The sequence below is a fragment of the Amycolatopsis sp. GA6-003 genome, from assembly GCF_046267895.1.
Classification (GTDB): Bacteria; Actinomycetota; Actinomycetes; order Mycobacteriales; family Pseudonocardiaceae; genus Amycolatopsis.
In genome coordinates this window covers 113564-171234 of record NZ_CP176499.1, presented here as the reverse complement: position 1 = coordinate 171234, position 57671 = coordinate 113564, and the positions used below count along the sequence as shown (strand labels likewise).

Genomic DNA, 57671 nt, shown 5'->3' with positions numbered 1-57671 from the left:
GACCGCGCACGACCTGCGCAGCCCGGTCGCCGCCCTGCGCGCGCTGGCCGAAACCGCCCAGGCGAACCCGGATCAGCGCGCCGCGCTGCTGCCGCGGACGGTGCAGCTGGCGTCCGACATGGGCAGCATCATCGACAGCCTCCTGGTCCGCGCCCGGCTCGCGGCGGGGGTCGAACAGCTGCACCTGCAACCGGTCTGGCTCGACCAGCTGGTCACCGACATCGCGGAGAGCACGCATACCGGAGGCGCGCAGGTGACCGTGACCGCGGCCCCGACGAAGGTCAACGCCGACCCGACCCTGATCCGCCGCGCGGTCGGCAACCTGCTGGACAACGCCGTCCGCTACGGCAGGCAGCCGGGCGCGGAAGCGATCGTGCACATCACCGTCTACGGCGGCACGGTCACGGTGGCCGACCACGGCCCCGGCATCGACCCGTCGACCGCCGCGGACGCGTTCGACCGCTTCAGCAGCACGGGCGGCTCGTCGGGCCTCGGGCTCTCGATCGTCCGCTGGGTGGCGCAAGCGCACGGCGGAGTGCTGTCGGTGTACAACGCGGACGAGGGTGGGGCGATCTTCGAACTCCGCTTCCCGCAGGCGGCGTGAGGGACGGGCCCGGGGGTTCGGTTCGGCTGCGAGGTTGATCCGCTCGCGCAGTGCGGTCTCCCCTTTCCGGCGAGCAGACTGACGGCCGGACCGAGGAATTCCGGCCCGGCCGTCGACGTTCGTCCGCGGAGTTGATCGACTCCGCTCGCGCGAACTCCCTTCCCCCACGCAACCTGACGGCCGAGAAAGCCCGGCCCGGCCGTCACCGCTCGTCCGCGAAGGCGATCGACTCCGCCCCCGCGAACTCCCCCTCCCTCACGCAACCTGACGGCCAGACCGAGAAACCCGGCCCGGCCGTCACCGCTCAGCGTTCGTCCGGGTAAGCGATCAGCTCCACCGTGCCCGTCCCCGATTCGCCGAACCGGCCCGGGCCCGGAGCCGAGGCCTCCGGACCGCCGCCGGTCCGGCCCCGGAGGGCGACCGTCACCCCGTCGTGGGCGGTGGAACGGCGGCGTCCGCCGGCCGAGTGGCCGTCGGTGTTCTCGGCCGCGCCCGGGCGCAGGGTTCCGGCGGTGGCGGCGCCCATGCCGTGCGGCGTCATCGGCGGCAGCATTCCGCCCGCGCCTCCCCGGGCCGAACCACTCGCCGTGCCTTCCGGTTCCGCGCTGCCCCGTTTCGCCGCGGGGGAACGCATCGCGGGCATCGCGCCGAGTCCCGCGCCCGCCGCGCCCAGTGCGCCGAACGGAAGTCCCGAGGCGACCGGCGCGGAGCCCGCCGGGGAAAGGCCCGGCATCCCGCCTAGCGCGCCGCCCAGGTCGCCCGGCGACAGCGAGCCCGGACCCAGTCCGGCGAGCGCGAGACCTTGCCCCGACTTCCAGTCCTCCGGGTTCAGGCTCAGGCCGTGCGCGTTCGCGGCTCCGTTCAGGTTCACCCCGCCGGTCAGCTTCGACAGGTCCGCGGAAGCGCCCGATCCGCCGCCGATGCCCGCGGCCTGGGCGAGGCTTTGCACTTCGGTCAGCAGGTTCACCGCCGCGTCCGCAGTCTTCACCGCGTCGGCCGAGGAAATGGCGAAGTTCGGGATCAGGTCCGCCGGGTTCGTCACGCCCGCCGCCCCGCACACCGCGAGCATCGCGCCGTCGTACTGCGCGCCCAGTTCGTTCATCACCGTCGCGGAGCTTTGCCAGGCCTGCAAAGCCAATTCCCAGGTCAGCGGGTTCATCCGGGCAGCGGCGTATTCGGCGTAGAAGCCTTCGACCAGCCCTTGGGTCACCGGCAGGGTGTCGGCCAGCGCGTTCAGCTGCGTCGAGACCTGCGACGCGGCGATCCGGTCGCTCCAGGTCGTCAGGTCGGCGATCGACCGGCCGACCTTGGCCTCGAACGAATCCGCGGCCTTGTCCTGCCAGCCGGCCAGGGTCACGGTCCCGGCGTTGCGACGCAGTTCCGCGGCGGCGGTCTGGCTCCAGGCATGCACCTCCGACCACATCGTCGCGGCCGAGCGCAGGGTCGGGATGTGCGCCTGTTCGGCGTCGATCATCGCCTTGTGGAAATCGGGAAGCAGCACGTTGTAGGGAATCACCGGTCAACTCCTCTTCAGACGGATTCCGGGGCGGACGGATGTTCCGGCGCGGCGCCGCCGGTGCCAGTGCCGGTGCTCGCGCCCGGGGTTTTCCCGCTGCCGGAACCGGAGAACTGCTTCAGCACGCCGATTCCCTTGTCGGCCAGCTTCATCGTGGACGTCGCCAGGTCGATGCTGTTGATCAGATCGGTCGCCTTGTACTGCGCGGCGGCGGCCTTCACCTTCGCCGAAATGGTCGTCAGGTCCTCGCTGGTGTTGCCGATGTAGGCACCGACCACGCCGGTCGCGGCCTTGTCCAGCACGGCCATCAGGATTCCCTCGACCGTGCCCAGCGGGCTGACCGGCTCCCCCAGCCTGGCCAGCGACGCGGGCGGTGCCGGGGCCTTGGTCTGCGCGGAGAACACCGCCATCGCCTCGGGATTCCCCTTGATGAACGATGCGTCGGACATCTTTCCCCTCCTCAGGTTCGGTAACTGCGTTCCGGGCCGGCGCTGCCGACCTGCCACAACTCTTCGTCGAGCACTTCGGCCGGCGCGCTCTCGACCGCGGGCTGCGGTTTCTTGCGCGCCTTCGCCGGGACCGGTTTCCTCCGCTTGCCTTCGGCGTCCCGTCCGGCCAGCACCACTCCGGTCTTGCCGTCGGCCTTCCGCGACCGCACGGCGTTGACCTGTTCGGCCGCCCCGGGCCGGATTCCGCCGGAACCAGCGCCGCCCCGTCCGGCCCCGGACTGCGGCGGATACATCGGCGGCATGCCGCTGCTGCCTGCGGTTCCGGCCCCGGCCGTCGTCACCGACCCGACCGGCGGGGTTCCGCCGGACAGCGCGGATTGCGCCACGTTGGACGGGACCGGGCCGCCGAGTCCCCCGCCCGCCCCCGCCGGGCCGCCGACACCGCCGCCGCCGATGCCGGCTCCCGCGCCGCCGCCGACCGCGCCCGCGAGCCCCGGCAGCCCGGAATCCGCTTGCGGCAGCGGCGAAAAGTCCGCGGGCTGATACAGCTCGGCGGGGTCGAACGCGGTACTCACCGGATCGGGCACCTGCGCGAGGTTTCCCCCGGCGCCGCCCGCGTTCTTCGCCAGGTCGAGCGCCTTGCCCGCCACGTCGGCCGCGTTCTTCGCGGTCTCCAGCGGCGATTCGGGCGAGTCGCCCGCCGGGGTCTGCGCGGGATCGTCCGGATCGGGAACTTCTTGCGGCGACGGGCTTTCCCGCGGATTCGCCGCGTCCGGATCGCCGCCGCCGCTGTTCGGCGCGGCCGGACCCGGACCCGGCTGATCCGCGGGGGAAGCCAACCCGACCTTCGGGTCCCCCGACAACTGCCTGCCGGGAGCGGCGAACAGCTGGGAAGCCACCTCCCGGTAGTGCCCCGCCAGGCCCTCCAGTTCGACGGCTACCGCGTTGCGCGCCGTCTCCGCGTCCGAGTCCGACGCGTCCCGCGGCAGGCTCGCCATTTTGGCGTCCGCGAAAGCCCGCGCGCCGTTGATCGCGCCGATCAGGCCGTTGATCGCCTTGCTGATCGCGTCGGTGGTCGTACTGGTCGTCCAGGGGCCGCCCGATTCGGGGCCGCCGGCCATCTCGTCGGTCCAGGACTGCGCGACCCGCACCACTTTGAGCGCCTCGGCGTCGAAGGCGGTGCCCGCGAAATCCGTCCAGGCGGCGCCGAGGTCGAGGCGCATCCGGTCCAGTTCGGCCGCTCGCGCCGCCAGCCACGGGCGGATCTCGGTCCACATCGCCGAAGCGGCGTTGAGCAAGGGCACGTGCTGGTCGGCCTCCGCCACGATCAGGTCGCGGAGTTCGCCGAGCTTCATGCTGCGGTAGTCGATCATGCCGGTCGCCCGCTTCCTAGTGCTGCTGACCGGAAACGAGCGAAGGCAGCACGGCGGGAAGGCCGTCGCCGGTCATCTTGCCGAACTCGGTGCGGGTGTAATCGTCGAAGGCGGCCCTCGCGAGTTCGTTTCTGTTAGTTTCGTCGGTGAAGCGGTAGTTCTGCGCCGCGTGGTGGGCGAAAGTGCCCAGTGCGTTGACCGTCTCCTTGAACTGGGTGAGGAACCGGTAGAGCCGGTCGGTGGTGGTGCTGTCCGCGTCCAGCACGGATTCGTGGCCGTTCACCATGCTGCCGCAGCCTCCGCCGCCCCGCCCGGCCACCAGGTCCGGGACCGGGATCCGGGCCAGGTTTCCCGCGTTCTCGGCGAACCGCTCCATCGCGGCCGGGACGCCCGCCATTCTGTCCGGTGGTGCCATCGCGCTCTCCTCGTCTGTCCGCTCGTCTGTCCACAGTGGCCGGTCCGGTCAGGTGCGCGGCGGCGACCAGGCCAGCTGCACCAGCCCCTTGTTCCCGCGCCGGTCGACCAGCCAGCCCCGGCCGGGCGGCAGCACCTGCGCGCGCATCCCGCCGAGCAGCGGGCCCTCGTCGCGGTCGCCGGACATCAGCACGCCGGCCGCGCCGACCTCGCGCATCCGGTTGAGCACCGGTTCGTACAGGCCCTTGCCCGCGCCGCCGGTGCGGCGGGCGAGCACGATGCGCAGGCCGATGTCGCCCGCTTGCGCGGCCAGCGGCAGCAACGGCATGAGCGGGTGGTCCTTGTGCGTGGCCACCATGTCGTAGTCGTCGACGAGCACGAAGATCTCCGCGCCCTGCCACCAGTTCTTCGCCCGCAGCTGCTCGGGCGTGAGGTCCGGCCCGGGCAGCCGCCGCGACAGCCGGGTGACCACCTCGTTCATCAGCGCGATGCTGTGCGCGTCGTTGGTGCCGGTGCCGAGCAGGTAGTCCTGCGGGATCTCGCCGGTCAGCCCCCGCCGGTGGTCGATCAGCACGATCCGCGCCTGCTCCGGCGAGTACGCGGCGCAGATGCGGCGGGCCACCGTGCGCAGGAACGACGTCTTGCCGGACTGGGTGTCGGCCAGCACGAAGAAGTGCGGATCGTTCGCGAAGTCCAGCCGCAGCGGCGAAAGATCGTGCTCGTGGACGCCGATCGCGAGCCCGGCGTCCGGTCCGGTCAGCCGGTCGGCGGCGGGGAGTTCGTCGTAGGCGAGCACGCCGGGCAGCAGCCGGACCGGCGGGGCCGCCGCGCCGGGCCACGCGTCCGCGATCGCCGAGACCAGCCCGGCGATCCCGTCCGGCAGGTCGTCGGCGCCGTGCCCGCCGTCGATGCGCGGCAGCGCGATCAGCATCTGGTGCTTGCTCGCGGACAGTCCCCGGCCGGGCCGGTCCGCGGGCACGCCCATCGCCGCGCGCCGGTCGATCATCGAATCGATCGGGTCGCTGATCTTCAGCTCGAGCCTGCTGGCGAACAGGTCGCGCACGTTCATCCGCAGGTCGAACGAGCGGGAGCACGCGGCGACCACGTGGATCCCGTAGGCGAGCCCGCGCGAGGCGATGTCGCCGACCAGCTCCTCCTGCTGGTCGAAGTCGTTGCGCAAGGTCAGCCAGCCGTCGACCACGAGGAACACGTCGCCGTGCGGGTCGTCCGGGAACTCGCCGGCGGCTTTCCGTTTCCGGAACGTCGCGACGCTGTCGATCCGGTGCTCGGCGAACAGCCGTTCGCGCTGGGCGAGCAGGGAGGCGACCTCGGAAACCGTGCGGCGGACCGCGCCGGTGTCCAGCCGCCCGGCCACCCCGGCCAGATGCGGCAGCCCTTCCAGCGACGCGAGCGTTCCGCCGCCGAAGTCGAGGCAGTAGAACTGCGCCTCGCGCGGGGTGTGCGTGAGCGCGAGGCTGAGGACCAAGGTGCGCAGGGCGGTGCTCTTGCCGCTCCGCGGCCCGCCGATGACCACGACGTGTCCTGCGGCGCCCGACAGGTCCAGGGTCAGCGGATCGCGCCGCTGCTCGTACGGCCGGTCCACCAGCCCGAGAACCGGGCGCAGCGCGCCGGCGAGCTCGGTCGAGTTGGCGGTCAGCCCGCGTTCGCGGTGCGCGACCAGGTCCGGCAGCAGCTCGTCCAGCGACGGCGATTCGTCCAGCGGCGGCAGCCACATCTGGTGCGCGGGCGTGCCGCGGCCGACCAGCCGGTCGACCATGATGTCCAGCAGCGTCTCGCCGACCGCGGCCTCGGGTTCCGGCTCGGGCTCGGCGGCGCCGCCGTCGTCGATCGCGGGCGCGTGGTAGGCGGTCGTGTATTCGTGCAGCACCAGGTCTTCCGGCGGGCTGACCGGTCCGCCGGACTGGCTGGTCCGGCGGTGCACGCCGGACACGTAGGCCGAGCGGAACCGCACCATCGATTCCGTGCCCACCTTGAGGAAGCCGTTCCCCGGCGCGCGCGGCAGCTTGAACGCGTCCGGCACGCCGAGCACCGCCCGGCTCTCCATCTCGGAGAAGGTCCGCAGGCCGATCCGGTAGGACAGGTGGCCCTCGAGCCCGCGCAGCCGCCCCTCGTCCAGCCGCTGCGACGCGAGCAGCAGGTGCACGCCGAGCGAACGGCCCAGCCGTCCTATTTGGACGAACAGGTCGATGAAATCGGGCTTGGCGGAAAGGAGTTCGGAGAATTCGTCGCAGATCACCAGCAGCGTGGGCACCTCCGGCAGCGGAGCCCCGGCCTGGCGGGCCTTCTCGTAGTCGCGCAGCGAGGAGAAGTTCCCGGCCGCGCGCAGCAGTTCCTGGCGGCGGATCAGCTCGCCGTTGATCGCGTCGGTCATCCGGTCGACCAGGTGCAGTTCCTCGGCGAGGTTGGTGATCACCGCGCTGGTGTGCGGGAGCTTGTCGAGCCGGGTGAAGGTCGCGCCGCCCTTGAAGTCGATCAGCGCGAAGTTCAGCGAGCTGGGCGGGTGCGTGATCGCCAGCGCCAGCACGAGCGTCCGCAGCAGTTCGGACTTGCCGGAGCCGGTGGCCCCGATCAGCAGCCCGTGCGGGCCCATGCCCTCCTGCGCCGACTCCTTCAGGTCGAGGTCGATCGGGGCGCCGTCCTCCTGGATGCCGAACCGGATCCGCAGCCGGTCGCGGTTCGGCCGAGGGGCCCAGGTCTCCTCCGGCGAGAGGTCGTACGGATCGCCCAGCCCGAGCAGTTCGGCCAGCCCGAGTTCGGAACTCATCGGCGCGTCGCGGATCCCGGAGCTCAGCCGCAGCGGCGCGAGCTGCCGGGCCAGTCCTTCGGCCGCGGCCGCGGCGAGGAAATCCGCCTGGCCGAGCGGTGCGTCGCCGTCGGCGGTGCGGCTGGACAGCGCGCCGTCGGACTCGACCGACAGCAGCACGGCCGTGCGGGTCAGCGCCCGCGGCGGCGGAGTCGTCAGGTCGAACACCGTGACGCCCTCCACGCCGCCGCCGGTCATCAGGTGGTCCGACCCGGCGACCTCGCCGCCGTCGAGCACCACGACCAGGTACGGCCCGGGCACGCTGACCTGCTGGCCGGGATCGAACCGCGGCCGCGCGCCGAGTTCCTCCTCCAGCATCGATTCCAGGGCGGACACGGCCGGGACGACGAGCCGCAGCGGGCCGAGCGCGTCCGACCGGGCCGGGTGCAGCGAATGCGGGAGCCACTTGAGCCATTCCCAGTCGGCGCGGCGGTCCTCGCTCGCGCACACCGCGATGCGCAAGTCGTCCGGCGACTGCAGCGTGGCCAGTTGCGCCAGCACGGCGCGCAGCATGCCGAGCGCCGCGTCGCGGTCCCCGCGAAGGTGGATCCGGCTGAACCCGTTGACCGCGATCGCCAGCGGCAGCCCGCCGACCGTGCGGTTGGCGGCGAGGAACCGGCGCAACGCCAGCGCGGACAACGGTTCCAGCTCTTCCAGCGGCAGGGTGTCCGGCGCGACGAGCGCGAGCGCCGGGCTCTGCGGCCCGCGGCCGATCCGGGCGACGGCGAAGTCCTCGTCGTCCTTGCGCCGCTCCCACAGCCGGTAGCTCGCCGCGAGCGACCACAGCGCGGCAGGTTCCGGATGCAGGTAGTCCATCGCCGTGCGCTGCCTGCGCACCGCCCGGCGCAGCCGCACCCGGTGCTGTGCCAGATGCCGCAGGTATTTCCGCCGCGCCTGGCCCATTTCCCGTTTGCTCGGGCCGCCGCCCTGCAGCAGTCCGGTCAGCAGCATGCCGAGCATCCCGACGCCCATCAGCCCGTAGACCGCGAACCGCACCGAACCGCCGAGGTTTCCGGAGTACAGCAGCAGCGTCGACGCCATCATGGCCAGCATCGGCAGCACGGTGAACACCTGCGCCCACTGCCGTCCGGGCGGGGCCGGGATCGCCGGCGGCGGTTGCAGCATCAGCTCGCCGGCCGGCATCTCCGGGGCCGGTTTCCGCGCGGGCCGCTTGACCAGGACTGTCGCCATGGCCCCGATCTTCCGCGTCCGGCGGGCATTCCGGGCGGCCGTGGCAGGAACGTGCCGCGCGGCCGGTATCGCCCGCCGGAAGAACTAGCGTCGGCGGACGTGGGGAGACGACCGTTCCCCGTGAACGCGAAAGGAGGGGTCTTGTGACCGGGTTCAATTTCATGAACGGCGATCCGACGCAGATGCGCGGGATCGCGGACACCTGGCGTGGCCTGTACGAGGAGGTCGCGAACCGGAACACCAGCCTCAACGCCGGGAACACCGGCCTGGAGGGCGTCTGGAAGGGCGCGGGCGGGCGGATGTTCCAGGGCATCGAACCGGACCGCTTCGCCCAGAACCAGCGGCTGACGACCAGCGGCCACGGACTGGCCGACAACCTGACGACGTCGGCGAACAAGTACTTCGAAAACGACGCGGAAAACGGCCGCGCGCTGAGCCTGACCGGCGATTTCCAGGTCGACACCGGATCGTTCGGTTCCGCTTTCGGCGGCGTCTGAGCCACCCGCACCGGAGAAGGGAGAACAATCGTGAACGACCAGATCCTGATGTACTTCGACCAGGTCCAGAGCCAGGCCCAGGAGATGTTCCGGACCGCGGGCCAGGACTCGACGTCGTTCGGCGACGTCTACCAGCGCGCGAAGGACGCGTTCTCGTCCGTGCTGACCGACGGCAACGGCCACGAGATGGACGCGGCGATGGGCCAGAAGTTCAAGCTGGACAACGAATACAACGACCGGGCGCACGCGATGGGCCGGGCCACCTCGGATTCGGTGGACCGGTCGCAGCACTGCGTGCAGAGCTGCGCGGCCACGTGGCAGGTCTGATCGCGAAACGGTGAAGCGCGCCTCGTCTTCGGACGAGGCGCGCTTTGTCGTGTCCTTTAAGGACTGTCCGATCAGGACTTTCCCAGCAGCGAGACCTGATCCGGCAACTCCGCGGCGACCGGCTCGGCGGGCAAAACCGCCGCACGCCCCGCACGCCACCCACGACTACTGCCCCGGCGCACGACCACCACGACCAGCACGGCCAGCACCAAAACCCCGGCCCCGCCGAAAGCCAGCCAATACGCCGTCGAGGCCGTGTCCCGCACCCACGCGTCATGCGCGACCGCCGCCCGGTCCACCGGAGCCGGGTGGTACGCCGGGATTTTGGCTGGAGGCGCGAGGTTCATTCCGTCGGTGACCGCGCGGTACGGGTTGACCAGGCCGGCCCCGTACGCGTCGCTGGATTGTCCGCCCCGGGCCGGGCTCGCGGTCGCTTTCAGCCGTTGGATCACCTCCGGCGCGGACAGGTTCGGCCAGGCCGCGCGCACCAGAGCCGCGGTGCCGGCGACGAACGGGGTGGCGAAGCTGGTCCCGTCGTCGTAAGCGTGACCGTCCACTCTGGTCGCGGCAAGCACTTTCGCTCCCGGCGCGACGAGTCCGACGTACGGTCCGATCTGCGAACTCGACGCCCGCGCCCCGTCGATGTCCACCGCGCCCACGCCCAGCACCCCGGGATACGCCGCCGGATACGACGGGAGCCGCGCCGACGCGTCGTTCTGCGCGTTGCCCGCCGCGGCGATCACGACGACGTCGCTGGCCACCGCGTAGGCGACCGCTTCGCGGATGGGCGGGAAATCGGCGGTGCCGGACATCGACAGGTTCAGCACGCGGGCGCCTTGCCCGACCGCGTAGACGATGCCGTTCGCGACGGTCTGCGGGTTGATCCGCTGGATTTGGCCCTGGTCGGTGAGGTCCTGGTCGCTGACCCGCACCGGCAGCACCGTCGCGTCCGGGGCGACGCCGCGGAACCCGACGCCGGGCAGCGCGTCCGCGGCGACGATGCTCGCCACCGCGGTGCCGTGCGAATCGCAGTCGAACGAGCCCGGGAAGTCCTTGCCCGCCACGAAATCCCGGCCGGGCAGCACCTTTCCGGGACGGTGCAGCTGCGGGTGGTCGGCGTCCACGCCGGAATCCACCACCGCCACCGTCACCCCGCCCCCGCGCGTGTACCGCCACGCCGACTCTGGAGCCAGCATCTGCTGTGCCCAGGGCTGAGCGGTGATCTCGGGGTGCGCCGGTTGCGCGTTGACACAAGCCCCCGCGGGCGGGGCGGCCCGCGCCGCGCCCCCGCCGAGGACGAACTGGAGCGACGCCACCGTCAGCACGGTGGCGACAGAAGCCTTACGGTGTCGGGTCACCCTCGCGATACTGCGGCACTCCGCGTCCGTTCCCGGCTCCGTGGCAGCTACCGGTCACCGCCCGCCGCAGCAGCGGGTCCGGCCCCAGACTGGCTTCCGAAACCGAGGAGGGCCGGAATGGACACGCCACTGCACCTGAACATGTACGAGGAATACCGCCGGCTGGCCGCCGACATCCGGACTGCCCAGTCGCAGGTGGCCGAAGTCCGCACCGAAGCCTCCTCCGACGACGACCTCATCACCGCGGTCGCGAACGGGTCCGGCGAACTCGTGGAACTGCACCTCGACCCCCGCATCTACCGGACGCCGGATTCGGCCCGGCTGGCCGCCGACATCACCGCCGTCGTGCACCGCGCCGCCGAACTCGCCCGCCAGGAGACCTTTTCGATCCTGGCCGCCTTCCTGCCTCCCGACGCCACCCCGGAAACGGCGGACCTGCGCGCCGGTCCGATGCTGCACGAGCTCGACCGCCAGCTCGCCGGGGAGGACCGCTGATGGCCCCGCCGGAGAAGCCCGCCCCGGGCGAGCACCTCGTCGACCGCACCGACGCGTCCGGGTACGCCGGGATGTACCCGGACGCCACCGAGCAGGTGTTCCGCGCGCTGGCACAGCTGCGGCAGACCTATCACGACGCGCTGACCGGCATCCGGAACGATCTGCAGCAGGAGTACCGCGTGGGCAACGGGGCGACCGGCAAGGCGTTCATGGACACCTACCGCGACTGGGCGACGAGCCTCGACCGGAACGCGCAGCTGGCCTCGCTCGGCCTCGCCCGGCTCGCCGACCAGGCCGTGGGGCAGGTCGCCGAATACCGCGCCGCGGACGCGCGGAACGCCGCCGCGCTGCGCGCGTCCCAGACCGGGCAGTAGGCGATGGCCCCCGGCGACGTCCAGGAACCGACCGAAGAGCTGTGGATCCGCGTCAAAGCCGACTGGCTTTCCCGCCACGCCGGATGGCTCGACGCGATCTGGCCGCTGGACAGCGAATCCGACGCTCGGGAACTCGCCGACGTCTGGGACCGTCTTCGCGACGCGTTGACCGCGCTGCACGACCAGGCTGGCCCGCACGTCGAAAGCCTGCACGACACGTGGAACGACCTCGCGGGCGTGTCCGCGTACAACGCGTTCCACCAGTTCCTCGACGGGTCGCCTGGCGGCGACGGGTTGCTCCAGCTCGCCGGGCACTGCCACGAACTGGCCGAGGCCTGCCGGAAGTACGCGAAGGATCTCGCGGACATCAAGGGCGAGATCGTCGCGGACATCCTGATCAACGTCGCGCTGTTCGCCCTGTCCACGATGATCGCCGGACCGGCGGGCGAGGCGGTTTTCGTCGCGAGGCTCGCCGGCCAGATCGCGGCCCGGGTCGCCGCGGCCGTCGAGAAGATCGCCGCGGCGAGCCGGGCGGCGAGGCTGGGCGTGGGCCTGATCAAGTTCGCCGGCGAAACGGGGTTCAACATCGGGCGCGGGGCCGCCGGCGGCGGGTTCGGCAATCTGCTGGGCCAGGAGTTCAGCTCGTGGCGCGGGTACGGCGACGTCGACCCGGACAAGGTCAAGGCCGCGGCCAAGGCGGGCGCGATCGGCGGCGCGCTCGGGCACGCGGTGAACCGCACGGTGGGGAACGCCGTCTCCGAGACCGCGGCCAAGGGCCTGGCAAAGCTGCCGAAGATGTCCGAGCACGCCGCCAAGCAGCTCGGCTCGGTCGCCGGCGCGAGCGTGACCGGAGCCATCGCAGGAGCCGGCACGAGCTCCTACCTCGGGCACCCCGTCGACCAGGGCGCGATCGCCGGCGCCGCGCGGGGCGGGATGCACGCGCTCGGGGCGAACGGCATGAAGAACACCTACGAGCGCGTGACCGGCCACGAACACCCGACCATCCGCGACCTGCTCCGGCCCCACCAGCCGACCCCGCCCGACGGCGGTCCGCCGAACACCCCGATGCCGCCTCCCGCCGCCGCACCGCACGCCGCGGAGGCGCCCGGCCCCGCCGAACACGCCGGTACGGCTCAGCACACCGCGCCGCGCACCTCCGCCGAAGTGCAGGCCGCGACCCAGCGCGCGGAAGTCCCGCTCGCCGAACGGGCCACCGGTACGACTGGGATGCACTCCGGCGCGGGCTTGGCGCCGAGGATCGACGCCGGCGGGTCGTCGGGTGCGGGAACGGCACCGAGAATCGACGTCGGCGGGTCCTCCGGTGCGGGAACGGCGCCGAGGATCGACGCCGGCGGATCGTCCGGCGCGGAGGTGACGAACCTCGTCCGGTCGCCGTCCGCGGCACCAGCGCACCTGCCTCCGCCGACGCGGACCGCTCCCCTCGCGCCGCACTCGGCCCCTCCGGCTCGGTCCGGGGAAGGGCATGTCTCGGCACCGGTCAAGGAGGCTGGTGCGGGCGCCAAGGGCTCGCCTGGTGGAGACGGCAAAGGCTCGCCCGCGGGGCAGGACAGCGCGTCCACTGCGGAAAAGGCTGCGCCGACCCGAACGGACGACACTTCCGGTGCCGCAGACGAGGGTCGGGGGCGCCCGGCCGCTGCGGAGTCCGAGGCGGGCAAGGTGGTGGACCTGAACTCGCGGCGGAATCCCGACGCCGCGGCGGGGGCGAAGGCGGCCGAGGCGAAGCAGGTTCCGGACGCGGAGATCCCGCCGGACGAGCCGCCGGGGTCGGGTCAGCGGCCGGAGGGACCGTCCGGTCAGAGCCAGAAGGAATCGCCGCGGCCGGGCGGATCGCCGGACGGCGGTGCCCGGGCGGAGAAAACGACCGCGGATTATCGCGGCGAGCCCACGCGTGCGAACGAAACCGTTGCTGGACCGACACGAACCACCTCCTCCCACAACGAACCCGCACCGCTCCGGACCACCCGAGCACCAGAAGACACCACCCCACCGACAAAAACCGCCGCGGCGGTCCGCAGCGAACCCGCCTCACCCCGCGCGAACGAAACCAGCGCCGGACCAACGCGAACCACCACCTCTCACAACGAACCCACGCCATTCCGAACCACCCACTCCTCAGACAGCAGCCCTACACCGACGAAAACCACCACCCCAAACCCCGACCAACCCGCCGCACCGCGCGCCACCGCCTCCCACAACGAACCCACGCCGCTCCGAACCACCCGCACACCAGAAAACACCACCCCACCGACAAAAACCGCTGCGGCCCACCACGAGCCCACACCACTCCGGACCGCCCACTCCTCAGACACCAGCGCTACACCGACAAAAACCACCACCAGCCACAACGAACCCACACCCCTCCGCACCACCCGAGCACCAGAAAACACCACCCCACCGACAAAAACGGCCGCGGCGAGCCACAATCGACCCGAGCCGCGGACGGAGGCATCGGCCGCCGACGAGGCCACAGCAGGGAAATCGCCCGCCGAGCTGAAGGACTTCCGCCCGAAGGAGTCGTTCGCCGGGCGGGCCAAGCGGGTTCTCCTGACCGAGCCCGAGGCGAAGCTGGCCGAGCTGTCCGAGCGCGCCGCCTACGTGCGCGATCGCGGCGTCGGCTGGCTCGGCGACCAGCTGCTCGGTTCGCTCGGCGGCCATCCCGCCGGGCCGCGGCCGGGCGATCGGTGGTTCGGCGTCGAGACGCGGCGGAACGAGGCCGCGCTGGCGGACGTGCTCGGGCGGTTGCGCGGGCTCGGGTATTCCCTGTCGGACCTGGCCGAGCAGGGCATCGCGTCCCCGCACCTCGCGCTCGCCGACCGGATGGTGCACCGCGAACTCGGCGAGGCGGAACTCAAACAAGCGCTCATCGCCCGCTCCCAGCTGTCCGAAAGCAAGCCCGCCCGTTCGATGTTCGACGAAGTGCTGTCGCGGACGGGCGAGCTGCTGGCCGAGGCCAAGGGGCTGGAAGCCAAAGCCCACGAGGCAATCGCGAAGGGCGCGGAGCCGGACCCGGTCGTCTTCACGGTGCACGACGGCGACGGCGCGTCGGGGGACGGACCGCGGGCGGCATTGCGGCTGGTTCCCGTTCTCACCGGGGAGAGCGAAGCACTGGCCGTCGGGGACCGGGCCGATGGCGCTGGCGCGTCGAAAGCCGCCGGAGCGTATTTGCCGGACGGAGCGGTCTCTTCGGAGCGGGTCCGCGCGCTTCCCGATTTGTGGAGCGACTTCCGCGCGCGGGCTCGATTCGGCGGGCTTTCCGCGCACTTGGAACTGCTGCACGAAGCCGGGAACCTCGACGCCGACGGACGCCACGAGTTCCGGCTCGCCCTTCACGACTGGCTGGCCGACGCGCCGACCCCCGAGGGAAGCGGGCTGCGCACGCAGTTCCGCGCCGCGTTCGATCAGCTGACTGCGGACCCCGTCTCGCCTGGGCCGGACGTCCGGACCGAGCCGACGCTTCCGCGGGCTCGGCTGGGACAGTCGGTGAGCTTCGCCGAAAGCCTGCTCGGCCCGGTCGTCGGCCCCGCGCCCGCGACCGTGCCGGATCCGGGGCGGCCGTCGATCGGCTTCCCCTCGCGGCCGCCGATGCGGACCGAGCCGCTCCCGAGCGTCGGCGATCCGCGCCCGCCTCGCGTGGGTGACCCGGCACCCGTCCGCGTCGCCGACCCCCGGCAAGGCTCACCCGGGGTGCCCGGCGAACCGGTGCCGGTCCGCGTCGCCGACCCACGGCAAGGCTCACCCAAGGTGCCCGGCGACCCGGCACCCGTCCGCGTTGCCGATCCGCGAGCAGGATCGACCGCCGCGCCCGTCCGACCGGGCGACGTTACCGCCGCTCCGATTCCGCAGCTGCCGCCGGACTTTCCCGGCAGCGACCAGCCCGGACCGGTCCCGGACGTGCGCTACCCGCGACCCGACGCGCCGGAAGTGCCGCCCGTCGTCCCCGCCGCTTTCCCTTACCCCGTAGAGAAAACAGTCGCGCGGCCGGTACGCGAGCACCCTGAGGTCGTCCCGCTCCGGCACGGCTATCCCGGCGAAGCGAAACCGCAGCCGCCAGTTCCACCCGAGGACGACGACAAAAACTTCGACCTGCCGCGCGAGGTTCGCGAGCAGCTCACCGAGCAGGAACTCGCCGATCTGTGGACGCTGGTCCGCGCGACCGGCGCCCGGCCCGGCGACGTCCTCCGCTGGATCGTCGACAAGGTGCTCTACGACCGCGTCCGCCAGGCTGGCCGCGGCCTGCCGCACCAGGACGCGAGCCTCGCGGACAAGCTCCGCTTCCTCGCCGTGGAACGGGAAAGCGACCGGCTCCTCGTCGGCGACCGGCTCGCCGAACTCGCCGGCACTCCGCGGGCGCGGGTCCAGGTCGCCGAGGAGGAAGAACGTCGCGAGGACGGGGCCGCGGGCATCTACCTGCGCTACGGCGTCCTCACCACGCTGTCGTTCGCCTACGCCGAGTTCGCCAAGCGACGAGACCTGCTGGACCGCATCCAGGCGCAGCTGGAACTCGCGAAGTCCGCGGCGGCCGACAGCCCGGAACTCGCCGGGCGAGCGGATGAACTCGCGGTGAAGCTGATGCAGGAATACCTGGACCTGGTCAGCCCGGAGCTGGGTTTCCTGCACTCGCTGAGCCTTTCCGACGACGCGGAACGCGCCGCACTCGGCTTCGGCGGCGCGACGGAGTTCCGGCCGCGCGGGCAGGTCCACGACCACGGCGAGACCATCGGGCTGGCCGAGTTCTCCTTCTCCCACGCAGACGGCCGGCAGCGGAAGGTGGTCGTCGCCCGGCTGCGCAGTCCCGGGTCCGCCGACCGGGAACGGCTGCTCAAGAACGCGCGACGCTACCTGAAGAATCAGCACCACGGCGAGGAAAAACCGTTCATCGTCCTCAACCGGGAATGGCGCGCTGCCGACGAAGCAAACCTCGGAGAACTCACCGGCGGGTTGCGGAAAATGGGCTTCGCCGCCGTCCTGCACAGCGACCCGGCCCGGCCTGCCGAAGAGTCTCGGACCACCGCGCTGCACCTCGACGACGCGGTGCGCGCCGAAGCCGCGGCACCAGCGCGTTCGGAAAAACCCTGGCTGGGCAAGATGTTCTCGGAACTGTGGGAGGCCGCAGGAGCCGCCGGACAGCCCGGCTTGCGGCAGATCGCGCTGCTCCCGGCGAAGGACGTGGTCGACGTGCTGTCCTTGCTGCTCCGGCCCGACAGCGCGCCCGCCGCGAGGGATACGCATTTCGCCGCGCTCGGGCGGGAATTGGCGCGGTTGCCGGAAAGCCAGCGTCAACCGCTGCGAGACAAGCTGCAGTGGCTCGGGGAATGGATCGACGGACGGCCGCCCTGGAAGCAGGCCTACGAGGACGCGCGAGGACTGTGGACCGCGTCCGCGCTGCTCGCCGCGCTGAACGCGGGAATGTCCATCGCGGACGTCCGGCAGTTCGCCCCGGATTTCGCGCCGCTGCACGCGAGCCCGGACGAGGAGGTCGCGGCCGCGGCGGTGCTGACCGAACTCGCCCTGCACGAAACCGGGTTGGGCCCGCTGTGGCAGCCCGGGGTCTTCGCCGCGCCGATCCGGCCGGACGACCCGGCGGCCTTCCCGGAATTCCCCGTGCGGGACGCGACTTCGACCGGACCGGACTACCATGTGGTCGTCGCGCGGACAGCGAACCTCGCCGGACTGCTCGCCCGAGCCCGGCGGAACCTCAGCGCGCATCCCCGATTCGTCCTCCTCACCGGCGAGCCGACGACCGCGGAACCCGAAGCGCTGCGCGAACTCTCCCAGCAGTTGCTCGCCGAGGGTTTCGACGCGGTCGCGGTGCACCGCCCCGGTTCGCCGTTCGAAGTCCTCGCCGCGCGGACGAACCTCCTCACCAGCCTGACCGCGCACGCCGTCGGCCCGCTCCGGCCGGTCACCGCCCCGGGACTGGCCGAATGGCTGTCTGCCAAAGCAGCGGCCAGGCACCAGGAACACCTGGACCTGACCGAACAGGCGCGGCGGGCGACGGAAGAACCCGAACCCGCGGCGCCGCGGCCTCCCTCGAACCCCGTCCAGCCCGCGGCCGAACCGTCGCCGCCGCTGACCGGGGCCATCGAGATCCACGCTCCGCTCAGCACGATCCCCGGCGCCCGGCAGCGTCCGACCGCCGACGACATCGCCCGGCGGATGCTGCCCGCCGCGGCCGTGGCGGCGGGCGTGCGCGTACTCGAGAACGGCCCGTTCCCGCCCCCGTCGGGCGACACCGTGTTCCTCGACCACGCCGGGACCGTCTTCGCCTTCCAGATCGTCTCCACCCCGAACCTCGGCTACTCCGCGCGCGCCCCGATCACCTTCCAGGTCTTCAGGGAGCCCACGGCGGGGCAGCCGCTGCCGCTGGTAGTCCTCCGGCTCCCCGACTGGCTGGCCCCGGACCTGGCCGTCCTCCCGATGGCCCACGCGATGGCCGCCGGCGCTGCCCTGCTCGGGGCACATCGCCGCGGCGACCCGGTTTCCCTGCCGGAGCAACGGTTCTGGCACGACCGGTTCCCCGGCACTGCCCCGGTCCCGACGCCGACCGACCTCGGCTACGTCGCTCAGGTCGCCGCCCTCGGCGCGGAACTCGACCGGGACGGGACGCGGCGGCGCGACCGGCGGCGGATGCGCGAACACCTGTCGCGGCTGCTGTCCTACCTCGGCCTGGCCGGAGACGATCCGCACGCTGGCGTCCGGCTGTCCGCGCTGGCCGCGTACCGGGTCAACGCGAACGGCATCGACCGCGCGCTGGCCGTGGCGGACCGGTTCCGGCCAGCCAAGGCGGTCGAGGGCTACCGCGTCACCCAGTGGCCGGTCGAAGACCCTGCCGTCGAAATCGGCCACCGCCTTCCGGTGGACACCCCGGCGCGCCGCTTCGACCATGCCCCGGCGGTCGCGGCGGCGGTCCGCGCGCAGGTCGGCAAGGCCGCCGAACGGACCGGAGTCCTGCTGGTGCCGGCCGGCCCCGACCTCCGCTACGACGTGTTCCACGACGGCCGGCACCTCTACACCGCGGCATTCCACGTCCTGCCGCGCACCACGCTCGAATCGACCGGGGTATCCGTGCATCCGGGCACCCGGGTGCTGTCGGGGTATCTCCCGGCTCGGCTGCGGACGCGAGACGTCGAAGAGATCGTCCGCGCGGCACTCGCCTTCGGCACCCGCTACTTCCGCACCGCGGCCTGCGACCCGGGGACCCTCCGCCCGGACGCCGACCCCGACCGGCTGCCGGAAAGCCCGGCCGACCGGGCGCTCGAAGCGCGACTCGAAGTGCTGGGCGACCGGATCACCGCGGCTCCGCGCTGGCGTCCGCTGCACCGGCAACAGCTGATATCTCAATTGCACAGCCTGCTCGAACGCGCAGGCCTGGAAAAGCAGCTGCCGGACTACTCGTACCGCGTCGCCGCGCTCGGTGCCCGTGCCCGTGCCGTTGTGGACACCTTCGCCGTCGAGCGGAAAGACACCGCTTACCCGACCACGGCGTTCACCATCGCGACCACGGTCGTGTTCGACCAGCCCACCACCGTGGCCATGACCGTCGCGTTGTCGATGTCCGGCTTCGCCAGCGGACACCCCGGAAACGGCTTCGCCTACTTCGCGTACGGCACGGTGTCCGCGGTGCTGGGCGCGGCGATGACCCGGCGCTACGACATCGCCAGCGACAAACAGGCCGCGCTGAAGAAGAAGTACGACGAGATCCGCGCGAACGTCGACCACGGCCGGAACCAGCACGAACTGGCCACCGACTGGCACGAAGCGAAGTTCGGCACCCCGCTGCCGGACACCGGCGTGCCCGCCCCGGCCCAGCTCGAAAGCGACGCCCCGGACATCGCCCTGCCGCTGCGCAAGCGGATCGCCCGGTTCAGCACCCCGCCGCTGGTCGCGCTGGGGACCGCGGCCGCGGTCGGGTTTCCGCTGGACATCGCGGTCGGCTCGTTCTTCGCGCTCGTGGCGGCCGGGACGGGCGCCGCGGTGTTCCGGCCGCTCGTCGAGGGCTACAGCCGGCGGCGGCGCAAGGGCGCCGAACTGGCGGTGCACGACGCGATCCGGCGCGAACTGCACGAGTACGACCTCGAAGACGCCAAAGAGCTGTACCGGCAGCTGATGCACGCCCGCGCCGCGATCGAAGCCCTGCTCGCCGAAGGCGTGCTCCCCGATGCCGCGCTCGCCGAACTGACCCCGGCTCCGGCCGAACGCGCCGCGGTGGGCTTCGCGGAGCACGTCACGGGTTCGAAGCTGATGGACGCGGTGGCGAGCTTCCTGCCGTACCTGCCCGACCTGTACAAGATCACCCACCCGACGCTCCAGCCGCTCAAGGCACTGCTCGAGCACTTCACGCCGCTGCAGATCCTCGCCGCGGTGGACCTCGCCAAATTCGGGGTCGCGGGCTGGATCTCCGCCTTTGCGGACAACCACCTCGCAGTCGGCGAGGTCACCAACAAGCTGACCCGGATCGCGATGCGCATGCGCGCCGAACGGGAAACCCAGCTGCCGGTGAAAATCCGGGACCGGGACCTGCTGCTGCGGGACCTGATGGGCGAAGCGCTGACCGCGGTGAGGGCCGCGCAGGCGCGCCCCGCCCGCTCTTCCGAACTGGAGCGGGCGCTCGCGGAGATCCGTTCGAAGCCGCCGCTGCTGCCGAAGCCGGTGGCCCGCAAGGCCGCGGTTTCCCGGCTGCGGTACGCGGGGGTCATCGCCGCCAAATCGGTCACCGTGGGCGGGTACGCGGTCGGCTTGAACGTGCTCGCCGGCATGCCCGCCACGGCCGTGTGGGGCACGGTGGCGGCCGCGGTCGCCGGGCTGCTCGCGATCGTCGGCAAGCCGTACTACCGGATCCGCGAGATCCTGACCGACGACCGGGCGGGCACCCCGGTGGAGCAGCAAAGCGACCGCGACGCGGTGGCCAACGGGCACGTGCTCCGGCTCCTGCTCGAGACCGCCGGACGCGAACAGCCGGTGCTCCCCGCCGTGACGCCGCTGTCCGAGTTCGAGCCGCTGACGTTCACCGGCGAAAGCCTGCGGTCCGGCGACTGGGCGACGGAACTCCGGGGGAAGCTGGACGCTCTCGACCGCGCTGTCGAGACCGAACTGGGGCACTGGGGTTTCCGTCCGACGCTCGAACGCCGCCAGGCCTTGCTGCGCGACGAACTGCCCCGCCTTTCCGCCCGGGCACGGACGCAGCTGGCCAAGTACGAAGGCAGCGAACACGGCTTCCTCGCCAACCATCTGGACGCGACGCTGCGGGAGTACCTGCGCACCGGCGAGGGAGATTTCGCCGCCCGCGTTGCGCAGGTGGTGCGCCAGCACGAAACCGCGGACGCCGAACTGCTCCGCGGACTGATTTCCGTTGTCCAGAACCACGAAACCGGAACCCTCGCCACCCGGCTGGGAGACCTCGTCCGGGAGCGCGACAGCAGCCGCCAGCTCGTCGACCGCGTGACCGAGCTGCTGAACTCACCCCTCCGAGACGAGGAAATCGCCGCGCACGCAAGGCTTCTGGTGCACTGGCACGACAACAGCGGCGACGGCCAGCTCGCCCGGAAGGTCCGCGACCTCCTCCGGCAGCCGCCCGAGCGGCTCCCCGGCGAACTGCGCCGGCTGCTGCTCCCGTTCGAGCACGAACGCACCCGGGCCGCCCAGCTCGCCGTGGCCGCGATCCGGGACCTCAACGAACGCCTCGACGAGTACCAGGCCGCCAGCGACCCGATGCGGTTCACCCGCCTCGAACCCCCGGCCGCCGAACTGCCCGAACCGGACTACCGAAGCCCCGGGCAGCTGCTCGCGGACGATCTCGCGGACCGGCCGGACCCGGCCCGGACGGTGCTGGGACTGCGTTTCCTCGGCGACGTCGTGCCCGAAGACTGGGCGAAGCGGACGCGGACCTGGGGCGCCGAACAGCTCGCCGAGGCGCGGAAGGCCCTCGAACTGGCTATCTGGTCCGGGCAGAAGAACGGGAAGTACACGCTGCCCGCGGTCACCGCCGACACCGCGCCCGCCGCCGTGCTCGAATCCTTGCTGCGCGAGGAAGTTCCGCTGTTGCGGGAGGTCAACCCCCGCTACCGCTCCGCGCGGCTCGACCGCTACCGGTACCGGTCGAACTGCGTGTCCGCCACGAGCGCCTTCTTCCACCGGATGGCGGGCTGGGACACGACCGCGGTGCCCGCCGGACCCGAGCCGGAAACGCTGGCCGCGCTCTGGCAGCGGCTCGGCGGAACCTGGGAAGCCCACGGCAGCGAGTACGACACCCTCATCGCCGCGCTCACCGGGCGCAAGGGGTTCGCCGGCGCGGTCGCCGTCCGCTCCCTCGGCGACGACGGAACGATCTCCCGGCACGTCAGCGCGGTGGTCGTCAGCGAACGGACCGGCGTGCCGATCTTCGCCGACCCGATGACCGGGTCCGCCACGAAGCTGCCGCCCCGGCCGCTGGAGATCCACCTGCTCCCGGTGGACCTCGCCGCGCTGCGGTCGACGGACCCGGTCGCCCTGCCGGCCGCCGGGCTCGACCAAGTGCGGCCGGCCGAGCGATCCGAGCCCTACCACGGGAAACGGCTCCGCGCGGTCTACGACGTGCTGCGGCAGTCACCGCAGTTCGCCGGGAAGAACCTCCCGCCGCTGCCCGCCGAACGGCAGAGCCCGCCCGTCCACGTGCTGACGCATCCGGTGTTCCACCTGTGGCGGCGCTCGCCGCTCGCGCGGGCGACCCGGACGCACTCGCTCCCCGCGATCGACGCCGGCACCGTGTCGAAGTCCCAGGCGGCCCGCTTCGCGCGGGAGGCCGAGCCCGGCTACGACCGGCCGGACCCGAACGCCTACGGCGCCGCGTGGGAGCCCGACGGGCGGGTGAACCAGAGCTACCTCGCGTACTGGTTCGGCGGATTCTGGTTCCACAGCCACGATTCCTACGACAGCGTCATCATCGCGATGGCGGAACGGCCGATCGGCGCCCGGGCGTTGCTGCACATCGTCACGACGGATCACTACGACAACGAGTACCACCAGCTCGGCTGGGTCGCCCACGGCCGCTACGGCATCGCGTTCTTCGACCGGCTGCGAGGCACGCTGCTGCGCCTGCCCGAGTACCCGGCCCGGTTGGCCCTGCTGCCGTTCACCGACGCCTTCCTGCCCTGGCCCGACGCGCCGCCGGAATACCAGCCCGCGGCGGGCAAGCTGTACGTGCCGGATCCCCCGGAGCCGAACCCGGGCGTCGATCTGCGCCGCCCGCACCGGGAACCGCGAGCGACCCCGGCGCCCGGTCCACTGTGGACTCCGGGGCACCGGGACCTGGCCGTGGATCCGCTGGCGTCCGGAGTGGACGAAGGACGCGGCGTCACGTTGTCGGTGCCCGGTCCGCGTCTCCCGCTCCGGCCGCCGATGCGCCAGGCGCCGCATCCCGCCGGACCGCCCGCGGACGCGGGGAAACCGGCGCGCTACGGCCCGTACCACCGGCTGGAAAGCCCCAGCCAATCCCCGGAGACGGCGCGGCTGATCGAAGAGTCGAACGAGGTCTGGGGCAGGACGCCCCGGCACGGCAGCAATCCGGCGGTGCGGGCGTGGAACGGCCCGTTGCCGCCGGACCGGCGCGGGGTCGAGTTCTACACCGACGTCAAGCCGCACTTCTACGGCAGCAAGTCCGGGCTGCGGGAATGGCGGGCGGCACAAGGGATTCCCGTGGAGGACGAGTTCGCGAAGCTGGAGGTCGTGGTCACCAAGAACACCCAGGCCGAGGCGGCCCCGGAACCCGCGGAGAACGGCATCCTGGCCGAGGCGGTGGCCGAGGTCGAAGCCCGCGGCCCGGAAGCAGTCCTGCGCGAGGACGCGCTCGCGCCGCCGCCCCGGCCGCTCGAACCGACGCCCGCCCAGGCCCAGACGCTCGAGTTGATCCGGGGCGCTCTCGGGGATCCCGAGCCGGAGGGACCGCCCGGCGACGTCGCCGAACTCGTCCAGTGGCTGGCCGCGGAAACCGGCGGCGCCGCTGGGCCCGGCAGCGTCCAGTTCGAGCGGGTTTCCTGGGTCTACCAGGCGTTGGAGGTGCTGCGCCGGGACAGTCCGGTCCGGATCACCGCTGTCGAGGACGGCTTCGCCGCTCCGGACCCGAGCGGTTTCCGCGAGCTTCGGGTTTCGGTCCGGATGCCCGACGGACGCCCGGGCGAACTCCGGCTCGGGCTGACCTCGATAGCCGAGGTCGCCGGGACCGCGCGGGCGCTCGGCAATTTCGCCCGCGCCGTCGAGGAAGCGCAGCCGAGCCGCCCTCGGGACGAGGCCGTCGCGGCGGTCCTTCGCCGGCGGCAGCGCGAACTCTTCGAGCAGGCCCTCCGCCGCGGCCTGCCCGCGCCGCCGCCCGCCGGGCCGGAGTCCTTCGCGGACCCGGACGAAGCGGCATTGGCCGCCGCGGAGATCGTCGGGCACGCCGAGTTCGGCGACCGCCTCGCCAGTGCCAACGAAACGCACTGGCTGACCTACGCCGACGGTTCGCAGGCCATCTACAAGCCCGCCGCGGGCGAGTCCCGTTCGCTCGCCGTGCCGATTCCCCCTGGCGGGCAAGGGTTCCGGGAGAACGCGATGTACCGGTTGGCGCGGGCAGCCGGGTCGGACGTCGTGCCGGTCACCGCATACATCGACGGCCCGCGCGGACCCGGTTCCGCGCAGCGCCGGGTCGAGGGCCTCTCCCCCGCGCTCGACGTCTCGGCCTACCCGCTCGCGCAACAGCAGGAAATGGCGTACCTCGGCTACGTCGGCGCCAGCTCCGACTGCAAGGCGCTGTCCAAGGACGGCGAGGTGGTCGCCATCGACAACGGGCAGAACTTCCCGGACTACGCGGACGATCTCATCGGGATCAACTCGCCGTTCGTGGCGGCGTGGCTGGACCGGCCGCTCGACGCCGACGTGCTGGCCCGGATCCGCGCGATCGACCCCGGGTGGCTGGTGCGGATGCTCCGCGCGAGCGGGATGAGCGAGTACGCGGCCGACGAGGCGCGGGACCGGCACGAGGAAGTGCAGCGGCTCGGCCGGATCGGCGGACAGCAGTGGCCCGGCCGGATCTGGAACGGCCGCGACGGATTGGCGAGGGACTTCCGGTGACAGACGAAGGAGCGGTGGTGGAGGCGAAGGACGCTGCGGCGAGGGTCGACCAGTGGCTGCGCACGGGGACGCGGGCGGATCTGACCTCCGGCGAGCACGCGGTGCGCGTCGACCGCGAGCACGTGCTGCGGGTGCCGGAGGGCTGGTACGTGCCCTACGACTCGGCCCGCGCGCTGGACACCGGCGACTAGCTGGCGGCGCTGGTCCCGCAGCCCGCGCTCGTGGTGCGCGAGGACGGCGCGCTGCGGCGGCCCGACCTCAGCCCGGAGGGACGGCTGCCGAGTTCGCCGGTCGCGGCGGCCGGGGAGAGTGAATGGCGCGAAGTGCTGGAGCCCGAGTTCGAACGCAGCGGCGTCGCCTACCTCGGCGTGCCGCCGGAAGCCGTTCTCGCCTGGCGCGAATACGCCGACGGCGTGCCGACCGGCGAACTCCGGATCAACCCCGAATACCGGCCGGGCCCGGAACGGCTCGGGTACCCGCCCGCGGACACGCCGCTGGAGTATCTGCTCGGCTGCGCGGAAACCGGCCGCTACGACCGGTCTCGCTACCTGGCCGGGCTGCTGAGCGCCGAGGTGCTCGTGCCGCTCGATCCCGATCGGGGGCGGCCGCTGGAACAACAGTGGGAAGACGGCCGCACGATCCTGCGGGTGTACAGCTCGCGGCGGCGGTTGCCGGTCGGCACCGCGCAATGGCTCCGCGCCGACGTGCTGTCGATCCTCGAGGATTTCCCCGGCGCCGGGCTGCGGATCAACCCGGGATCGTTCCCGACCGACCGGCTCACCGCCGCGGAATTGGCCCAGGCTCGCGAGGAGTGGCCGCAGTTCCGGCCGGCGCCGCGGGTCGTGGAGGTCTCGCCCGAGCATTCGGCGCGGGTGGCCGAGACCGCGCGGCTGGTCGGCGAGAGGTTCGGGTTGGCTCAGCCGCTGGCCGGGCTGCCCGAGGCGGTGGCGAAAGCCCGGGCGGCCGGGTTCGAACTGTCCGAAGAGGAGTGTGCGCGGTTCGTCCTCGGCCGGGCGTGGGAGCGGCACAACGGCGTGCGTCCCGGCGATCTCGACCCGCCGCCGGGGCGGGAATGGCCCGCGGATCTGGCCGCCAACGGGCTGACCGCCGGGTACGACGCGCTGGGCCGCGTCCGCCCGCACGCCACGGGTTCGGGCAAGTTCTTCCGGCAGGACGCGGACGGCGTGAACTTCCAGTGGCACCGCATCGCGGGCGCGTTCGCCGGGTTCGCGCTCGGGGAAGCCCTGGGGCTGCCGGTGGACCGGTCGCCGGTGTCGGAGATCGACGGCGAACCGGCGCGGTTCGAGTTGGGTCCGCTGACTACGCAGCTGCTGTTCCACACCGACGGCCTGCTGCGCGGTGCACCCGACTTGCGCGAGACCGGTGCGCGAGCCCAACGTCGATGGCAGGAAACGGAAACCGCCGACGGCTGGCTGACCCGGGTCGAGGAACTGCGCTCCCGGGGCGCCGTGGTGCCGGAATCCGCGGACGACGTCAGTTTCCTGGTCCCGGGCCTGGCCGCCGCGCTGTGCGGAGGCGGACCGGACACCGACGAACGCACCGCGGCGGAAGCGGGCCGTCTGCTCGCCACGGGCGCTGGCGCCGACGAACCCACCGCCGACGCGGCCGCCGCGATCGCCGAACTGTTCGCCCGGTTGTTCCGGCGCGCCGATCCGGTGTTGCCGCCGCACGTGCACGTCGAGCAGATGCTGGCCGCCAGGACGGTGTCCGGCCCGGTCGCCGGGGCGCTGACGAGCGCCGCCCGGGCGCGGATCGAGCTGATCCGGGCCGACCACGAGGAACTGGACGCGCTCGGCTCCGGACACACCGCCGTCGACGCGGTCGGCCGAAGCATGACGGCGGTCTTCCGGCGATTCTTCGACCCGCACTGGACGCTCGTGTCGGCGGTCCGCCACTCCGGCCGCAGCGCGATCACCGGAGCACTGGCCGGTGCGGCACTCGGCGCACGGTACGGAATGCCCGGACTGCCCGCCGAGTGGCTGTCCCGGCTCGAATCGCGCGACGTGGTGGAAACGGTCGCGGGCGACGCGTTCTGGCATTTCTCGGCCCATCCGCCGCAGGCCGATCCCCGCTGCGCGGCGCAGTGGGAGGCTCGTTATCCGGGGGAAGGCTGCTGAACCGGAGCCGCTCGACGTGCCCGGGCGGACCGCCGCGCTTTGGCCATTGAGCCAGTCCGCGAGATCCCGTGTCATCCGGGATCGCGTGCATGAGGACGGGCGCGACAAGCACCCGCCGCGCGATGGGAAGCCCGCTATCCCAAGGGAAACCGCTGAACCGGGCCAGCGCCCAGGCCGACCCCCGCGGGCCGAGCGGTGCGGTCAATGCCCGTTGAGCCAGTCGGCGAGATCCTCCGCCTCCGACTGGTCCCGCAGCCCGGAGATCTCCGCCTTCCCGTCCGGGATCGGGTCCATGATCGCGGGCGCGACGAGCACCCGCGCGCCCACCACGATCGCGATCTGCTTGCCGACGTTTCGCGTGGTCAGGTCGGCCCACTTGGCGGCGGCGTCCGGCGTGAACGTCATCTTCACCGTGAACATGGCGTTCCCCGGGGCGTCGCTCAGGCCCGCCGACTTCACCGCGGAGCCGTCGAGGGCGACCGGGCCCAGGAGGTAGCGGGCGCCGCCGGAGCGGTCGCAGGTCACCAGCGGCAGGGCGGCGTCGTCCTCGCCGGCCAGCGGATCGGCTGTGGGGTCGCCGCAGCCGAAACTCGCGAGCATTCGCTGTTGCGCCGCGGGATCGGTGCTCTGCCGGTCCGGATTGCCTGGCGGCGCGTCGGTGAGCGGGGTCTCCGCCACGGCGAGAACGGGCCGGAACCGCAGTTCCTTGGCCGGGCTGGAGGCGCGCACCAGGTCGAGGAACGAACGAGGGCCCGTCGACGGGCTGGCCTCGTCGGGCTGCGGGGCGGAGCTGCATCCGGCCAGGCCCAGCAGCATGGTTCCGAGCACGGCCGCCCGCGAAATCCGCTGTCTGGCACGACATTCCGGCATGACACTCCCCCAGCCTCGGTGATCGTTGCCAGCATAGGCCCTCAGCCCGACACGGTGGGCCGCATCGCCGACGCCGGGTCGAGTCCAGGCCCCTCCGGCAACCGGGCCACCAGACCGCCCGGCAACCGCACCGGCGCCGCGGACGGGTAGCCGAGCGTCTTCGCCACGTCCGGCCGGGCCAGCGGATAGCGTCTCCCCAGGTCGGTGACCAGCGTGAGCGTGCCCGAAGCAGCCTGCGCGGACGGCATCGCCTCCACCAGCACCGCCGAGCCCGACGGCACGTAGACGCGGTCGGCCAGCGGAGTGCCCGCGGCGGAGCGGCCTGCAGTGGACAGCAGCTGGTTTTCCGGCGGGAGTTCCGGGCCGACGATCAGCCTTGGTGCGCTCGCGCCGGGGGCATAGACCGCGCACAGGGTGGCGTCCTGGTCGGACAGCCGGGCCAGCCGGGGGCGAGCGACCGGCGCGGCGTCCGCGGTGGCCGGGACCGGGTCCAGCTGCCGGGCCGCGGCCGCCTCCGCGGGAGCGAGCGGAAGCGCACGAGGCGGTGCGCCGGAGTAGGCGGTGCGCGCCAACTGGGCGTCGGCGAGTTCGATTTCGTACTGCAGTTCGGTGATCGGGCGAAGCGCGTCCGGCTCGGCCACGTAGTACTGCTGCCCGCCGCCCGCGGTGTGCACGGCCAGCAGCGAGCCGGTCACCACGTCGGACCGGCCGGGCACGGCGGAGGACGGACGGCCCGCCTGCGCGGTCGGGAGCGGCCCGATCGGAGCGCCTTCCGGCACGACGTCCAGCCAGGCCTGGCCTGCCCTCGCCCACGACGCGGCGGTCAGCGCGAGCCCGGTGCCGACCGTTCCGTAGTCGGCGATCTTGTGCCGGTAGCCGTGCCACAGCAGGTAGCGGTCGCCGGTGGACACGAGCTGCACCGGCAGCGCCTCGTCCGCGAGCCCGGTCCCGCCGCCCGGTTCGGCGCCGGCGAGCAGGACCGATTCCTGGATCGCGCTCCCGGCCGAATCGCTGGCCGGAGCCGAGCACAGCGACCACGAACCGGTCCGCAGCCGGTCCGGGCCGGGCAGCGCGTCCGGGGCGTCCGGGATCCCGATCCGCGGCCCGCGCGGCACCCCGGCCAGCGAGTTCCCGGACACCTGCTGCGTCTCCGCGTGCTGCCCCAGCGCCAGCAGCGCGGAGGCGTAGTTCGCGACCGGGTACAGCCTGCCGCTCTGGTAGACGTACCGCGTGCCGGTCTCCTTCTCCACGAGCACCGCGGCCTGCCCGCGCCAGGAGTCGTTGCCGCCCGGCACGATCATCCCGTAGACGCCGGCGCAGGCCAGCGACACGATCGCCAGCGCCACCCCGGCGAACGCGGCGGCCCCGGAGCGGCGGAACGGCGGCTGCTCCGGGTCGGTCTCCCGGGTGACCAGCGCGGAAATCGCGCGCTGGACGAGGAATTGGTACGCCTGCAGCTGATCGCGTTTCGACGCCACGGCCCTCAGCCCCCCAGTCCGCGCACGTAGCCGTACAGCCCGAGCACCCAGCACGCGACCGGCACCAGCGAGCACACCAGGAGGATCTCGGAGTACTCGGCGAACCGGCCGAGATACGGATTCGGCACGCGGGTGCTGAACAGCAGTCCGGCGCCGACCACCAGGGCCGCGACCACGAGCAGGATCGCCCCGGCCGACACGAGCGGCAACCCAGTCCCGGCGCCCGGTCCCGCCGCGAGTGCCGCGGCCCCGGCCATTCCCGCCGCCAGCAACGGGATCCGCTGCCGCAGCGTCGGATACAGCCTGGCCCGCACCAGGAATCCGGCGGCGACCACCGCGACCATCGTCACCGAGGCGGCGCTGCCGTCGCGTACGAGCAGCACTTCGCAGCACACCGCCACCGCGGCCGCGCCGGCCAGCATGCCGGTGAGCAGGCCGTCCGCGCGGGCCACCGCGGCGTGCACGCGGTCGACCGGCGGCTGCGGATCGTCCCGGACCAGGTCCGCGGTCGATCGCGGCAGCACCGGCATCGGCACCTTGCCGAGCCGCAGCGCGAGCGGCGCGAACACAATGGACAGTGCCAGCAGCCCGGCGGAGAGCGCGGCCGCCGCCTGGTACGCCGCGAAATCACCGCTCGCGGCGACGAAACCGCCTGTCAGGGCGAAGAATCCGGCGGTGGCCGCGCCCGCGAACCACGGCTGGGCCGCGGCGACCCCGAGGTACCCCGCCACGGCCGCCAGCGTCAGGGCCACCCCCGCGAGCATCACCTGTCCCGGCGCGAGGTCGGTCACCGCGTGCGTCCCGGCTGGCAACAATCCGCCGCCGAGGAAGGCGAACGGCAACGCGACCGCGGCGAGCACCGCGCCCGCTCCGGCGTCCCCGGCCGCGCGGGCGAGAACGACCCCCGCGACCAGCAGCAGTCCGGCGACCACGAGCGCCCACACCGCGGGACCGGTCCACGGCGCACCGGCGCGCAGCACCGGGATCAGTCCTAAAAGGACCACAGCACCACCTGCGGCCAGGCCCGCCGTGCGCGTGTGCCGCGGTCCCCACGCGCGGCCGAGCCCGCTCGCGCCGGTCGCGATCGCGTCCACCACGTCGTCGTACTCCGGTTCCGGCCAGTCGGCCCTGGCCGGCAGCAGGTGCAGCACCTCGCCGTCGCGCACCCGGTGCCCGGCGAGCGTGCGGCCGAGGTCGAACCTCGCCCCGTCGGGCCGGCGCAGCTGCCAGCCGCCGCCCGCCGCGCCGTCGTCGGCGAGTCCCTCGCCCGCGCGGGCGAGCAGGCCCGGCAGCAGTTCCGCGACGCTCGCGTGCTCGGGGAGCGCCATGTCGATCCGTCGTTTCGGAGCGGCGATCGTGACTCTGATCAAGCCGGCTGTCTGCATGCGCCCAGCCTCTCCCGGGAACCGCCGCGGCGGGGCGGCGAGGCAGGAACCTGCCGCCGGTCCCGCCGCCATTCTGTATGTCCACAAAGGACCTCGGACGCACGGAAATACCCTTGCCCCGGAGGCATTCCAGGGCAAGGGCAGGTCGGCGGTGCCCGGTCAGGCGCACACTCCGTGCAGCGCGGTCTCGAGCTGGGCCGCGAAGCCCAGGACGGTGTCCGCGCGCAGCAGCCAGCCGGACGAGACAATGCCGTGCAACGTGCGCACCACCAGCACCGCGCTGTCCGCGCCCGGCGTGACCATCAGCAGGCGGGCGACCTCCCAGCTCTGCTGGGCGGTGCCGAGCGGCAGGCTTTTCGTCTGGACCGCGTGGGTGCTCGACAGGCGGTTGGCGGCTTCGAGCAGGTGCGCGTCGGCGTTCAGCCGGTCCGCGGCCGCCGGGTCGCCTTCGAACGAGGCGAGTCCCCGGCCGCCCGGCGCGCCGAGCGAAACCCGGACCGCGTTCGGCAGGCGCAGCGGCACCGCGTAGACCAGCGCGCCCAGGCCGAGCGCCCGGCGCACCGCGGTGCGGCCGGTCAGGACGGCGGCGCGGAGTTCGAACGGGCGGGGCTGCTGGCCGTCGACGTAGACGAAGCAGTCGGTCGGCGCGGGCATGCCGCTGAAGCGTTCGCGCGGCGGCAGAAGGCTTCCCGCCGGAACGCCGGTGCTGTTGCCCGGCAAGGTCATCGCCGACGGAGGGGCGGCGAGGCCGAGTTCCTTCTGCACGGTCGCGGCGACGTCGGCGGTGACCGTGGCGGGTTCGGCGCGGCGGCCGGTCCACAGGGCGGCGGGCATCGGAGTTCCCCCTTGGAAGTTCGGGCCGGCTCAGGCCGCGGACTTGCTCAGCTCGTCGAGACGCGCTGAAGCGGCTTGCAATTCGGACTGGAAGCGGCCTGGCCGCAACTGCGCGAGTTCCTGCCAGCTGTTCACCGCGGCGCGCGCCTTGGCGAGCGCGTCCTGTCCGCGGGCGGCCAGCTCGTCGCGTTCGGCGTCGAACTGCCGCGCCTGCCGGAGCACGGCCTGCGAGCGGTCCTCGACCGGAGCCGGGGCGGCTGCTTCGGTGCGGGCGACCCGGCGCTTGCGGATCGTCATGCTGAGCCAGCCCACGCCGAAGATGATGAGGCCGGTGAGGAGCGGCTTGGCGAGAATGTGCCAGATGTCCATGGAGGGTTCCTGTCCGTTCCAGGCGGCTCGCGGCCGCCGAAGCTGTGTGGTGACGGGATCGAAACTAGCCACGGCGGATGAGGTTTCGATGACACGCGCACGCGAGGCAGGAACCTGCCCGGGCATTGCGCCGGACGCGCCCGCACAGGGGAGAATGGCGGCATGAGCATCGGGGTGGGCGAGGAGCAGCTGCTCGCCGAGGGACCGGTCGCCAAGGTCTACGCGGGCCGGCTGGCGGGCGCGGACGTGGCGGTCAAGGTGTTCGACGGCGTCCTCGACCGGGACACGGCGGCCCGGTTCGACCGCGAACGCAAGGCACTCGCCGCCGTGCGCGGCGAGCGGGCGATCCTGCCCGTCGACGAGGCGGGCGAACTGCCGGGCGGCCGCCTCGGCCTGCGGATGGAATTGTGCCCGCGGTCGCTGGCGCAGCTGCTCGACGGCCAGCTGCCGGTGCGCGACGTCCTCGCCGTCGGCTGGACCGTCTCGGCCGCGCTGGCCGCCGCGCATCAGGTGGGCGTCGTGCACGGCGGGGTCACGCCGCACAACGTGCTGCTGCGCCGTTCGGGCGAACTCGCCCTCGCCGATTTCGGGCTGGCCCTGCGCCGCCGCTTCCCGCGCGACCCCCTGCACGCCGTGGACTACGCGGCGCCGGAAACGCTGCGGGACGACGCCCTCTCCGAGGCGACCGACCTCTACGGCCTCGGCGCGGTGCTCTACACCGCGCTCACCGGTTCGTCGCCGTTCCCGCGGCACACCGGACAGCAGCGCGCCGAACGAATCCTGCAGGTCTTCCGCGACCCGGTGCCGCCGATCCGGGTGCCCGCCGCGCCGCCCGCGCTGACCGACCTGATCGGCCGGCTGCTGGCCAAAGACCCGGCGGACCGCCCGCAGGACCCGGCCGCGGTGGCGGAAACCCTGGAACGGCTGTACCGGGCGAGCGCCGCCCCGGCCGAGGTGGAATTCGACGATTTCGCGGGCATGGGGGCAACGGCGGGCGGATTCGGCGGCGCCCCGCCTCAGCCTGGCTATGGCGCGCAGCAGCCGGTGGGATTCGGCGGTGCGGTTCCGCCGGGCGGTTTCGCGCACCACTCCGGCGGGTTCGGCCACGCGGTTCCGCAGTCGAGCGGATTCGCTGCACCCCCGCACAATCCCGGGGATTATGCGGGGGTGCAGCAGGCAGTTGCCTCCGGCGACACCGTCCGCGCGGGCGGCCTCGGTGGACCGGACCGGCGAGCTGGCGAATTCGCGACGCCCCAACACCAACTCGCTGGCCTCGGCAACGCCACCCACCAACCCACCGGCCTCGGCGGACCCGCCCAACGAACTGCCGACTTCACGACACCCCAGCAGCAACCCCTCGGCCTCGGCGGCACGACCCAACAGTCCATTGGCCTCGGCGGGCCGGTCCAGCGAGCTGGCGAATTCGCGACGCCCCAACACCAACCCGCTGGCCTCGGCAACGCCACCCACCAACCCACCGGCCTCGGCGAACCCGCTCAACGAACTGCCGATCTCGCCACGCCCCAACACCACCCCACGGGCCTCGGCAACGCGACCCAGCCGCCACCCGCACCCGCCCGTCTGCCCGCCTTCACCGGCTCGACCCCGCCGCCGAGCGGCCTCAGCGCTCCCCCCGCGCCCGGGCTTCCCCGAACCTCCACCCCCGGCCGGACTCTCCTGCACACCTTCGACGACACCACGCCGCCCGCCCGCGGCCGGAAGCTCTCGGGGTTCGCGTGGTGGCCCGCGCTCGCCGCGGGGCTGGCCGCCGCGGTCGGGGCGCTCGTCGCGGTGCCGATGCTGACCTCGCGGCAGGATCCCGGGCCCGCGGCGCCGCTGGCGACCGCGCCGTCGTCCGGGCAGCTTCCGCCCGCCGGGCGGGCCCCGGCGCCGGACGTGCACCTCGCGCTCGCCGCCCCCGCCGATCTCGGCACGCAGATCAAGCTTTCCTGGAGCGCCGAGGGGAACCTGGACTTCGCGGTCGTCGTGGGAGCCGAGCGGCTGGCGCCGATGGTGCTGGTGGCCCACCGCGACCGCACGATGTCGGTTCCGGTGGACCCGGCGCGCAAGTACTGCTTCCAGATCCGCGCGACGGACGGCAGCCACGTCTACGAGACTCCGCCGGTCCCGGTCCGCGGCGCGGTCTGCACCACCTGACTGTGGCGAACGCACTGTCCTAACCGGACCGCCGGAACAGCGGCCGGGGGTCGAACACCGCGCGCATCCGCCTCCGCAGGGGGCGGCGGGCCAGCGCCCGGCGCAGTTCCCGGATCTCCATCCAGGCGACCCCCACCGCGCTTTCCGAAGGCGGGAACCGCGACCACAGCGCCGAATCCATCACGCCGGACAGCCGCAGCACCGGATCGCGCACCCGCTCCCCCAGCGCCGCGCCCGCCGATTCCGCCAGGTCCCGGGGCGTCATGCCTGCCCGGTACGCCACGCCGTGCGCGCGCAACCGGTCGCGGGCCTCCGCCCAGGCACCGAAAATGGCGTCCTTGCCCAGCCGGCGGCGCCGGCGTCTCGTCCGGAGCGCCTTCGCCAGCGGCACTCCGGCCAGTCCGCACAGCACCAGCGCGGGCGCCGCGGCCGCCGCGATCCACCACGGCCAGCCGCCCGTTCCGGAAACGAACGCCGCGGCTTCCGGCCGGGTGTCCGCGGGCGGCACCGGCGGCTGGAGTTTCTCCAGCGGCGGCAGCTTCGCCTGCGCCCGCCCCGCGGCGCCCGCCAGCCCGGACGACCGGGCGGACGTGGCCGCGGACTTCGTCGGGTCCAGCGGAACCCAGCCGACCCCGGCGACGGCGACCTCCGGCCACGCCAGCGCGTCCCCGGCGCGCACGACGTGCTCCCCGGCGGTGTCCGCACCGCGGTAGCCGACGACGAGCCGCGCCGGGATGCCGGTGATCCGGGCCAGCGCCACGTACGCGGCGGCGAACTGCTGGCTCGTCCCTCGTTTCGAGACGGTCAGGAACTGCCGCAGCTGCGGCCAGGACGCCCCGGTCGGCAGGTCGTCGCCGACCGCGAGCTGGTAGTTCTGCTGAAGGAACCGCTGCAGCTGCAAGGCGGACTGGAACGTCGGGCGCAAGCCGTGCACGGCGGTCCAGGCGAGCCGGGCGACGTCGTCGGGCACCGCGCCGACCCCGGCGAGGCCGCCCGGCGCCTGCGCGTCCACCGGCGCCGTGCCCAGGTAGTCCGGGTCCGCCTCGGGCGCCGACCACGTCATCCGGTATTCGGCCGGCCCGCCCGGAGCGGCCGAAAACAGCATGCCGGCGCCGGGATCCACCAGCGGCGCGGCCCCGGTCACGCTGGTCAGGCCCGGCTGGCTCGGCAGCCACGGCCCGGACAGCGGCGGAACGCGCAGCTCCGCCGAGACCTCCGGCGCGCCGGGAACGCCCTCGAGACCGGCGCCCAGCCGGCGCAGCTTCGGCTCGGCCGACCAGCCCGCCCCGTCGAATCCGGTCAGCACGACCAGCCGCCACCGCTCGACCGGAGCGGAGCTGCGGTAGCTGAACACCGGCCGCTCCGGATCGGCCAATTGCCCGGCGATCTCGTCGAGCGGATTGCTGACCGGGGTTTGCGGGGGCGGCACCGGATGGCCGTCGGCGAGCCGGTACGGCTCCCGTCCCGCCGGGTCCAGCCCGCCGAAAGCGACCGCGCCGGCCGCGATCGCGACCACCAGCGGCAGCACCGCCCAAGCGGCCGAAGCGGACGGCCGCCGCAGCCGGAGACCTCCGGGCCGCGCCGCCCACAGCACCAGCCCCGCCGGCGCGAAATACCCGAGCGCGGCCACGAGCGCCGGGCCGCCGGACAGCGCCTGATACGCCTGCGCGAGCACCGCCACGGCCAGGCTCGGCAGCAGCGCCACCAGCGGCATTCGCAAGCGCAGCAACAGTTCCAGCCCGAGCACGACCGCCAGCAGCACTGCCAGCGGCACGAACAGCAGCTGTCCGGCGTCCGGACGCGCGGGCCAGGTCGACTGCAGCGTCCGCAGCCAGCTCTCGGTCAGCCCTTGGCTCAATCCCTGCAACGAAGCTCCGGTGGGCAGCCCGGCGATCGTGGTCGAAAACAGCGTCGTCTCAACGATTCCGAGCAATCCGGCGACGAGCACGACCAGCGGACGCCACGCCTCCAGCCGCGGCACGCGCAGGCACAGCTCGGCGCCGCCGTAGCCGAGCACCACCACCACGAACACCGGCAAAAGCAACGCCGGCAGCCCGAACACCGGCGCGAACAACAGCCCGGCCACCGCGGTGGAGCCGAGCAGTCCGAGCGCCGCCAGCCGCGCGTTCACCCTTCGCCCCGGGCGTTCCACTTGGCCGCCGCGTCCGCGGCGTCCACCGCGTCGATCGAACCGGCGCGCACGCCCGGCACGCGGACGCCCAGCCGGAGCACGGTGTCCGGCCGCCAGCGCAGCGCCGCCCCGAGATCGGCCTCCGGCCCGGTGACCACGACCAGCGCCCCGCCCGGCCGCGCTCCGGCCAGCCGCGCGGCGGGCAGCAGCAGCGGACCGTCCGCGTCCTGCGCGGCCAGGCAGAGTTCGTCCAGCAGCAAGCGAGCCGCCGAAACCCCGCTCCCTACCGGGGTTTCGAGCCCGGAGGAGGTCAGCAACCGGCAGTGCTGGCCCGCCATCGCGGACGCGTACAACACCGACGCCACGACCTCGACGGCTTCCTCGAAGACCTCCGGCCGCATCGCCCCCGCCCGCGTGTCGAGCACCGCGGTGAGCCGCGACTGCGCCGGATCCGCGTAGTCGCGCACCATCAGCCGCCCGGTCCGCGCGCTGGCTTTCCAGTGCAGGTGCCGGACTTCGTCGCCGAGCATGTATTCGCGCACCGCCAGCAGGTCCGCGGAACCGCGCAGCGGCGGATCGGTGATCGGGCCGTCGTGGTGGTGGCGCGGATGCGCCGAGGCGGCCGGGCGCATCGGGTTCAGCCGCGGATACACCCACAGGGAAGCGGCCGCGCCCAGCGTCCGGTCCGCGCGCGCGAGCCCGAACGGATCCGACCGGTGCAGCACGAGCGGGCCGACCTCGAGCTTGCCGCGTACGCCGGTCGGCAGCTCGTAGTGGTAAGTCGCGGCGGCGCCGGGCGCGAGCGCGCGGACCTGGACCTCGCGGACGTCCGCGCCGACGCAGTCCTGCGCGGCGAATCCGCCGTGCCGCCGCTCGCTTTCGTTGCGCACGGCCAAAGTCGCCAGCGCCGGGCGGCCGCGTTCGACGCGTTCGGGATGCACCGACCGCGAGACGTCGGCCTTCGGCCGGGCCCGGGTCACCAGCACCGCGGCGAGCACGGCGCCGGCCGCGATCCCGGCGAGCACGCGCAGCAGCGGATACCCGGCCAGTTCGCCGAGTCCGTACCCCAGCACAGCACTGGCGAGCGCCGCGATTCCGCGGCGGGTGAGCCGCATGCCTCAGCGCCCGGGCGCGGCCGTCGGGGCGGCGGTGTCGGCGAGCAGTTCGGCCACGACGTCCTCGGCCCGCCGCTGGTTCAGCTCGGCGTCCGGGGTCAGCACCAGCCGGTGGCACAGCACCGCGAGCGCCACGTCCTTGACGTCGTCCGGGGTCACGAAATCGCGGCCGTGCGTGGCCGCGAGCCCTTGCGCGGCGCGGATCAGCGCGATGCTGCCGCGCGGGCTCACGCCGTAGCGCACCGCCGGATGGCTGCGGCTCGCCGCGGCGAGGCGGACCGCGTACGACACGACCTCGGGCGCCAGATACGCCTGCCGCACCCGCGCGATGACCTGCTGCACGTCCTCGATCCGCAGGACCGGCCGAAGCTCGTCGGCGGTGACGCCCGCGCAGTCGCCCATCACGACCAGCACTTCCGCGTCGTGGGCCGGATAGCCGACCGACAGCCGCATCAGGAACCGGTCCAGCTGCGCCTCCGGCAGCCGGTAGGTCCCCTCCATCTCGATCGGGTTCTGCGTCGCCACCACCAGGAACGGCCGCGGCACCGGCTGGCTGACCGCGTCGACCGTGACCCGGCGCTCGGCCATCGCCTCGAGCAGCGCCGCCTGGGTTTTCGGGGTGCCGCGGTTGATCTCGTCGGCGAGCACCACGTTGGCGAAGATCCCGCCGGGGTGGAACTGGAACTTCTCGGCGTGCTGGTGGTAGACCATCACGCCGAGGATGTCGCCGGGCAGCAGGTCCGGGGTGAACTGGATGCGGTTCCACCGGCCGCCGACGCTGGCCGCGAGGCACCGCGCCAGCGTGGTCTTCCCGACGCCGGGCACGTCCTCGATCAGCAGATGCCCCTCGGCGAACAGCGCCGCGACCGCCATCCGGACGACGTCGGGATGGCCGCGCAGCACCGTCTGCACGTTGTCGGCGATGAGGTCGTAGGCCGCTTTCGGCGTGAAGCTCACGGTCGCCCTTCTCAGGAGGTGGTCGGAACGCCGGTCCAGCTGTCGCTGCCGGAACCGGAGGAATTGCGGATCGTGGCCTTGATCGTGACGGCCCCGGTCCACACCACGTTCGAGATCGTCAGCTGGGTGGTGCCGGAGCAGGGCTTCGCGGGCGAAGCCACGCCCATGAACGAGGCCTGGCAGGTGGCCGCGCCGCCGCCCGGGTCCGCTTCGACGGTCACGATCAGCGCGTTCGTGCTGCGCACGCTCGTGATCTTCACCGACGGCGGGCCGGACGCGAGCGTCGCGCGCGCCGAACCGGGGCTGCCGGTCAGCTGCCCGCCCGAGCCGTACGAGGTGATCGCCCGGACGGTGAAGGTGATGGTGCCGCTCAGGCCCTGGAAGCTGGTCGAGGTCCCGGACACCGACCGGTCGCTCTGCCCGGACGCGCTCACCGCGTAGCGGACGAGGTCGGCCCCGTGCAGGTCCGGGGTCGTCCAGCTCACCGAGACCGCGCCGTTCGAGCCGACGGTCGCGGTGACCTTCGGCGCCTCGGCGGCCCCGCCGGGCACGATCGAACGGGAACTGGCCGCGCTGCCGCGGCCCGCGGAGTTTTCCGCGGCCACGGTGAAGGTGTAGGACTGGCCGTTGGTCAATCCGGTCACGGTGACCCGCGACCGCGAACCGTCCACTGTGGTCGAACCGCCGGACCAGGAGACGACGTACCGGACCACGCGGGAACCGTTGCCCGGCGCGGACGCCCACATGACCGTGGCCGAACCGGTGCCCGGGGTCGCCCGGACGTTGCGCGGCGAACCCGGCGGGGTCGGCTTCGCGACCGGCGGCGGATTGCCGCGCTGCGCGGGCGGACCCGGCGGCGCGGGCGGCGCGGGCGACTGGCTGCTGGCCGGGGGTTCCGGCTGCGACGGCGGAGTGGGCTTCGGCTGCGTTTTCGCGCTGACGTCCACGTCCGCGGCCACGCCGCTGCCGCCGTCCACGACGACCATGTGCGAGCCGTCGTGGTTGTCGACGTAGATCCGGTGGTCCTGGCCGAGCGACAGCCGCGCTTCGCCGCCGCCGTCGGGCACCGCCTTGGTGCTCTTCAGCGCGCCCTTGCTGTCGTAGGTGCGCACCTCGTGCCGGGCCTGGTCGACCACGGCGACGGTGTGCGACGTCGCGACCGGGCCGGCGTACTGGCCGCCCTTGCGCAGCGGGACCGAAACCGGCCGCGCGACCGGACTGCTCTGCAGCAGGCCGGCGGCGTCGATCAGGTGCAGCTGGCCGTGGTCCGGGTCGACGACGGCGAGCCGCCCGTCGACGTCGTCGCTCGCCACCTGCACGGTCGCCGGAAGCGAAAGCCCGATGTCGGCCGGGTCGCCGAGCCCGTTCGCGCCGACCGAGCGGAGCACGCTGGCCGTCGTGTCGAGCACGACGGGGCGGTCGCCGACGATCGACAGCGCCGCGTCGTGCCCCTGCGGCAGCTGCGCGGGGCAGGTCAGGAGGAGGGCGCCGCGCGGGAGGTCGCAGATCGAGCCGTTGTCGATGCGGTGCACCCAGACCGTGCCGTCGGACGTCGTGACCGGCGCGGACAGCGGCCCGCCCGCCGGGGCGGTCGCCGCCGGGTCGCCGAGCCGCGCGATCTGGCCCGCGTTGCGGTACACGAGGTACGGGCCGCCCGCGACCTCCAGCACGACCGGCTCCTCCGACGCCGGCGGCGCGGTGCTGCTCTCGACCCCGAGGGTCGACTTGCTGAACTCGGTGATCCGCGTCCGGTCGACGACGTAGCCCGAACGGCCGTTCTGCGCGACCGGGCTGCCCGCCTCCGCGCCGGGGACCGCCGCCTGGGCGTCGACCTGGCCGGTCGCGCCGTCGACGTGCACCGCCGCCTGCGCCGAGGTGTTGTAGACCCAGTGCCCGGCCTGCACGAACTGCAGGTTCTCGGGCAGCGAGGCGTGCCCGGTGACGGCGATGCCGACGACCGCGAGGCCGGCGACGAGCACCGTGCCGAGCCGGAACAGGGCAGCGCGTTTCGCGCGCGGCGTTTCTGTGGTCACCGGCGGACCGTAACGGGCGCGGCTACAGCCGAGATACATCCGGAACCCATGCCCGGACGCTAGAGGACGCCGTTGAAATCCTGATTAAACGAGCTGTCACGGAAACCTCAGCTTCCGCCCGCGACGCTGTCGGGGACCTGAGGAGGGCTGCCGTGACCTACCCCGGCAAGGCACATCCCGGCCACCGCGCCCGCACCGCGGCTCGCCCGCTCCCGGAGGCGGCGCCGCTCGCCCGGCCGGCCGGCCAGCGGATTCCCGCCCCGGCGGACGCCCAGGCCGCGGCTCGCTCGGCGGCGCTGGCCGCCTTGACCGCCGCGAGAGCAGCGGCTCCGGCCACGCTCGCACCCCAAACCCAGCCGTGGCACCCCGTCGTAACCACCGCGCCCTCCACCCCGGCGGGCCTTCCGACGGCTAAGCGACCCCGCCGGTGGGGCGCGCTGCAGATCGTCTGCGGGCAACTGGTGCTGGTGGCAGGGATCCTGGCGGTCGGACGGCCATGGCCGGTGGCTGCCACGATCGGGCTCGGCGCCGCGGCGGTGCTCGCCCTGACGGCAGCCCGTTACCGGGGCCGCTGGGGTTACGAATGGCTGCTTCTTGCCGTGGGTTACGCGCTGCGCGACCGGGAACGCGAACTCGCCGACGCCGACGAGACCGGCCGGGCCCTGCTGCGCGCGCTGTCGCCGGAAGGGTCCGGACACACCGGGCAACTCGGCGACGACCCGGTGTTCTTCTTCAGCCGCACGGACGGGATCAGCGCGGTCCTGCGGCCGGACTCGCTTCCGTCCGCTCCGCTCCCCGGTCCCGAAGCGCTGTTGCCGCCCGCCGAACCGGGCACCTGCTTCACCGCCCAAGTGCTGTACCACGCAGGCGTCGACCGTCGGCAGCCGCCGCGGATTTGGCTTGCGCTGCAAGCATCGCGCACCGTGGAGCGGTACGAGGACGACGCGGTGCGCCAAACGCTGGCGAACGCGCTGCGGCGAGTGCAGCGTCGCCTGCGCCGCGAGGGGCTGCCGACGACTCCGTTGCGGGAGCCCGAATTCCTCGGCTCGATCGCGTCGCTCGCCCACGTCACCGCGGGCCGCACCCAGGTCCGGGAACAGTGGCGGCTCTGGCACAGCGGCCCGGTGTCCCAGGCGGCGTTCCGGCTGGAGGGCTGGTCGTCCCTGCCGCCTGCGACGACTCCGCGGCTGATCAACGCTCTGCTGGGCGCGACGGCCCAGACGGCGGTGACGCTCTCGCTGACCGCCCGCCGCTCGGACGGGGTGCCCGAGGTGGCGGCAGTCGTGCGCGTCGCCTCCCCGCACGCCGCGGCGGTCGAGCAGGCGGGCCAGGTGCTGGCGCGGCTCGCGGCGGAATGGGGCATTCGGCTGGATCGGCTGGAAGGGCGTCAGCAGGAGGGGCTGATCGCGACTTTGCCGCTCGGGTCGGTTTCCTGAGCCGCGGCGGTCGATCCGCTCGGGTCGGTTTCCCGCCGATCTGGCAGAAACGCCGATCAGTCTCTCGCCGGGCGAAGTCAATCAGGACCGCGTGCACGAAGGATACCGTCGCCGGACCCACCGCCGGGAATTCCCGAAAGAATTCCCGGCGGCGCGTTTTCCGATGCGTCCTGGGCGGTGTTTCCGGCCTTTCTCCTCCGTCCGGCGGAAACAGCGGCGAACTCCGGTCGCAGCGAATGCCGATTCGCTCGGCATTGACCAGGACCAGGCAACCGCCATTCTCGTCTTCGAACGGATTGGCTATTCGGCCCAGTCGCCTCCGCGCGGGTTCAGAACGGCTCGGCCGGCAGGTATTTGCCGTCCAGGGTGATCACGGCGCGTTCGCCGCCCTCGGGGTCGGCGACCTTCTTCACGTCGAGCCTGAAGTTGACCGCCGAGACGATGCCGTCGCCGAACTGCTCGTGGATCAGGGCCTTGAGCGTCGTTCCGTAGACTTGGAGGATCTCGTAGAAGCGGTAGATCGTCGGGTCGGTCGGGACCCGGTCCGGGATCGAACCGCGCACCGGGACGGTCTGCAGCAGCCGCGCCGCGTCCTCGCCCAATTCGAGCAGTTCCGCCACGGCCTCAGCGGCTTCCTTCGGCAGCGGGTGCTGCCCGAGGACGGCGGCGGTCGTGAACACCGCCGACAGCCCGGCCGCGTCGGCGAGCTGCTGCCAGCTGAGGTCCTTGCGGGTCTTGGCTTCCACCGCCCTCGCCGCCAGCTCCGCGCGGACGGCCGGGTCGATCTGGGTGTGCGCCATGGTCGGGAAGTCCTTTCCTCGGAGGAGAACTGCGCCGGGCACGGACTGGGCGCTCCCGGCGCCCGCCGCTGGCCATCGTCGTCGCGAGCATCCGGGAGGGGAACCGCCGCGGGCAGGATAAAGTGCGGGCGGAGCGAGGGGGCGTGATGACGGCAGGCCAGGGACAGTCGCAGTTGCGGTCGGCTGTTCTCGCGCGGGCCTGGCAGCGGATCCCGGGCGTCGAGGTGCTTTCCGCGGGCGACGGCGGCCCGCTGACCCGCACGGTCAAGAAGATCGTCGACCCGCTCGTGATCCGCACCGCGGCGCGGCCCCGGCTCGGCCGTCCGCTGCTGGATCCCGCCGCCGCGGCGGAGGTGACCGCGTTGCTGCTGGCCGACGCGGAGCGGCTGCGCGCCGCCGCGGACTGGTTCACCCACCTCAAACGGCAGCGCCGAGCCCTGCGCATCACCGCGGGCAACGTCCAGGACGTGTGCTTTCCCCTCGCTTACGAACTCGCGACCGGCTTCGGCATGCCGGACGCCTCCGCGCCGGAGCGGGCCGCGGCGGCGTTGCGCGAGTGGCACGGCGGAGGCGGCGCGGCCGGAGTCGACCAGTTGAGCCGGTACTTGGCAAATCCCGAACGCACCGCCGGCTTGACCGCCGAGCTGCGCCGTCGCTGGGTCACCGCGCCGACCGCACCGCCCACCGCCTTCGGCAGCCTGCTCGCCGCGGTCGCCAACGGCTTCACCGACGAGACCTGGCAGGCCCTCGCCGACTCCCCCGCCGGACACGCGTTCGGCCTCGCATTGCGGCAACCCGGCGGCACTGCCGCGCTGGACCGGGCCGTCCGCGAGGTTTCCGGTCTTCCCGCGCCTGATCTCGGCCTCCAACGCGGCGAACTCACCGCCGTGCCCCCGCTGAGCCAGCGCGACGAAGCCGGAACCGGACTGCTCGAACGCAGCATCGAACGCCGGGTCCGCGCGACCTTGCGCCGCCTCCCCGCGGACGAGCAACGCCCGGTAGCCGACCTGGTGGACGAGGAACTCCGCCGGACGGCCGCCGGGTTCGGGCTCGAATTGCCCGTGCTGGCCACGTGTTTCGTGCTCGGCGTCGTCCTCGCCCCCTCGCTCCGGCCGCTCGACGGCCCGGCTCCCGGCGACCTCCCGGAATTCGCGCAGCGGCTCAACGCCCAGGTCGCCCGCGAGGGATACGTGCTGTACGCCCGCCGGGCGCTGGCCGGTTCGACCCCGCTCACCGCGCAGCCGGACGCCGAGATTCTGCGAGAACTGCGCGAGTTCGCGAAGCGGTTCCTCGCCCGGCTGTGGGCGCGGCTGCACGGTTTCGACGTCAGCGGAGAGATTCCGGACGACTTCCGGCACCTGCTCACCGGAGTCGTCCGGTCGACCTCGCTGGACCTGCGGACGAAAGTGCGCCGCGCACTCGTCGCCGGCCTGCCGCGCTGGGAGGCCGCCTCATGACGCACCCGGTCCACACCCCAGTCCTCGCGGCGGACGGCGCTCTCCTGCGCTTCGCCCTGGCCGGCCTGCTCCGCGGCTCCGCCCCGTCGATGCGCGTCGAACTCACCGACCCCAGCTCGGCCGAACTCTGGGTGACCAGGCTCGTCGGCCCCGAAGCCAGCCTGACCGCGCTCCGGGAAAACCACGTCAACGTCCCGGCCCGGCCGGAGCTGGCCAGGCTCGCGCTCCTGCTGTGGGCCCGCCGCTGGTGGCCCGCCAGCCCGACGCTCGGCATCCCGGCGCTCGACCCGGCGCTGCTGGACTTCGAAGCAGCTATCGCCACCGCAGCGGTCGAAGACCTCGCCGAAGGGCTGCTCGACGGGTTCGAGGCCAGCCCGCCGGAACTGTTCGATCAGGCGCTGGATGCAGGTCTTGCTGCCGCCGCCGGGCCGGTGGCCGAGGAAGTCCGCCGTCTGTGTGCGCAGCTTTCGGCCTGGTTCGACCGCCAGGACGACCTCGGGCGGGCCGAAGCCGCCGCCGGACTGGCGGCTCGGGTGGCCCCTGGGCAACGGGCGTACGCCTTGGCCGCGGGCTCCGGCCCGGCCGCGTCCGGCGAGGGCGTGCTGGCCGAGGGCCGCGCCAGCGTCGACTGGGCCCGGGTTCCGCCCGGCGTTCTGGACGCCGCGGAAGACACGGCGGCCTGGCGGATCGTCGCGACCAGGACCGCCGCCCGGCTCGAGGTCGAGGTCTCCGGCGCGCTCGGCGACGCGTCCCTCACCGCTTCCGCGACCCGCGACGGCGAGCCGTTCGCCGAGGTCGCCCTGCACCTCGGCAGCGCGGGCTTCGCCGGAACCACCGAGCTGGACGACGCCGGGGCCAGGCTCGCGGCGACGGCCCCCGGCCGGATCGGCCTCCTCGTCGGAGCCGCGGACCCGGACGTCGAAGGCACCACCCCCGAGGACCGGGCCGCCGTGCTCGCCCTCGTCCGCGCCCGCGAAGCACTGCCGCCGACGGACCGGACCTTGGCCGAGCGAGCCGCCGCCGACGAGGAGTTCTGACGTGCTCGTCGGATTGCCGCCCCCGCTCGCGCCGCCGGACCGGCCGCCGCCCCCGGAACTGGCCGCAGCGGTGTCGCACGGCTACAACTGTCGTTGCGTCGCACGGCATTTCGGTCTCGACCCAACGGCGTACCAGGAGTTGCCCGCCTGCTCGCTCACCCCAGCCGAGTACGACCAGCTGCTCGCCGAAGCCGGCGCCGTCCAGACCGAGGCCAAGCGACTCGCCGCGGCCCGGGATGTCACCGGTGCGCAGCGCGCTTACGGGCGGATGCGGCAACTCGCCCAGCAGCTCGACCGCGTCAGCCTCGAACTCGCCGCCGTCAGCGATCTGGCCGCCGTCTGCTACTCCGCGGGCGATCTCCGCAACGCGCGCCAGTGCGCGGAAGCCGTGCTGAGCGGCTTCGCGGTGAGCACGGCCGCTATCGTCCACTTCGGACAGTACGCCGAGCTGCGGATGATCGAAGGTTCCCGCGAGGTGGCGGAACGCGTCCTCCTCTCGCTGTCCACTGAGGAGGGTGACCTCGACCGGGCACTCGAGCTGCTCGCGGACCAGCGACGGCGCGCGGCGTTCCGGAAGGCCGCCGAACCCGGCCAGTTCCCACGCGAGCAGCTCGACCCGCATGGCGCCGACGAGCTGGAACTCCGGATTCTGGAAGTGCGGGTGCAGGTCGCCGCCGGGGATCCGGCCGGGGCGCGGGACGCGATCGAGGAGATCCTGGCCGACCTGGACCGCCTCGCCGAGGTCGACGAGGTCCGCGAACAGGTGGCGGCGCTGCAGGCGATGGCGCGGGCCGAACGCGCCCGCATCCGCCAGGCCGGCGGCGAGGAAGCGGACGCGACGGCCGATCTGCTGCGGCTCAGCACTGGCCACGACGGTCCGACGGCGGCGAAATTCGCCATCGGGCTGGCCGAAACCCGAGCGCTCGACGGGGATGTCTCCGGCGCGATCGAGACGATCGCGAAGGCCCGGGACGAACTCGCCGCCGCCGGAGTGACCGGCGACGTCGCCGAGGCGAGCTACGCACTGGGCACCTTGCTCCTGCTCACCGGCGCCGCCACGCAGGCCCGGGAGCAGTTCGAGCACGCGGGCAAGCTGTGGGCGGCGAACGGCGACACCCCGGGCGCGCGCCGGCTGGCGGCAGCGCTGGCTCGCTGCGCGGCGGCCGAGGGCGACTGGACAGCAGCGGAAGAGCACGCCACCCGGCTCCGGGCGGCGGCCCGCGAGTCGGGCGAATGGCTGGAGTGCCTGCGAGCCGATTACCTCTCGGCGACGATCGGCTACCAGCGCGGCGAAGACCCGCGAGCGGTGCTGGACCTGCTCTTGCCGGTCGCCCTCGCCGCGCAGGAGTACCGGTTCGCCTTCGCGTCGGCCCAGGCGCGCACTGCGTGGGCGAACAGCGTCGCGGGCCCGGCGACGGAACTGCTGATGGCCCTGCTGGCTCAGCTCGGGGAAACCCGGCTGACGGCGGAGCTGATCGAGCGGGCCTGCGCGGTCGGGGCGCATCCGGAGGACCGGTCTCTGAACCTGACCGGCTCGCTGCCGTCCTTGGCCGCGCCGCCCGCCGCGGACGCGCGACTTCCCTTGGCCGCATTGGGTTCGGTCACCTCGTCGCTTCCGCTCCGGCTCGCCCCGCCGCCCGGCCTGCGCTGGTCGCCGTCCTCGCCGATGGAGCTGGACGGCTGGCTCCGCCTCGCCGCCGAGCGGTATGGCTGCGCGCCAGCAACCGGAACTGTCGAGACCTGGCCAGCCGCGACGCCGGGCCGCGAGACGTTCCTCCTGCGCTACGCCGACGCCGGGCACACCTACCTCAGCTGGCGCACCACCAGCGACCTCGACACGGTCCACACGCACCCGATCGACGCCGATCTCGTCGAGACGGCACGCGGGTTCCTGGCCGAGGCGTCCCCGACCCCGCGCGAAGGCGAGCGCCCAGCCGACGCCGTCCGCCGGTCGCTCGACGCGTTCGGCAGTTTCGCCGCGGAGCAACGCCTCGCCCGGATTCTCGCGCTCAACCTCCTGCCCGCCGACCTCGTCGCGCGACTCCGGCGAGCCACCCGGCCGCTGCTGAGAATCCAGCCGTCCCCCGCGCTCGCCGCGGTCCCGTGGGGCCTGCTCGCCCTGCCCGACCGTAGGCCGAGCCGCGTCCTCGACGCCGACGAGGTCGACGCCTGTTTCGACAGCGACCTCCGGGTCCTCGACCTCGCCGACGTCTCCCTCCTCGCCCCGTCCGGAATCCCGCGCCGCGAGCCGGCCCCCGCCGGGCCGCCGGTCTACCTCCTCGACCCGCGGATCCCCGGCCAGAGCGCGTTCGGCGACCTGGGATCCGTGCTCGGCAAGCAGAACGCGGACTCCCCGCTGATCCGTCATCTCGACGCGCAGCTCGCCGCGGGCCCCGTCCGCCCCGCCGCCGCGCGCGGCCTGGAGCTGGTCCGGCGGACCGACACCGACCGCCGGCTGCTCGCCGAACTCGTCGCCGAACCGTGTTCGCGGCTGGTGTTCGCCGGGCACGTCAGCCGCATCCAGGACAGCCACGGCGCACAGACCGCGCTGCATTTGTCCTGTTCCGCCGACCTTCCCGGCACCGCCGCGCCGATCGGGGCGCACCGGCCGTACACCGCCGCGGACCTCGCACTGTCCGAAGTGGACCTGCCCGCCCGGGTCGCGCTGCTCGGCTGCGCCAGCGCGAGCGACTTCGGCCTGCCCGAACCGTTCGGCGTGCTGCTCGCCGCGGTCGCGGCCGGAGCGGGGCTGGTCGCCGCGACAGTCTGGGCCCTGCCGACCTCAGCCGCGGCACCTGGCAGCGATCCGATGGCCGAACTGATCATCGCCGTCGACACCGCGCTCGCCGGGGACGACCCGGTCGCCGAGCTGTGCGCGTGGCAGCGAACCCGCCTCGCCCGCTGGCGCGAACACCCGGAACCGGCCCGCTCCCCCGCCTTCTGGGCGGCTCTGACCTGCCTCGACGCCACCGACGACGGCAAAACCTGGGTTCGGTAGCGGCCCTCCCGCCCGAAGCTGTGTCCGGCACACCGGCCCAGCGAAAGGCACCCGATGTTCAAGAAGATCCGCGACAAGATCACCGAAGCCACCCAGCAGGGCATGGCCCGCGGCGCCCAGGATTTCCAGCAGCACGCCGAGCAGTTCCGGCAGGCAGCCGCCGCGCAAGGGCACGACATCACCCCGCAGCTGCCGACTCCGCAACTGGCCGCCCAGGCGTTCCGCACCGCCACCGCCGACCCGGGCCTGGCGGCGTTCCTGGCCCTCCCGATGCAGGAGCAGCTGCGCCAGCAGCAGGAACTCCAGGCCTACGGAACCGAACTGCGCCGGCTGTACGACACCGGCGAGAAGGCCACCCTGGTGATCCGCGCGCTGGAGCCGACCGGCCGCACGATCGCCGGGCAGGCCCAGTACACCGCGACGCTGGACGTCACCCGCGCGGACGGCATGAGCTACCGGACGGTCGCCCCGCTCATCACGCCGCAGGCGACCATCCAGCAGTACGCCCCCGGCACCCGCCACGAGGCCCGCCTCGACCCCGCCGACCCGGCCAAGGTCGCCGTGTTCGGCCCGATCGCGTAGGCGGCCGCGATGTTCAGTTCCTTCGCTTTCGGAATGGTGGACGACCCGGAACAGAGCAGGGCGTCGACCCGGCGGCTGTGGCTTCTCGGGATTCCCGCGACGCTCGCCTGGGCGGTCGCCGGATGGTCCGGCGCGCTCGGGCTGCTGGACGGCTTCCGGCTGATGTCGCTGAACCGCGTCGGCGCGTGGGGGGCCGACGCGGCACCGGCGGGCTCCCTGGTGGTGTTCTTCAGCCTGGCGGTCACGGCGGGGTCTTCGCTTGGCTTCGCGATGCTGTGGGGCGGCGGAATGTCGTTGCGCCGCATGGGGATCAGCTTCCGCACCAGCTCGCTCGCGGCCGCGCTCGGGGTGACGCTGGGCAGCGGCGTGGCGATCCCGTCGTGGACGCCGCCGGAATCAGTGGGCGAACGGCTCCCGTCCCTCGACGGCAAAGCCGAACCGTGGTCCACAGCGGACTGGGTCGTCTACTACGAGCCGTTCCTGGTTCCCGCGGTGGCCGGGCTCATCGCGCTGACCCTGATCGTGGTGCTGCTGCGGTCTTTCCTCCGCGCGGCCGAGGCGGACGATCGAGAGCAGGCGCTGCGCCGCCGCGGCCGCCAGGCGACGGGCGTGCTCACCCGCGTGGAGTTCACGAACGTCTGGGTGCTGGGCAACCCGCGGTTCTCCGTCCAGGTGCGGTTTCCCACCGAGACCGGCGAACGCGAGGTCGTGACCACGATGATCACGCCGATGTTCCAAGTGCCGTCCGAGGGTTCGGCGGTGCGGGTCCGCTACGACCCGCACGACCCCGAAGCCGTTCTGGTGGAAAACCTTTGAACCCCGGGAAAGGAGCATCTCCATGGCCCGCCTCCGCACGATCGCGTTCGGTTTCCTGACCGGATCGGCGATCGGAGCGACCCTGTGTTCGTTCGTCGTCGGGATCATTCTCGAAAGCGGGCCGTTGTTCGTGGCGGCGCTGGGAATTCCGGTCGGCTACGGCCTTCTCGTCTATCTCGGCGGCATGCCGCGCCGCGCCCGCGAAAAGGCGATCCCGCCGACGGTGGCCCTCGCGCGCATCGAAAGCCTGCGCGCCGGAGGCACCGAAACGGGCGATCTCCCGGTCGATTTCGACCTCACGGTCGCGCCGGACGACGCGCCGTCCCACCGCGCGGCGGCGACCCACACTGTCAACCTGGTCGATCTTCCCAGCTACCGCAAGGGCGACGTGCTGGTGGTCAGCTACCCGCCGGACCGGCCGTGGAAGGTCAAGATCGTGGCCAGCCCGCCGCCGGAATGGCAGCGCCGGGCGGCGAACGCGGTCATCGAGCCGGCCGCGGAGTCCACTTTGGTCCATCCGCCGCCGGAAGGCTGCGCGGCCGGCGTCTTGACCCTTGTCGGACTGCTCCTCGGCGCGGGCGCCGTGCTGGGACTTTTCCGCGTCGAACTGTTCGCGCCGGAACCGAGCGCCCCGGAACCGCCGGCCGCAGTCACCTCCTCCGGTTCCGCGACGGTCGACGTCGGCCCGGAACAGTCGCTGCTGAACGAGGAAGAACTGCGCCGCGCGGTCGACGGGCTGGCCCAGAGCACCGACGTCTCCCATACGCTGACCGCGGTCGTCCAGGAACACCGGCTGTCGGTCGTCTTCGCTCCGAGCGAGGTCCAGATCCCGCGATTCGACCTTCGCACGCTGCCCGTCGCCGAAGTCACCGGCCTGGTCCGGAAAGCCCTGCGGACCGTCGATGTCGGGACGCCGCAGACCTGGCAGGTCACCGTCGTGCCGCTGCCGTCCGGGCGCACGATCCGCGTCACGGTGACCGGTCCCCGCGGCAGCGCCTCGCTCGCCGGATGATCAGCCCGCCAAACCAAGCGACGCACCCAGCAGCAAAAGCCCTTTGGCAGTCCGCGGATCCGCCCCGGTCAGGTTCGCGATCCGCGAGAGCCGATTGTCCACTGTGTTCGGATGCACGTGCAGCTTCCGCGCGGTCTCCCGCCGGTTGAAGTCGGTGGCGAAGTACGTCCGGAGCGTCGTCATCAGATCAGGCTCGCCGCTCAGCCGCGCCGCCAGCGCACGCAGCTGCGGAGTTGCCGCGCTGTCGTGGTTCAGCTGGTATTCGAAAAGGTGGTCTGCGAGCACCGCGACGGTGTCCGGTACCGAATTCAGCCGCAGCAGCCGTTCCGCTTCCGCCACTGCCGCCGGGATGTGCGACAGTTCGGCCGCGTGCGCGAAAGCACCAGTGATCTCCACACCGGTCGTCTGGTGCGCTCGCGGAACCGCCTGCCGGGCCTCGTTCAGCGCTGCCTCCGGGCTGTCCGAAGTGGACGGAAGGAGCAGCAGGCCGCCGTCCGGGTCCAGGGCGGCCAGTACGTCGCCGGACAACTCGCGGTGCAGGTGCTGCAGCAGCAACCGTGCCTTCCGCTGTCCGGCCAGGTGGCGGCCGACCGCGTCGCCGACGGAGTCCGCCGGGTCCGCGGCGAACCGCAGCGCCAGCACGCCGTACGCCGGGGCGAGCCGGACGTCAGCCGGTTCCGGGACCAGTTCTCCCGCGGCCAGCCGCCGCACCAGCGCCCTGGCCGCTTCGCGCTGTTCGTGGTCCGCGGTCTGGAATTCCTTCTGGTGCGCCTGCACCGCCACGTTCAGCACCCGGTGCAGGCAGTTCAGCAGCACCGCGGTCGTCTCCGCGGGCGGCGAACCGCCGGACAGGTCGTCGACCTCCGCCCACATCTCCTCGGCCGCCAAGAGGTAGGCGTGCACGAACTCGCTGACCGGCAAGCCCTCCGCGCCCCGCTCCCGGCCGCGCTGCCGGAACAGCTCCAGCTCGTCCTCCCGCGGCTCGCTTCCCTCCCGCGCCGCGCGCGCGAACATCCGGCCGAACTCGCGGACCGTGTGCGCCATGTGCAGGTGCAGATGTGCGGGCGCCTTGCCGCGGTAGTGCGGCGAGGTCTCGACGTACCGGCGGATCGTCCGCTCGCCCAGCTTCGGCAGCCGGTGCTCGAAGCCGCGCCACGACAGTTGTGACATGTCACAGCACGGTAGCCGAAAACCTGGGCGATGTGCGCTACCAGCTGGGCAGGCCAGCGGCGACAGTTGGGGTTGTGTCCATGACCGCGATCACAGGAGGCCCCGGACCGATGCGCTGCGAGCCGCTGTTCCGCCCGAAGTCGGTCGCCGTGGCCGGCGTGTCCACGACCACCGCGCTGTCCTGGGGACGGATCGCGCTGGACCGGCTGCTGCGCAGCGGCTACGGCGGCGAAGTCTTCGCGGTCTCGCGCGGCCCGCTCGACCTGCCGGGCGTGCGCACGGTCCGCTCGCTCGCCGAGATCGGCTACGGCCCCGACCTGGTGGTCCTCGCGACCCCGGCAGAAACCGTTCCCGCGCTGGTCAGGCAGGCGCGTGAGCTCGGCTCGGGCGCGGTCGTCGTCTTCGCCTCCGGCTTCGCGGAAGGCGGCAACAGCGCGCTGGAGGACGAACTGCGCGAAGCCGCCGGAGATCTGCCGGTGCTGGGCCCGAACTGCCTCGGCGTGGTGAGCCGCCCGGCCGGAGTGCAGCTGTCGACGACCGTTTTCCTCGACCGCGAGCGCGTGCCGCCGGGTCCGGTCGCGATCGTCACGCAGAGCGGCGCGATCGGGTTCGTGCTCGCCGACCTGCTCGAACAGGCCGGGATCGGCTACTCCTACTACGCGAGCGTCGGGAACGAAGCCTGCCTGTCCAGCCACGAAATCGGCAGCGACCTGCTCGACCAGCCCGACGTCGAGGTGCTCGTGCTCTACCTCGAAGGCGTGCGCGACGCGGACGGTCTCCGGGCTCTCGGCCGCCAGGCGCGAGCGGCGGGCAAGACCGTGGTGGCCCTCGCGGTGGGCAGCAGCGCCGCCGGCCGCCAAGCCGCGCTCTCGCATACCGCGGCCGTCGCCGGCGACCACTTCCTGCTCGCCTCGCTGTGCCGCCAGGAAGGCATCCATCTCGTCACCGACGACGATCAGCTGGTGGACGCGGTGCTCTGCGCGCGAAAGGGGACGACGCTGCCTCCGGCGCCGCGGCTCGCCGTGCTGACCATGTCCGGTGGCGCGGGCGGCATCCTCGCCGACAACCTGACCGCGCTCGGCGTCCGGATCCCGCCGCTGTCCGGCCGGACCCGCGCGAAACTCGCGGAGATCGGCGGAGTCGAGGCGGCCGACGAGAACCCGGTCGATCTCGGCGGCAACATCGACCGCTGGATGAACCGGGTCGGCGAGCTGCTGAGCGCGCTCGACGAGGATCAGGAGCTGGACGGCGTCGTGCTCTACCTGACGTTCGGCGACCGGTTCCGGGAGGCCTACCACCGGCTGGCCGCGGCCGCCGCCGCGACGCGGACGCCGACGTGGTTCGTCTGGGCCTGCGCCCCGCCCGGCGAGCTGGCGAAGCTCGGACGGCCGGACACCGTGCTGCCCAGCATCGGCGCCCTCGTGCGTCGCCTGCGGGTACTGGTCCCGGATCGGGTGCCGGAGCCCGCACGGCACTCCAGCGGCGCCGACCGTCCAGTGTGGACCGAACTGCGGTCCGTCCCCCTGCTGCAGGACGCTGGTATTCCGCATGTGGACACCGTCGCCGGAACCGATCTCGCCGCCGCGGTTCGACAAAGAGGCTGGCCAGAGCCGTATGTGGTCAAGGGCGATGCCGCCGACGTGCCGCACCGGGCGCGGGCCGGGCTGGTCCGCGTCGGCGTCACCGCGGCCGAACTGCCCGCCGTGCTGGACACGCTCCAAACGCGCTTGGACGAGGTCTCCACCGACCCGGACCGGACGCTCGTCGTGCAGCCTCTGCTGCCGCACTCCGCCGAACTCGCCCTCGGCGCGACGCGGGATCCGTTGTACGGCACCGCAATCGTCCTCGGCGCGGGCGGCGACCGTGCCGAAGACCCGGCCGCACCCCGGCGCGCGCTGCTGCTCCCGGCGACGGCGGAGCAACGGGCGGAACTGGCCGCGTGGGGCGGCGACGTCCTCGCCGCCCCGGTCCCCGCCGTCGCCGCCGCGATCGACGGACTGCTCCGCATCCTCGACAGCCATCCGGAATTCGCCGAAGCCGACCTCAACCCGCTCTGCGTCGCCGGCGACGACCTGATCGCCGTCGACGCGCTGTTCACCGAAAACGCTCAGGAGGCATCCCGTGACTGACCTGCTCGACTACGCCGACAAGGTCTGGCGAGGCGAGGCCGACACCCGCGTCTACCACACCGGCGCGCTGCGCAAGGACGGTCTGCACGAGCTGGCCGAGGGCGTCTGGATGTGGCCGGCGTTCGGCAACGTCTTCCTCTTCCCCACCGCCGACGGCCTGTTCTGCTTCGACACCGGCGAACGCCGCACCGCGAAGGACCTGTTCGGCGCGACCCGGGCCCGCACCGACGCTCCGCTGCACACCGCGGTCTACTCGCACGGGCACATCGACCACGTCTTCGGCGTCGGCCCGTTCGACCTCGAAGCCGAGGAGCGCGGGTGGCGCCGCCCGTCCGTGCTGGCGCACGAAAACACGCCGCCGCGGTTCGCCCGGTACGAACGCACGCGCGGCTACAACACGGTGATCAACCAGCGGCAGTTCCAGTCGCCCGGATTCCGCTGGCCCGACCGGTACCGGCACCCGGACGTCACCTACCGCGACAGCACGACGCTGCGGATCGGCGACCTCGACGTCCAGCTGACGCACGGCCGCGGCGAGACGGACGACGCGACGATCGCGTGGCTGCCCGACCGGAAAATCCTGTGCTGCGGCGACTTTTTCATCTGGTCCTCCCCCAATCCCGGCAATCCGCAGAAGGTGCAGCGCTACGCCGCCGAGTGGGCGCGGGCGCTGCGCTGGATGGCCGGGCTCGGCGCGGAACTGCTGCTGCCCGGGCACGGCGTGCCGATCGCGGGCGCCGACCGGATCCGGACCGCGCTGTCCGACACCGCCGAGTTCCTCGAAACCCTGCACGACCAGACCGTGGACGCGATGAACGCGGGAGCCACGCTCGACGAGGTCGTGCACGGCGTCACCGCCCCCGCGGAACTGCTGGCCAAGCCGTATCTGAAGCCGTCCTACGACGAGCCGGAATTCGTCGTCCGCAACGTCTGGCGGCTCTACGGCGGCTGGTACGACGGCAACCCGGCCAACCTCAAACCCGCCCGCCGCGCCGACCTGTCCCGCGAACTCGCCGACCTGTCCGGCGGCTCCGGCCGGCTGGCCGCGCGGGCGCGGGAACTGCTCGCCGCCGGCGAGCACCGGCTGGCCGGGCACTTCGCCCAGCTCGCCGTGGACGCCGCCCCGGACGACGAGACCGCGCACACCGCCCGCGCGGAAGTGTTCACCGCACTGGAGAAAGCCGCGACCTCGACGATGGCGAAGGGCGTCTACGCCTGGGCCGCCGCCGAATCCCAAGCCGTGCTCGACGGCACCGACCGCGCCGAGCAGCTGCGCGCCCGCACCGCGGGCCGCACCCGCTGGGCCTTCTGACCCGCCACCCCGTCCGACAACGACGTTGAAATGGGGACCTCCACGATGAACGCTCCCGTCCTCCCCGCCGAAACCACGGCGCACCGGCGCGCCGGCGGCACCAGCGCCCGCGGCTGGGTCGTCACCGGGCTGCTGCTGGTGTTCATGCTGATCAACTTCGCGGACAAGGCCGTGCTCGGCCTCGCCGCGAAACCGCTGATGCACGATCTCGGTCTGTCGCCCGAGGCGTACGGCCTGATCAGCAGCGGGTTCTACTTCCTGTTCAGCGTTTCCGCGATCGTGGTCGGCTTCGTGTCGAACCGCGTGCCGACGAAGTGGATCCTGCTGGCACTGGGCGTCGTCTGGGCACTGACGCAGGCCCCGATGCTCGGCACCGTCGGCTTCGGCGCGGTGCTGGTCAGCCGGATCGTGCTCGGTGCGGCCGAAGGCCCGGCGAACCCGCTGGCCATGCACGCGGCGTACAAGTGGTTCCCCAACGAGAAACGCGGCCTGCCCAGCGCGCTGCTCAACGCCGGTTCCGGCATCGGCGTCGCGCTGGCTTCCCCGCTGCTGACGGCGCTGATCGTCGGCTACGGCTGGCGGTGGGCGTTCTTCGCGCTGCTCGTGGTCGGCCTGGCGTGGTCGGTGCTGTGGGCCGTTTTCGGGCGGGAGGGCAAGGTCGCCGGAACCGCTTCGGTGCACGCGCCGACGGTCGAGTCCGAAGCGGACGAACCCCGTGTCCCCTACCGGCGGATCCTGCTGAACGGCACCTGGCTCGGCGGTTTCCTGGCCGGGTTCGCCGCGTACTGGGCGCTGGCCGTGCTGGTCGCGTGGGTGCCGCATTACCTGGAGACGGCGTTGCACTACAGCACGGTGACCACCGGGACCCTGGTCGCGCTGCCGTGGATCGCGTCGGTCGTGTTCAACCTCGCCCAGGGAGCGCTCAGCGACCGGCTGATGCGCCGCGGCGTGTCGAGCCGGGTGGCGCGCGGGGTGCTCGGCGGCGTCGCGGTGCTGGTCTCGGGTCTCGCGATGCTGCTGTTCCCGCACACCGGAGGCTGGTTCCAGATCGCGTTGCTGACCGTCGCGTTCAGCCTGGGCGGGGTCGTGTTCGCGCTCGGGGTCACGATGAACGCGGAGATCAGCCCGACCCGGCAGCGCGGCGCGGTGCTGTCGATCACCGTCGGCCTGGTCACCACGGCCGGGCTGCTCGCCCCGTACCTCACCGGGCGGCTGATCCAGGCCGCGTCGTCGCCGGTCGGCGGTTTCACGCTCGCCTTCACCATCAGCGGCCTGCTGTCCGTTGCGGGCGGTCTGCTGGCGGTGTTCTTCGTCAACCCGGACCGCACCGCGCGGCGGCTCGGGCTCCGCACGTGAGGTGGTCGGCCGATGCCTTTTCCGGACAGCAAGAACCCGCTCTACGGCCGCGGCGAGATCACCGAGGTCGCGCCCGGCGTCCGCTCGATCGGGCTGCAGGGCAACAGCCTCGCGGTGGAAACGGCGTCGGGGCTCGTCGTGGTCGACACCGGACCGTCGCCGGACCTCGTCGCACCGGTGCTGGACCGGCTGGGCGAATCGGTGCGCTGGATCGTCTACAGCCACGGACACCTCGGCTACAACTACGGCGTGCCCGGGTTTCTCGAGTACGCCGCCGCGCACGGGCAACGCCGCCCGACCGTCGTGGCGCACGAGAACGTCGTCCGGCGCTACCAGCGGTATCTCGAGACGGCCGGATTGCAGAACCGCATCAACACCAGGCAGTTCCGCCGTCCGATGGCCGACCTGACGGCCCCGCCGCCAGTCACCTTCCCGGACCAGACCTACCGGGAAGCTCTGACGCTGGCCCCGGACGTCCGGCTGCTGTGGGCGCCGTCCGAAACGGACGACGTGACCGCGGTATGGCTGCCGTCCCAGCGGATTCTGTACGGCAGCGCCGCGGTGATCAACGGCATCCCCAACATCGGCACGCCCATGCGGACGATGCGCGACACCGTCCGGTGGGCCGACACGCTGGACCGGCTCGCCGCGCTGAACCCGGCCGTGCTGGTGCCGGAATTCGGCCCGGTGGTCCGGGAAGACCCGGTACGGCAGCTCACCCTGACGGCCGCCGCGCTCCGCTGGCTGCGCGCCGCGGTGGTGGACGAACTCAACCGCGGCCGCCGGGTCGACGACATCGTGCACGACCTGCGGTACCCGGCCGAGTTGTTCGACGTGCCGTGGATGCGCGAGCACTACGGGCACCGCGAGTACATCGTGCGGGACATCGTCCGCTCGGAAACCGGGTGGTGGGACGGAAATCCGACGACCCTGCACCCGTCCCGCCCGGACGTCGCGGCCGCCGCGCGGGCGGAGGCGATCACGGACAAGCAGGCGGTGCTCGACCACGCCGAACGGCTGCGCGCGGACGGACGGGTGCAGGAGGCGTTGCACGTCGTCGACCTGCTGGCGCTCGCGCCCGGGGACGACCCGTTGATCAAGCAGGCGCGCACGGTGAAGGAAGAGCTGTGTGCGGCGCGGGCGGCGGAGGCGAGCAGTTATGTGTCGCGGAGTTTCTATCGCAGCGGGTGGTGACGGGAGGCCGGGCCTCCGGCGCGAGCCGTACACGAACAGGCCGAGCGGCCGCGCACGGACGGGTGAGTGCTGGAAGCGTTGGGTGCCATCGACTTGCTCGCGCTCGGGGGCCACCCGCTGATCAGGCAGGCGCGCACGGTGAAGGAAGAGCTGTGTGCCGCGCGGGCGGCGGAGGCCAGCAGCTTCTATCGCAGCGGGTGGTGACGGGAGGCCGGGCCTCCGGCGCGAGCCGTACATGAACAGGCCGAGCGTCCGCGCGCGGACGGGTGGGTGCTGGAAGCGTTGCACGCCATAGACCTGCTCGCGCTCGCACCCGGGGACCACCCGCTGATCCAACAAGCGCAGGCGACATAGCAGAAACTGCACGCGCCGGAAGCCAGCA

At 72.9% G+C, this 57671-nt stretch carries 38 protein-coding genes (1 of these 38 cut by a window edge); 21 read left to right on the top strand and 17 right to left on the bottom strand.

All coding sequences use genetic code 11. From position 1 onward, the window contains the following. Positions 1 to 604, top strand: partial view of a sensor histidine kinase gene (locus F9C12_RS00715; protein ID WP_409464326.1) — the final stretch only. Its footprint begins 647 nt before the window's first position; only the last 604 of its 1251 coding nucleotides appear in the window; the start codon falls outside the window, past its left edge; its stop codon occupies positions 602 to 604. A 304-nt stretch (positions 605 to 908) separates the two neighbouring features. Here F9C12_RS00715 and F9C12_RS00710 read toward each other — a convergent pair whose 3' ends face one another. From F9C12_RS00710 to eccCa, 5 genes are read right to left on the bottom strand one after another with little or no spacing between them, the layout of a single operon-like run. Continuing rightward, positions 909 to 2120 carry a hypothetical protein gene (locus F9C12_RS00710; RefSeq protein ID WP_409180069.1) on the bottom strand — a complete coding sequence of 404 codons (1212 nt, stop codon included), beginning with the start codon at positions 2118 to 2120 and terminating at the stop codon, positions 909 to 911. 14 nt (positions 2121 to 2134) lie between these two features. Further along, positions 2135 to 2569, bottom strand: coding sequence for a hypothetical protein (locus tag F9C12_RS00705; RefSeq protein WP_409464325.1), 435 nt, complete (start codon positions 2567 to 2569; stop codon positions 2135 to 2137). 11 nt (positions 2570 to 2580) lie between these two features. Next, positions 2581 to 3942: a hypothetical protein gene (locus F9C12_RS00700; RefSeq protein ID WP_409464324.1), complete on the bottom strand. Its 1362-nt coding sequence runs from the start codon at positions 3940 to 3942 to the stop codon at positions 2581 to 2583. Between the two features lie 16 nt (positions 3943 to 3958). Next, positions 3959 to 4357, bottom strand: a complete 399-nt coding sequence (locus F9C12_RS00695; protein WP_409464323.1) for a hypothetical protein — start codon at positions 4355 to 4357, stop codon at positions 3959 to 3961. Positions 4358 to 4405: 48 nt separating this feature from the next. Then, the gene (gene eccCa / locus F9C12_RS00690; RefSeq protein ID WP_409464322.1) at positions 4406 to 8371 is read right to left on the bottom strand and encodes a type VII secretion protein EccCa; all 3966 of its coding nucleotides are present in this window, start codon (positions 8369 to 8371) and stop codon (positions 4406 to 4408) included. A 143-nt stretch (positions 8372 to 8514) separates the two neighbouring features. On the opposite strand from eccCa, the gene F9C12_RS00685 reads away from it, so the two are divergent. Beyond that, positions 8515 to 8868, top strand: coding sequence for a WXG100 family type VII secretion target (locus F9C12_RS00685; protein WP_409180064.1), 354 nt, complete (start codon positions 8515 to 8517; stop codon positions 8866 to 8868). 30 nt (positions 8869 to 8898) lie between these two features. Next, positions 8899 to 9195 (top strand): hypothetical protein, encoded by a 297-nt coding sequence (locus F9C12_RS00680; RefSeq protein ID WP_409180063.1) that lies wholly within the window; start codon positions 8899 to 8901, stop codon positions 9193 to 9195. Positions 9196 to 9266: 71 nt separating this feature from the next. Here F9C12_RS00680 and mycP read toward each other — a convergent pair whose 3' ends face one another. Next, positions 9267 to 10553, bottom strand: a complete 1287-nt coding sequence (gene mycP, locus F9C12_RS00675) for a type VII secretion-associated serine protease mycosin (RefSeq protein WP_409464321.1) — start codon at positions 10551 to 10553, stop codon at positions 9267 to 9269. Positions 10554 to 10670: 117 nt separating this feature from the next. On the opposite strand from mycP, the gene F9C12_RS00670 reads away from it, so the two are divergent. Genes F9C12_RS00670 through F9C12_RS00650 form a run of 5 tightly spaced genes read left to right on the top strand, consistent with a single transcriptional unit; the run spans position 10671 to position 26661 of the window. Next, the gene (locus tag F9C12_RS00670; protein WP_409464320.1) at positions 10671 to 11048 is read left to right on the top strand and encodes a YbaB/EbfC family nucleoid-associated protein; all 378 of its coding nucleotides are present in this window, start codon (positions 10671 to 10673) and stop codon (positions 11046 to 11048) included. Beyond that, on the top strand, positions 11048 to 11422 hold the full coding sequence (locus tag F9C12_RS00665; protein WP_409464319.1) for a hypothetical protein: 375 nt from the start codon (positions 11048 to 11050) through the stop codon (positions 11420 to 11422). Before F9C12_RS00670 ends, F9C12_RS00665 begins: the two co-directional genes overlap by 1 nt. Before the next feature lie 3 nt (positions 11423 to 11425). Next, positions 11426 to 24523, top strand: a complete 13098-nt coding sequence (locus F9C12_RS00660; protein ID WP_409464318.1) for a hypothetical protein — start codon at positions 11426 to 11428, stop codon at positions 24521 to 24523. Next, positions 24520 to 24714 (top strand): YrhB domain-containing protein, encoded by a 195-nt coding sequence (locus F9C12_RS00655; RefSeq protein ID WP_409464317.1) that lies wholly within the window; start codon positions 24520 to 24522, stop codon positions 24712 to 24714. The genes F9C12_RS00660 and F9C12_RS00655 overlap by 4 nt, the downstream gene beginning before the upstream one ends. Positions 24715 to 24744: 30 nt before the next feature. Then, on the top strand, positions 24745 to 26661 hold the full coding sequence (locus F9C12_RS00650; protein WP_409464316.1) for an ADP-ribosylglycohydrolase family protein: 1917 nt from the start codon (positions 24745 to 24747) through the stop codon (positions 26659 to 26661). Between the two features lie 201 nt (positions 26662 to 26862). Here the strand turns inward: F9C12_RS00650 and F9C12_RS00645 are convergent, their stop codons facing one another. The 5 genes from F9C12_RS00645 to F9C12_RS00625 all read right to left on the bottom strand — a co-directional run bounded on the left by F9C12_RS00645 (position 26863) and on the right by F9C12_RS00625 (position 31597). Then, positions 26863 to 27531 (bottom strand): SecDF P1 head subdomain-containing protein, encoded by a 669-nt coding sequence (locus tag F9C12_RS00645; RefSeq protein ID WP_409464315.1) that lies wholly within the window; start codon positions 27529 to 27531, stop codon positions 26863 to 26865. A 41-nt stretch (positions 27532 to 27572) separates the two neighbouring features. Next, complete coding sequence (gene eccB / locus F9C12_RS00640; protein WP_409464314.1) at positions 27573 to 29009, bottom strand: type VII secretion protein EccB; 1437 nt, start codon at positions 29007 to 29009, stop codon at positions 27573 to 27575. 5 nt (positions 29010 to 29014) lie between these two features. Continuing rightward, on the bottom strand, positions 29015 to 30394 hold the full coding sequence (gene eccD / locus F9C12_RS00635) for a type VII secretion integral membrane protein EccD (RefSeq protein ID WP_409464313.1): 1380 nt from the start codon (positions 30392 to 30394) through the stop codon (positions 29015 to 29017). Between the two features lie 159 nt (positions 30395 to 30553). Further along, positions 30554 to 31228 carry a hypothetical protein gene (locus F9C12_RS00630; protein WP_409180054.1) on the bottom strand — a complete coding sequence of 225 codons (675 nt, stop codon included), beginning with the start codon at positions 31226 to 31228 and terminating at the stop codon, positions 30554 to 30556. 30 nt (positions 31229 to 31258) lie between these two features. Beyond that, positions 31259 to 31597: a hypothetical protein gene (locus F9C12_RS00625; protein WP_409180053.1), complete on the bottom strand. Its 339-nt coding sequence runs from the start codon at positions 31595 to 31597 to the stop codon at positions 31259 to 31261. 162 nt (positions 31598 to 31759) lie between these two features. Between F9C12_RS00625 and F9C12_RS00620 the strand changes: the two genes are divergently transcribed. Beyond that, a complete protein-coding gene (locus tag F9C12_RS00620) occupies positions 31760 to 33754 on the top strand; it encodes a serine/threonine-protein kinase (RefSeq protein WP_409464312.1) in 1995 nt (664 codons plus the stop codon). A 19-nt stretch (positions 33755 to 33773) separates the two neighbouring features. Here F9C12_RS00620 and F9C12_RS00615 read toward each other — a convergent pair whose 3' ends face one another. Genes F9C12_RS00615 through F9C12_RS00600 form a run of 4 tightly spaced genes read right to left on the bottom strand, consistent with a single transcriptional unit; the run spans position 33774 to position 39990 of the window. Then, positions 33774 to 35885 (bottom strand): DUF3488 and DUF4129 domain-containing transglutaminase family protein, encoded by a 2112-nt coding sequence (locus tag F9C12_RS00615; protein ID WP_409464311.1) that lies wholly within the window; start codon positions 35883 to 35885, stop codon positions 33774 to 33776. Then, positions 35882 to 37000, bottom strand: a complete 1119-nt coding sequence (locus tag F9C12_RS00610) for a DUF58 domain-containing protein (protein WP_409464310.1) — start codon at positions 36998 to 37000, stop codon at positions 35882 to 35884. The genes F9C12_RS00615 and F9C12_RS00610 overlap by 4 nt, the downstream gene beginning before the upstream one ends. A gap of 3 nt (positions 37001 to 37003) precedes the next feature. Beyond that, entirely contained in the window at positions 37004 to 37957 is a 954-nt protein-coding gene (locus F9C12_RS00605; RefSeq protein ID WP_409180049.1) for an AAA family ATPase, read from the bottom strand. Positions 37958 to 37968: 11 nt separating this feature from the next. Next, entirely contained in the window at positions 37969 to 39990 is a 2022-nt protein-coding gene (locus F9C12_RS00600; protein WP_409464309.1) for a fibronectin type III domain-containing protein, read from the bottom strand. 152 nt (positions 39991 to 40142) lie between these two features. On the opposite strand from F9C12_RS00600, the gene F9C12_RS00595 reads away from it, so the two are divergent. Then, positions 40143 to 41426: a type VII secretion protein EccE gene (locus F9C12_RS00595; protein WP_409464308.1), complete on the top strand. Its 1284-nt coding sequence runs from the start codon at positions 40143 to 40145 to the stop codon at positions 41424 to 41426. A gap of 329 nt (positions 41427 to 41755) precedes the next feature. Here the strand turns inward: F9C12_RS00595 and cynS are convergent, their stop codons facing one another. Continuing rightward, positions 41756 to 42226, bottom strand: a complete 471-nt coding sequence (gene cynS / locus F9C12_RS00590) for a cyanase (protein ID WP_409464307.1) — start codon at positions 42224 to 42226, stop codon at positions 41756 to 41758. A gap of 146 nt (positions 42227 to 42372) precedes the next feature. Here cynS and F9C12_RS00585 point away from each other — a divergent pair, with 146 nt between their 5' ends. From F9C12_RS00585 to F9C12_RS00560, 6 genes are read left to right on the top strand one after another with little or no spacing between them, the layout of a single operon-like run. Further along, on the top strand, positions 42373 to 43683 hold the full coding sequence (locus F9C12_RS00585) for a hypothetical protein (protein WP_409464306.1): 1311 nt from the start codon (positions 42373 to 42375) through the stop codon (positions 43681 to 43683). After that, positions 43680 to 44720, top strand: a complete 1041-nt coding sequence (locus F9C12_RS00580; RefSeq protein ID WP_409464305.1) for a hypothetical protein — start codon at positions 43680 to 43682, stop codon at positions 44718 to 44720. The genes F9C12_RS00585 and F9C12_RS00580 overlap by 4 nt, the downstream gene beginning before the upstream one ends. A 1-nt stretch (position 44721) precedes the next feature. Beyond that, the gene (locus tag F9C12_RS00575) at positions 44722 to 47718 is read left to right on the top strand and encodes a hypothetical protein (protein ID WP_409464304.1); all 2997 of its coding nucleotides are present in this window, start codon (positions 44722 to 44724) and stop codon (positions 47716 to 47718) included. 54 nt (positions 47719 to 47772) lie between these two features. Further along, positions 47773 to 48300 carry a hypothetical protein gene (locus tag F9C12_RS00570; RefSeq protein ID WP_409464303.1) on the top strand — a complete coding sequence of 176 codons (528 nt, stop codon included), beginning with the start codon at positions 47773 to 47775 and terminating at the stop codon, positions 48298 to 48300. A 9-nt stretch (positions 48301 to 48309) separates the two neighbouring features. Further along, positions 48310 to 49116, top strand: coding sequence for a DUF3592 domain-containing protein (locus tag F9C12_RS00565; RefSeq protein WP_409464302.1), 807 nt, complete (start codon positions 48310 to 48312; stop codon positions 49114 to 49116). A gap of 22 nt (positions 49117 to 49138) precedes the next feature. Next, positions 49139 to 50128 carry a hypothetical protein gene (locus tag F9C12_RS00560; RefSeq protein ID WP_409464301.1) on the top strand — a complete coding sequence of 330 codons (990 nt, stop codon included), beginning with the start codon at positions 49139 to 49141 and terminating at the stop codon, positions 50126 to 50128. Here F9C12_RS00560 and F9C12_RS00555 read toward each other — a convergent pair whose 3' ends face one another. Beyond that, on the bottom strand, positions 50129 to 51298 hold the full coding sequence (locus tag F9C12_RS00555) for a PucR family transcriptional regulator (RefSeq protein WP_409464300.1): 1170 nt from the start codon (positions 51296 to 51298) through the stop codon (positions 50129 to 50131). Positions 51299 to 51378: 80 nt separating this feature from the next. Between F9C12_RS00555 and F9C12_RS00550 the strand changes: the two genes are divergently transcribed. The 5 genes from F9C12_RS00550 (at position 51379) to F9C12_RS00530 (ending at position 57493) form a co-directional block, all read left to right on the top strand. Next, a complete protein-coding gene (locus F9C12_RS00550) occupies positions 51379 to 53427 on the top strand; it encodes an acetate--CoA ligase family protein (protein ID WP_409464299.1) in 2049 nt (682 codons plus the stop codon). Then, positions 53420 to 54739: an alkyl sulfatase dimerization domain-containing protein gene (locus tag F9C12_RS00545; protein WP_409464298.1), complete on the top strand. Its 1320-nt coding sequence runs from the start codon at positions 53420 to 53422 to the stop codon at positions 54737 to 54739. Before F9C12_RS00550 ends, F9C12_RS00545 begins: the two co-directional genes overlap by 8 nt. A 45-nt stretch (positions 54740 to 54784) precedes the next feature. Next, positions 54785 to 56095 carry an MFS transporter gene (locus tag F9C12_RS00540; RefSeq protein ID WP_409180036.1) on the top strand — a complete coding sequence of 437 codons (1311 nt, stop codon included), beginning with the start codon at positions 54785 to 54787 and terminating at the stop codon, positions 56093 to 56095. 12 nt (positions 56096 to 56107) lie between these two features. Beyond that, complete coding sequence (locus tag F9C12_RS00535; protein WP_409464297.1) at positions 56108 to 57289, top strand: alkyl sulfatase dimerization domain-containing protein; 1182 nt, start codon at positions 56108 to 56110, stop codon at positions 57287 to 57289. Between the two features lie 66 nt (positions 57290 to 57355). Continuing rightward, positions 57356 to 57493, top strand: a complete 138-nt coding sequence (locus F9C12_RS00530) for a hypothetical protein (RefSeq protein ID WP_409464296.1) — start codon at positions 57356 to 57358, stop codon at positions 57491 to 57493. Positions 57494 to 57671 lie beyond the last annotated feature (178 nt).

Coding starts and splice junctions, on each gene's coding strand:
- F9C12_RS00705 (WP_409464325.1), bottom strand. CDS start 2,569: ATGTCCGACGCATCGTTCATCAAGGGGAATCCCGAGGCGATGGCGGTG.
- F9C12_RS00700 (WP_409464324.1), bottom strand. CDS start 3,942: ATGATCGACTACCGCAGCATGAAGCTCGGCGAACTCCGCGACCTGATC.
- F9C12_RS00695 (WP_409464323.1), bottom strand. CDS start 4,357: ATGGCACCACCGGACAGAATGGCGGGCGTCCCGGCCGCGATGGAGCGG.
- eccCa (WP_409464322.1), bottom strand. CDS start 8,371: ATGGCGACAGTCCTGGTCAAGCGGCCCGCGCGGAAACCGGCCCCGGAG.
- F9C12_RS00670 (WP_409464320.1), top strand. CDS start 10,671: ATGGACACGCCACTGCACCTGAACATGTACGAGGAATACCGCCGGCTG.
- F9C12_RS00665 (WP_409464319.1), top strand. CDS start 11,048: ATGGCCCCGCCGGAGAAGCCCGCCCCGGGCGAGCACCTCGTCGACCGC.
- F9C12_RS00660 (WP_409464318.1), top strand. CDS start 11,426: ATGGCCCCCGGCGACGTCCAGGAACCGACCGAAGAGCTGTGGATCCGC.
- F9C12_RS00645 (WP_409464315.1), bottom strand. CDS start 27,531: ATGCCGGAATGTCGTGCCAGACAGCGGATTTCGCGGGCGGCCGTGCTC.
- eccD (WP_409464313.1), bottom strand. CDS start 30,394: ATGCAGACAGCCGGCTTGATCAGAGTCACGATCGCCGCTCCGAAACGA.
- F9C12_RS00630 (WP_409180054.1), bottom strand. CDS start 31,228: ATGCCCGCCGCCCTGTGGACCGGCCGCCGCGCCGAACCCGCCACGGTC.
- F9C12_RS00625 (WP_409180053.1), bottom strand. CDS start 31,597: ATGGACATCTGGCACATTCTCGCCAAGCCGCTCCTCACCGGCCTCATC.
- F9C12_RS00620 (WP_409464312.1), top strand. CDS start 31,760: ATGAGCATCGGGGTGGGCGAGGAGCAGCTGCTCGCCGAGGGACCGGTC.
- F9C12_RS00610 (WP_409464310.1), bottom strand. CDS start 37,000: ATGCGGCTCACCCGCCGCGGAATCGCGGCGCTCGCCAGTGCTGTGCTG.
- cynS (WP_409464307.1), bottom strand. CDS start 42,226: ATGGCGCACACCCAGATCGACCCGGCCGTCCGCGCGGAGCTGGCGGCG.
- F9C12_RS00585 (WP_409464306.1), top strand. CDS start 42,373: ATGACGGCAGGCCAGGGACAGTCGCAGTTGCGGTCGGCTGTTCTCGCG.
- F9C12_RS00580 (WP_409464305.1), top strand. CDS start 43,680: ATGACGCACCCGGTCCACACCCCAGTCCTCGCGGCGGACGGCGCTCTC.
- F9C12_RS00570 (WP_409464303.1), top strand. CDS start 47,773: ATGTTCAAGAAGATCCGCGACAAGATCACCGAAGCCACCCAGCAGGGC.
- F9C12_RS00565 (WP_409464302.1), top strand. CDS start 48,310: ATGTTCAGTTCCTTCGCTTTCGGAATGGTGGACGACCCGGAACAGAGC.
- F9C12_RS00560 (WP_409464301.1), top strand. CDS start 49,139: ATGGCCCGCCTCCGCACGATCGCGTTCGGTTTCCTGACCGGATCGGCG.
- F9C12_RS00555 (WP_409464300.1), bottom strand. CDS start 51,298: ATGTCACAACTGTCGTGGCGCGGCTTCGAGCACCGGCTGCCGAAGCTG.
- F9C12_RS00550 (WP_409464299.1), top strand. CDS start 51,379: ATGACCGCGATCACAGGAGGCCCCGGACCGATGCGCTGCGAGCCGCTG.
- F9C12_RS00540 (WP_409180036.1), top strand. CDS start 54,785: ATGAACGCTCCCGTCCTCCCCGCCGAAACCACGGCGCACCGGCGCGCC.
- F9C12_RS00535 (WP_409464297.1), top strand. CDS start 56,108: ATGCCTTTTCCGGACAGCAAGAACCCGCTCTACGGCCGCGGCGAGATC.